Source organism: Streptomyces sp. CB01635 (assembly GCF_002803065.1).
In the GTDB taxonomy this organism is placed as follows: domain Bacteria; phylum Actinomycetota; class Actinomycetes; order Streptomycetales; family Streptomycetaceae; genus Streptomyces.
Genome location: NZ_NNBL01000045.1, coordinates 1 through 45,981, shown reverse-complemented (window position 1 = coordinate 45,981; position 45,981 = coordinate 1). Strand labels below are relative to the sequence as shown.

The 45,981-nt window shown below is 67.7% G+C and carries 40 protein-coding genes and 11 pseudogenes; 21 read left to right on the top strand and 30 right to left on the bottom strand.

Annotated elements, in window-relative coordinates; translation table 11 throughout:
- Nucleotides 1-151: 151 nt before the first annotated feature.
- The 4 genes and pseudogenes from CG723_RS44305 to CG723_RS44285 all read right to left on the bottom strand — a co-directional run bounded on the left by CG723_RS44305 (nt 152) and on the right by CG723_RS44285 (nt 5,967).
- A pseudogene (locus CG723_RS44305) lies at nt 152-1,432 on the bottom strand (IS701 family transposase).
- A gap of 213 nt (nt 1,433-1,645) precedes the next feature.
- Nucleotides 1,646-4,021 (bottom strand): tetratricopeptide repeat protein, encoded by a 2,376-nt coding sequence (locus tag CG723_RS44300; RefSeq protein ID WP_159032704.1) that lies wholly within the window; start codon nt 4,019-4,021, stop codon nt 1,646-1,648.
- 597 nt (nt 4,022-4,618) lie between these two features.
- Nucleotides 4,619-5,083, bottom strand: a complete 465-nt coding sequence (locus tag CG723_RS44290; protein WP_100599228.1) for a hypothetical protein — start codon at nt 5,081-5,083, stop codon at nt 4,619-4,621.
- A gap of 66 nt (nt 5,084-5,149) precedes the next feature.
- A protein-coding gene (locus tag CG723_RS44285; protein WP_234374858.1) for an IS5 family transposase occupies nt 5,150-5,967 on the bottom strand; the annotation gives its coding sequence in 2 pieces (ribosomal slippage) (nt 5,150-5,616 and nt 5,616-5,967; 819 coding nt in all).
- A gap of 101 nt (nt 5,968-6,068) precedes the next feature.
- Here CG723_RS44285 and CG723_RS44280 point away from each other — a divergent pair.
- Nucleotides 6,069-7,361 (top strand): IS256 family transposase, encoded by a 1,293-nt coding sequence (locus CG723_RS44280; RefSeq protein ID WP_100599227.1) that lies wholly within the window; start codon nt 6,069-6,071, stop codon nt 7,359-7,361.
- Nucleotides 7,362-7,822: 461 nt separating this feature from the next.
- Here CG723_RS44280 and CG723_RS46700 read toward each other — a convergent pair whose 3' ends face one another.
- The 10 genes from CG723_RS46700 to CG723_RS44230 form a co-directional block, all read right to left on the bottom strand.
- Nucleotides 7,823-8,122: a hypothetical protein gene (locus CG723_RS46700; protein ID WP_159032703.1), complete on the bottom strand. Its 300-nt coding sequence runs from the start codon at nt 8,120-8,122 to the stop codon at nt 7,823-7,825.
- A gap of 127 nt (nt 8,123-8,249) precedes the next feature.
- Entirely contained in the window at nt 8,250-8,576 is a 327-nt protein-coding gene (locus CG723_RS49100) for a zinc ribbon domain-containing protein (protein ID WP_324907722.1), read from the bottom strand.
- A gap of 161 nt (nt 8,577-8,737) precedes the next feature.
- Entirely contained in the window at nt 8,738-9,550 is an 813-nt protein-coding gene (locus CG723_RS44265; RefSeq protein WP_100599225.1) for a polysaccharide lyase family 7 protein, read from the bottom strand.
- Nucleotides 9,551-9,622: 72 nt separating this feature from the next.
- On the bottom strand, nt 9,623-10,798 hold the full coding sequence (locus CG723_RS44260) for a mandelate racemase/muconate lactonizing enzyme family protein (RefSeq protein ID WP_100599224.1): 1,176 nt from the start codon (nt 10,796-10,798) through the stop codon (nt 9,623-9,625).
- A complete protein-coding gene (locus tag CG723_RS44255) occupies nt 10,789-11,772 on the bottom strand; it encodes a D-2-hydroxyacid dehydrogenase (protein ID WP_100599223.1) in 984 nt (327 codons plus the stop codon). The genes CG723_RS44260 and CG723_RS44255 overlap by 10 nt, the downstream gene beginning before the upstream one ends.
- A complete protein-coding gene (locus CG723_RS44250; protein WP_100599222.1) occupies nt 11,769-12,767 on the bottom strand; it encodes a hydroxyacid dehydrogenase in 999 nt (332 codons plus the stop codon). The genes CG723_RS44255 and CG723_RS44250 overlap by 4 nt, the downstream gene beginning before the upstream one ends.
- Nucleotides 12,764-13,987, bottom strand: coding sequence for a hypothetical protein (locus CG723_RS44245; RefSeq protein ID WP_100599221.1), 1,224 nt, complete (start codon nt 13,985-13,987; stop codon nt 12,764-12,766). Before CG723_RS44245 ends, CG723_RS44250 begins: the two co-directional genes overlap by 4 nt.
- A 5-nt stretch (nt 13,988-13,992) precedes the next feature.
- A complete protein-coding gene (locus tag CG723_RS44240) occupies nt 13,993-14,835 on the bottom strand; it encodes a carbohydrate ABC transporter permease (protein WP_100599220.1) in 843 nt (280 codons plus the stop codon).
- Nucleotides 14,835-15,845: a carbohydrate ABC transporter permease gene (locus CG723_RS44235; RefSeq protein WP_159032702.1), complete on the bottom strand. Its 1,011-nt coding sequence runs from the start codon at nt 15,843-15,845 to the stop codon at nt 14,835-14,837. The genes CG723_RS44240 and CG723_RS44235 overlap by 1 nt, the downstream gene beginning before the upstream one ends.
- Nucleotides 15,842-17,191: an ABC transporter substrate-binding protein gene (locus CG723_RS44230; RefSeq protein ID WP_159032701.1), complete on the bottom strand. Its 1,350-nt coding sequence runs from the start codon at nt 17,189-17,191 to the stop codon at nt 15,842-15,844. The genes CG723_RS44235 and CG723_RS44230 overlap by 4 nt, the downstream gene beginning before the upstream one ends.
- A 383-nt stretch (nt 17,192-17,574) precedes the next feature.
- Here CG723_RS44230 and CG723_RS44225 point away from each other — a divergent pair, with 383 nt between their 5' ends.
- The 3 genes from CG723_RS44225 to CG723_RS44215 all read left to right on the top strand — a co-directional run bounded on the left by CG723_RS44225 (nt 17,575) and on the right by CG723_RS44215 (nt 20,148).
- Nucleotides 17,575-18,390 (top strand): sugar phosphate isomerase/epimerase family protein, encoded by an 816-nt coding sequence (locus CG723_RS44225; protein WP_100599217.1) that lies wholly within the window; start codon nt 17,575-17,577, stop codon nt 18,388-18,390.
- Between the two features lie 46 nt (nt 18,391-18,436).
- Nucleotides 18,437-19,501: a LacI family DNA-binding transcriptional regulator gene (locus CG723_RS44220; RefSeq protein ID WP_234374857.1), complete on the top strand. Its 1,065-nt coding sequence runs from the start codon at nt 18,437-18,439 to the stop codon at nt 19,499-19,501.
- 227 nt (nt 19,502-19,728) lie between these two features.
- Complete coding sequence (locus CG723_RS44215) at nt 19,729-20,148, top strand: hypothetical protein (protein ID WP_100599216.1); 420 nt, start codon at nt 19,729-19,731, stop codon at nt 20,146-20,148.
- A gap of 174 nt (nt 20,149-20,322) precedes the next feature.
- Here CG723_RS44215 and CG723_RS44210 read toward each other — a convergent pair whose 3' ends face one another.
- Entirely contained in the window at nt 20,323-20,676 is a 354-nt protein-coding gene (locus tag CG723_RS44210) for an ArsR/SmtB family transcription factor (protein WP_234374856.1), read from the bottom strand.
- 86 nt (nt 20,677-20,762) lie between these two features.
- On the opposite strand from CG723_RS44210, the gene CG723_RS44205 reads away from it, so the two are divergent.
- Nucleotides 20,763-21,623 carry an SDR family NAD(P)-dependent oxidoreductase gene (locus CG723_RS44205; RefSeq protein ID WP_100599214.1) on the top strand — a complete coding sequence of 287 codons (861 nt, stop codon included), beginning with the start codon at nt 20,763-20,765 and terminating at the stop codon, nt 21,621-21,623.
- Nucleotides 21,624-21,666: 43 nt separating this feature from the next.
- A pseudogene (locus tag CG723_RS44200) lies at nt 21,667-21,978 on the top strand (ATP-binding protein); the annotation flags it as partial.
- Nucleotides 21,979-22,172: 194 nt separating this feature from the next.
- Here CG723_RS44200 and CG723_RS48485 read toward each other — a convergent pair.
- On the bottom strand, nt 22,173-22,304 hold the full coding sequence (locus CG723_RS48485; protein WP_234374855.1) for a DUF6300 family protein: 132 nt from the start codon (nt 22,302-22,304) through the stop codon (nt 22,173-22,175).
- 142 nt (nt 22,305-22,446) lie between these two features.
- Between CG723_RS48485 and CG723_RS44195 the strand changes: the two genes are divergently transcribed.
- Complete coding sequence (locus CG723_RS44195; RefSeq protein WP_100599213.1) at nt 22,447-22,677, top strand: bacteriocin immunity protein; 231 nt, start codon at nt 22,447-22,449, stop codon at nt 22,675-22,677.
- Nucleotides 22,678-22,686: 9 nt separating this feature from the next.
- On the opposite strand, the gene CG723_RS44190 is transcribed toward CG723_RS44195, so the two are convergent.
- Complete coding sequence (locus CG723_RS44190; RefSeq protein WP_442802646.1) at nt 22,687-22,833, bottom strand: hypothetical protein; 147 nt, start codon at nt 22,831-22,833, stop codon at nt 22,687-22,689.
- Between CG723_RS44190 and CG723_RS44185 the strand changes: the two genes are divergently transcribed.
- Nucleotides 22,823-23,272 carry a NucA/NucB deoxyribonuclease domain-containing protein gene (locus tag CG723_RS44185; protein WP_159032700.1) on the top strand — a complete coding sequence of 150 codons (450 nt, stop codon included), beginning with the start codon at nt 22,823-22,825 and terminating at the stop codon, nt 23,270-23,272. The genes CG723_RS44190 and CG723_RS44185 overlap by 11 nt on opposite strands.
- Nucleotides 23,273-23,317: 45 nt before the next feature.
- Here the strand turns inward: CG723_RS44185 and CG723_RS44180 are convergent, their stop codons facing one another.
- Entirely contained in the window at nt 23,318-23,758 is a 441-nt protein-coding gene (locus tag CG723_RS44180) for a hypothetical protein (protein WP_100599211.1), read from the bottom strand.
- A 201-nt stretch (nt 23,759-23,959) separates the two neighbouring features.
- Between CG723_RS44180 and CG723_RS44175 the strand changes: the two genes are divergently transcribed.
- Nucleotides 23,960-26,260 (top strand): CHAT domain-containing protein, encoded by a 2,301-nt coding sequence (locus CG723_RS44175; protein ID WP_100599210.1) that lies wholly within the window; start codon nt 23,960-23,962, stop codon nt 26,258-26,260.
- A gap of 108 nt (nt 26,261-26,368) precedes the next feature.
- Nucleotides 26,369-26,842 (top strand): annotated as a pseudogene (locus CG723_RS48835) (arsenate reductase/protein-tyrosine-phosphatase family protein); the annotation flags it as partial.
- Between the two features lie 11 nt (nt 26,843-26,853).
- On the opposite strand, the pseudogene CG723_RS48830 reads toward CG723_RS48835, so the two are convergent.
- From CG723_RS48830 to CG723_RS44160, 3 genes and pseudogenes are all read right to left on the bottom strand, one after another.
- A pseudogene (locus CG723_RS48830) lies at nt 26,854-28,001 on the bottom strand (UDP-N-acetylglucosamine--N-acetylmuramyl-(pentapeptide) pyrophosphoryl-undecaprenol N-acetylglucosamine transferase).
- 145 nt (nt 28,002-28,146) lie between these two features.
- Nucleotides 28,147-28,287 carry a hypothetical protein gene (locus CG723_RS46690; RefSeq protein WP_159032699.1) on the bottom strand — a complete coding sequence of 47 codons (141 nt, stop codon included), beginning with the start codon at nt 28,285-28,287 and terminating at the stop codon, nt 28,147-28,149.
- A gap of 71 nt (nt 28,288-28,358) precedes the next feature.
- Entirely contained in the window at nt 28,359-28,991 is a 633-nt protein-coding gene (locus CG723_RS44160) for a TetR/AcrR family transcriptional regulator (protein ID WP_100599208.1), read from the bottom strand.
- Nucleotides 28,992-29,093: 102 nt separating this feature from the next.
- Between CG723_RS44160 and CG723_RS44155 the strand changes: the two genes are divergently transcribed.
- Complete coding sequence (locus CG723_RS44155) at nt 29,094-30,008, top strand: NmrA family NAD(P)-binding protein (RefSeq protein WP_100599207.1); 915 nt, start codon at nt 29,094-29,096, stop codon at nt 30,006-30,008.
- 83 nt (nt 30,009-30,091) lie between these two features.
- Here the strand turns inward: CG723_RS44155 and CG723_RS48465 are convergent.
- Nucleotides 30,092-30,227 (bottom strand): annotated as a pseudogene (locus tag CG723_RS48465) (IS5 family transposase); the annotation flags it as partial.
- 172 nt (nt 30,228-30,399) lie between these two features.
- On the opposite strand from CG723_RS48465, the gene CG723_RS48460 reads away from it, so the two are divergent.
- From CG723_RS48460 to CG723_RS44130, 4 genes are all read left to right on the top strand, one after another.
- Complete coding sequence (locus CG723_RS48460; RefSeq protein WP_234374854.1) at nt 30,400-30,774, top strand: transposase; 375 nt, start codon at nt 30,400-30,402, stop codon at nt 30,772-30,774.
- 236 nt (nt 30,775-31,010) lie between these two features.
- Nucleotides 31,011-31,499, top strand: a complete 489-nt coding sequence (locus CG723_RS44140; RefSeq protein ID WP_100599205.1) for a (2Fe-2S)-binding protein — start codon at nt 31,011-31,013, stop codon at nt 31,497-31,499.
- A gap of 1 nt (nt 31,500) precedes the next feature.
- On the top strand, nt 31,501-32,478 hold the full coding sequence (locus CG723_RS44135) for an FAD binding domain-containing protein (RefSeq protein ID WP_100599204.1): 978 nt from the start codon (nt 31,501-31,503) through the stop codon (nt 32,476-32,478).
- Entirely contained in the window at nt 32,478-34,676 is a 2,199-nt protein-coding gene (locus tag CG723_RS44130; protein ID WP_100599203.1) for a xanthine dehydrogenase family protein molybdopterin-binding subunit, read from the top strand. Before CG723_RS44135 ends, CG723_RS44130 begins: the two co-directional genes overlap by 1 nt.
- A gap of 192 nt (nt 34,677-34,868) precedes the next feature.
- On the opposite strand, the gene CG723_RS46685 is transcribed toward CG723_RS44130, so the two are convergent.
- Nucleotides 34,869-35,036: a hypothetical protein gene (locus CG723_RS46685; RefSeq protein WP_159032698.1), complete on the bottom strand. Its 168-nt coding sequence runs from the start codon at nt 35,034-35,036 to the stop codon at nt 34,869-34,871.
- 207 nt (nt 35,037-35,243) lie between these two features.
- Here CG723_RS46685 and CG723_RS44125 point away from each other — a divergent pair.
- A pseudogene (locus CG723_RS44125) lies at nt 35,244-35,793 on the top strand (NUDIX domain-containing protein); the annotation flags it as partial.
- Here CG723_RS44125 and CG723_RS44120 read toward each other — a convergent pair.
- A pseudogene (locus tag CG723_RS44120) lies at nt 35,747-36,142 on the bottom strand (GNAT family N-acetyltransferase); the annotation flags it as partial. The pseudogenes CG723_RS44125 and CG723_RS44120 sit on opposite strands and share 47 nt — an antisense overlap.
- 103 nt (nt 36,143-36,245) lie before the next feature.
- On the opposite strand from CG723_RS44120, the pseudogene CG723_RS44115 reads away from it, so the two are divergent.
- Nucleotides 36,246-37,039 (top strand): annotated as a pseudogene (locus tag CG723_RS44115) (IS630 family transposase); the annotation flags it as partial.
- A gap of 218 nt (nt 37,040-37,257) precedes the next feature.
- Nucleotides 37,258-37,590: pseudogene (locus tag CG723_RS44105) on the top strand (IS110 family transposase); the annotation flags it as partial.
- A 53-nt stretch (nt 37,591-37,643) separates the two neighbouring features.
- Here CG723_RS44105 and CG723_RS44100 read toward each other — a convergent pair.
- Together CG723_RS44100 and CG723_RS44095 are read right to left on the bottom strand one after the other, a co-directional pair.
- The gene (locus CG723_RS44100) at nt 37,644-38,477 is read right to left on the bottom strand and encodes an aldo/keto reductase (RefSeq protein ID WP_100599200.1); all 834 of its coding nucleotides are present in this window, start codon (nt 38,475-38,477) and stop codon (nt 37,644-37,646) included.
- A 401-nt stretch (nt 38,478-38,878) separates the two neighbouring features.
- A complete protein-coding gene (locus CG723_RS44095; RefSeq protein WP_100599199.1) occupies nt 38,879-39,979 on the bottom strand; it encodes an NAD(P)/FAD-dependent oxidoreductase in 1,101 nt (366 codons plus the stop codon).
- A gap of 832 nt (nt 39,980-40,811) precedes the next feature.
- On the opposite strand from CG723_RS44095, the gene CG723_RS44090 reads away from it, so the two are divergent.
- The gene (locus tag CG723_RS44090) at nt 40,812-40,994 is read left to right on the top strand and encodes a hypothetical protein (RefSeq protein WP_100599198.1); all 183 of its coding nucleotides are present in this window, start codon (nt 40,812-40,814) and stop codon (nt 40,992-40,994) included.
- A 135-nt stretch (nt 40,995-41,129) separates the two neighbouring features.
- Nucleotides 41,130-41,426, top strand: coding sequence for a GNAT family N-acetyltransferase (locus CG723_RS44085; RefSeq protein WP_100599197.1), 297 nt, complete (start codon nt 41,130-41,132; stop codon nt 41,424-41,426).
- Nucleotides 41,427-41,543: 117 nt separating this feature from the next.
- Here the strand turns inward: CG723_RS44085 and CG723_RS44080 are convergent, their stop codons facing one another.
- The 4 genes and pseudogenes from CG723_RS44080 to CG723_RS44065 all read right to left on the bottom strand — a co-directional run bounded on the left by CG723_RS44080 (nt 41,544) and on the right by CG723_RS44065 (nt 45,319).
- Entirely contained in the window at nt 41,544-42,698 is a 1,155-nt protein-coding gene (locus CG723_RS44080) for a glutathione-independent formaldehyde dehydrogenase (RefSeq protein ID WP_100599196.1), read from the bottom strand.
- Nucleotides 42,699-43,319: 621 nt separating this feature from the next.
- Nucleotides 43,320-43,962: pseudogene (locus CG723_RS49465) on the bottom strand (transposase family protein).
- Between the two features lie 381 nt (nt 43,963-44,343).
- A pseudogene (locus tag CG723_RS44070) lies at nt 44,344-44,745 on the bottom strand (type 1 glutamine amidotransferase domain-containing protein); the annotation flags it as partial.
- 208 nt (nt 44,746-44,953) lie between these two features.
- Nucleotides 44,954-45,319, bottom strand: coding sequence for a MerR family transcriptional regulator (locus tag CG723_RS44065; protein WP_100596854.1), 366 nt, complete (start codon nt 45,317-45,319; stop codon nt 44,954-44,956).
- Nucleotides 45,320-45,419: 100 nt separating this feature from the next.
- Here CG723_RS44065 and CG723_RS44060 point away from each other — a divergent pair, with 100 nt between their 5' ends.
- Nucleotides 45,420-45,890 (top strand): hypothetical protein, encoded by a 471-nt coding sequence (locus CG723_RS44060; RefSeq protein WP_100596855.1) that lies wholly within the window; start codon nt 45,420-45,422, stop codon nt 45,888-45,890.
- The last annotated feature ends 91 nt before the right edge of the window (nt 45,891-45,981 follow it).

Sequence of the window (45,981 nt, the reverse complement as noted above, 5' to 3'; positions counted from 1 at the left end):
CTGCCTCACCACCACCGGCCTGACCATCGCTCCACCGACCTCACCCTGAAAACCTCAGTAATAGGACTCCGTTAGGTCTGTCTTGATCTAGGTGTTGGGGTCCTGGTGGGGAGGGGCTGGTGGCAGGTCGTGCAGGTACCGGTCCAACACCTCAGGATGTCTTGGAGGGCGTCGAGGGTCTGGTAGAGGGTGAGTGCGGTCCAGGTGCTTTTGGGGCCAGACGCTGTTCGGTAAGAAACGCGTGGGCCGCGGTCACGAGGGTGACGTGGTGGTGCCAGCCGGGCCAGGACCGGCCTTCGAAGTGGTCCAGGCCCAGTCCGTGCTTGAGTTCGCGGTAGTCGTGCTCGATGCGCCAGCGAACCTTGGCCAGACAGACCAGGCCGGCGATCGGAGTGTCGGCCGGCAGGCTGGACAACCAGTAGTCGGTGGGAGCCTCGGCATGTTCGGGCCATTCGACCAGCAGCTAGCAGTCGGGCAGGATGCCGTCCCACCAGCCCTGTTCGGCCGAGGCGGCGACCCGAATGGGACGTTCGACGGCGTTGCCGGCAGGGCGGACGCGCACGGCGGCGAAGCGGGAACGTAGCTCGCCGCGCGAGCCCTGACGCCAGGTGAGGGAGGTGAACGCCTCTGGCCCGAGACCGGTGGCAAGGGCTACCACTGAGGGTGCGGGGTGGCGGTAGCGGGGCTGAGGCCAGCAGCCGACAGGGCCCTTGCGGTCCGGAGCTGTCGGTTTGGCGTCGAATGGGTGGGCGGTCACATCCGCGCGGACGGCCAGCATGTAGTCGATTCCCCGCTCTGCCAGGCCGGCCCGAAAGCGGGCGTTTGTGCCGTAGGCGGCGTCGGCCACCACGACCGGCGGCCTCATGCCCCAGCCGGCCAGCGTGTCGAGCATGTCCAGAGCCAACCGCCACTTTTCGCGGTGCCCGGCCTCGGGCGGGATGCGGGTAACGGTCCTGCGGTCCGTGTCCGCCGCCCACTCCTTGGGCAGGAACAGTCGCCACTGCAGTGGGCAGGAGGCCGTGTCACTGGCGCAGTGGACGCTGACCGCGACCTGGCAGTTGGCGCGTTTACCCAGGGCTCCGCAGTACTGCGGAGCCACGGCGACCGACATTCTTCCGTCCTTGGGCAACGACACATCGTCGATCACCCAGGCCGTCGGGTTGACCAGCGGCAGCATGCGTTCGCAGATCCGGCGCTGCACCGGCACCGGGTCCCAGCTGGACTGGTTCACGAACTGCTGCAGGTTCTGTTCGTTGCCGTCCGGCAGCCGCGAGGCCATGGCCTGGATCGACTTGCGGCGGCCGTCCAGCATCAGTCCCCGCAGGTAGCAGTCGCCTTTGGCTCGTTGATCCTTGCGCGGTACCGACGCGAACACGTCAGCCACGTATAACGCCAACTTCGCCCGGACACGGTTCACTTCATGTGCGTCCATCCATCCAACATGCCCAGAAAGAGGCCGAGCCGAAAGACCTAACGGAGTCCTACTAAGGATTGGAATCCATTGGATCGCAACCCTGGATTGCACCCCTTTTCACCCATGTGGGCGATTCGGTCCATTGGATCGGCACAGGGCGGGACAATCGACCGATTCCGCCCCCTCGGTTAAACGGATTACCGATCTCGCCCCGAACGCGCGGCGCGGTTCCTACTCGCCCCCAGCGCTGGAGCGAGTTCGGCGAGTCAGCTTTCGCCATGGCCGCAACACACGAAAGCGTCGCGCCCTGAGCAGGTCGAGGGCGAGGTCCTCCAGTGCCGTGACCTCGCGGTGGTGGTCGTCCAGCTCACCGAAGATGCTGGCGGCGCGAGTGTGGGCGTCGATGGCCTCCTCGAACCGCCGCGACTCACGCAAGGCGGTGCCCAGGTTGCTGAGCGCTGTGCCTTCGTCGTGGCGGTCGCCGAGTTCCCGGCAGATCGCCAGGTCCTGGGTGAAGGCGTCGATGGCCTCCTCGAACCGCCGCACCTCACCCAAGGTGGCGCCCAGGTTGCTCAGCGCACCGCCCTCGCGGTAGCGGTCGCCCAGCTCACGGAAGATATCAACGGCGCGGGTGAAGGCGTCGATGGCCTCCTCGAACCGCCGCACCTCTAGCAGGTCGAGGCCGAGGTTGCCCAGTGCCTGACTCTCGCGGTGGCGGTCGCCCAGCTCACGGAAGATATCAAGGGCGCGGGTGTGGAGGTCGATAGCGTCCTCGAACTGCCGCATCATGCGTAGGAGTAGGCCGAGGTTGTTCAGCGCCTTGCCTTCGCCGTCGCGGTCGCTGAGCTCCCGGCAGATCGCCAGGTCCTGGGTGAAGGCGTCGATGGCCTCCTCGAACCGCCGCACCTTGCGCAGGGTGAGGCCGAGGTTTCCCAGTGCCGTGCCTTCTCCAAGGCGGTCGCCCAGCTCACGGGAGATATCAATGGCGCGGGTGAAGGTGCCGATAGCGTCCTCGAACCGCCGTACCTCGCGCAGGGTGAGACCGAGGTTGTTCAGCACACCGCCCTCGCGGTGGCGGTCGCCCAGCTCACGGAAGATATCAACGGCGCGGGTGAAGGCGTCGATAGCGTCGTCGAACCGCCGCACCCGGTACAGGGCGCCGCCGAGGTTCCCCAGTGCCGTGCCTTCGTTATGGCGGGCGCCGACTTGGCGGGCCATGGTGACGGCGTGGTGTCCGGTGGCGATGGCGTCTTGGAAGTAACGGCGCCGATCCAGGTAGACAGCCAGGCCTGCGGCCAGGGAGCCGGTGGTGCGGGAGTGGCCCATGCCGGCCGCTGCGGTGAGGTTGGGGCGCTCGGCATCCAGCCAGGTCAGAGCTGCGGTGCGGTCGGAGAAGCGCTCGGGTACAGGCTGACCAGGCAGGGCGCGCAGGTGAGCGTCGGCCGCCTCGGTGACGGTGCAGTAGTGCTCCAGGAGGCGTTGGAGGGCCCGGTCGTTGTCGTGGTGATGGTTAAGGTCGGCGGCGTAGAGGTTGATCAGGTCGTGCATACGCCAGCGGCCGGAACCGATGGGGGCTTCACTGATCAGGCTGGTGCGGGCAAGAGCGGCCAGGCTTTCCCGGGTCTGCCGGGCAGCCTGGCCGCTGAGGGCGGCGGCGGCCTCGGTGGCCAGGTCGGGGCCAGGATTGAGGGCCAGCAGTCTAAACAGCAGCGCGTGCCGGTCCTCCAGGCGCCGGTAGGACAGGTCGAAAGCGGCCCGGACCGCCGGTGAGCGCCCGTCGCCGTCTTGGTAATGGAGGGCCTCCAGCCGGTTGCGGGTATTGGCGAGGTCGTCGGCCAGGGTGGCAATGGGCAGTCCGGGATCGTCGGCGAGCTGAGCGGCGGCGATCGTCAGCGCTAGTGGCAGGTGGCCACAGTGCTCGGCCACCTGCTCCAGCGCCCGCGGCTCCTTTCCTGGGCGCGGGTCGCTGGGACGGGTGCGGGTGAGGGTGTTGGTGATGAGGGAGGCTGCCTGCCGAGGGGCGAGCTGGTCCAGGGGGATCAGGCGGGTCGGAAGGTTGGGGCCGGTCAGAGCATCGCGGGAGGTGGCCAGCAGCCGGTGTCCCGGGTGCGAGGGGACCAGCGGCAGCAGTTGGCCGGTGGTGGAGGCGTCGTCGGCAAAGACCAGGACCGGACCGTGCTCCTCGGCGCGCCTGGCTAGCTCCGACTGGTACAGGCTGGCCTGTTCTTCGACCGTAGGTGGCAGATCGTGGTCCCGGATACCCAGGGCACGCAGCAGTGCCTCCAGGGCCTGCCCGGCGCTGACCGCCCCGGCGGGGGCGTAGCCGCGCAAGCCCAAGAACAGCGTCCCGCCGGCGAAGAGGCCGTTGGTGATGGCCTGGTGTGCGGTGTGCAGGGCAAGGGCGGTCTTGCCGATACCCGCCAGCCCGGTCACCACCACCGTCCCCGGCCCCTGCCCGCCCGGGGCCATGGCGGCTAGGAGCTCATCGGCGTGCGTCGTGCGGCCGATCAGGTGAGGGACGGGCGGCAGGGCAGCCAGAGCTTGCGGCGCGGGCCCGCTGCCGGGCCCCCAGACTGCAATGTGCTGGTCCCCGGCAACCTGCGTCACTTGCCCGTGCTCGGATGCGGTCGCCTGCTGCGTTACGCGGTCAGGGACACGGTCGCTACTCACGTCTCCCGGCCTGCGGCTGGTGCCGCCGGTCACGGGGCGCCCGGCCCACTGGTGTAGTCGTCGCCGCCAGTCTGCCGAATCTGGCCGTGACCCGACGCCTCCGCATCCAACCGCACGCTGCCCGGAACCGCCCGGCTCGGCCCGCTAGGCCGCCCACGATGGCCACCCACCTGGTCGACCCGACCCTGATCAGCCACCCGCCCCCTCACACTGCGCCCACTCGGCGGCTGCCCGGGGGACACTTCGCGACCCGCCCACCAGCCCGTCGCCATCACAACCGCACTGGCCACAACGGCAGCGAACCCGGCCGCTACCCCCCACCGCTCCGCCTCCCCCTCAGGCAACCAGCCCCACGACACAGATTGCGCCACCCACAGAAACACCCAGAACGTGGCCCCCGCTGTTACCGCTACCACCAACCACCGCAACCACCGCATCAACCCGGCTCCCCTCCCCTGTAACCCGCGACGACCAGATCGCCACCAGACTGCCATTCAAGAGCAGCAGAGTGGACCGTTTTCGCCCCCTGGACTCCTATGGAATGAGGTCGGCTCGCATTGCAGAGCGCAGTTCCTTGACAGCCCTCTTGTAGGCATCCATGCCGGCTACCTCGTCGGGCGAACCCTCGCGATGACCTGCCGCCAGACAGTCTCGGTACTCCCGGACGCGGTCCACAGCTTGGTCGGCCTTCGCAAGGACGTCATCGGTGGCGATGATCATGACCTGCTCTCGAAATGAGTAGAGGCCCGTCCCGTGCACCGCGGCCCTTAGCGCCTCAGGGAGGTCGATCGAGGAGTCATGGCGATCACCGAGTCCCAGCACCCACAGAGACTCGGCCGCTTCGTTCAGCGCAGTCAGAAATTGTCCGTACAACTCCTGTCTGCTGCTCGTAGCCCGCTGACGCAGTTCGCGAGCCCATCGCAGCCTGTCGGCTCCGAGAGTGGATCCCACGCCGATCACCGCACCCACCAAGGTGGGTAGCAAAGTCCCCCAGTCCATGGGGGCACCGTAGATCCAACCGCTCACTACGGGAATGGGGGACTGTTTTAGGGACTGTAAGAGGTCCTAACAAAGGCGTTGGACGTGGCGGTGGGTGATGAGGCAGGTGGCGATGCCGAGGAAGGCCTCGTGGATGTCGTCGCGTCTTTCCCAACGAATGCGCAGGCGGCGGAAGCCGTGCAGCCAGGAGATCGTCCGCTCGACGACCCAACGAAAGACGCCCAGACCGGTGCCGTGCGGCTGACCGCGTTCGGCGATCACGGGGCGGATGCCACGTGCCCGCACCAGGCGCCGGTATTTGTCGTGGTCGTAGCCGCGGTCAGCGAAGAGCAGATCGGGCCGACGCCGTGGCCGGCCGACGACACCGCCGATGGCAGGAATCTTGTCGAGCAGGGGCAGCAACTGCGTGACGTCATTGCGGTTTCCACCGGTCAGTGACACCGCGAGCGGTATGCCCTGCCCGTCGGTGATGACGTGGTGCTTGCTGCCCGGACGTGCGCGGTCGACCGGACTGGGCCCGCTTTTGGGCCCCGCCGGGCCGCCCGGACGTGGGAAGAGTCGATCACCGCCCGAGACCAGTCCAGCTGGTTCTTCGACCGCAGTTCCTTCAGCAGCACCACATGGAGCTGGTCCCACACGCCGGCCTCGTTCCAGGCGGCCAGGCGCCGCCAGCAGGTCATGCCTGATCCGAAGCCCAACTCCTGGGGCAGGTATTCCCATTGGATGCCGGTGTGCAGGACGAACAGGATCCCGCAGAACGCCTGCCGGTCCGGCACCCGCGGTCGGCCCTCGACCAGCTTCGGGCTCGGCTTGGGCAGTAACGGCTCGATGAGCGACCACAGTTCGTCCGACACGATCCATGGCCGCGACTGACGTTTCCCCATGAACGGACCCACGACCCGATAAGCCAACAGTCACATGATCAACGGCTTTGTTAGAGCCTGTAAGAAGAACGGTGTAACTCCTGATCATGGAGGATGCACTGATGACCAGTAACAACACGTCTGAGGACGCGAGTTCAGAGGTGGTTGTCCCGCAGCCAGCGAGGGCGGTGGATGACCAGCTGATCGAGGAGTTGGTAGGTCGCGCCCAGGCCGAGGGGCTGCAGCTGACCGGCGAGGGAGGTCTGCTGCAGCAGCTCACGAAACGGCTTCTGGAGTCGGCTCTGGAGGGCGAGGTCACCGATCACCTTGGCTATGACCGGCATGATCCGGCGGGCAAGAACGGCGGCAACTCCCGCAACGGAACCCGCTCCAAGACCGTGCTGACCGAGGTCGGCCCGGTGGAGATTGCCGTGCCTCGTGACCGGGACGGATCGTTCGAGCCGAAGATCGTGAAGAAGAGGCAACGGCGTCTGACCGGCGTCGACGAGATGGTCATCTCACTCGCCGCGAAGGGCCTCACGACAGGAGAAGTCCAGGCCCACCTGGCGGAGGTCTATGGCACAGACGTCTCCCGCCAGACGATCTCGACCATCACCGACAAGGTCCTCGAGGGCATGGCCGAATGGCAGAACCGGCCCCTCGACCCGGTCTATCCCGTCATCTTCATCGATGCCATCCACGTGAAAATCCGCGACGGCGCGGTCGCCAACCGTCCGATCTATGTGGCCCTGGCCGTCACCACGGAAGGCCGCCGGGAAATCCTCGGCCTGTGGGCCGGTGACGGCGGCGAGGGCGCCAAGCACTGGCTGAATATCCTGACCGAGATCAAGAACCGCGGCGTGGGCGACGTCCTCATGCTCGTCTGCGACGGCCTCAGGGGCCTGCCCGACGCGGTCGAGACGGTCTGGCCGGCCACGATCGTCCAGACCTGCGTCGTGCACCTCCTGAGGAACTCGTTCCGCTATGCCGCCCGCCAGGACTGGGACAAGATCGCCAAGGCCCTCAAGCCCGTCTACACGGCCGCGACCGAAGACGCCGCCCTGGAGCGGTTCGCCGACTTCGCCGACACCTGGGGCAAAAAGTATCCGGCGATCGTGAGGCTCTGGGAGAACGCCTGGGAGGAGTTCACTCCGTTCCTTCGGTTCGACACCGAGATCCGCAGGATCGTCTGCACGACCAACGCCATCGAGTCCGTCAACGCGCGGATTCGCCGGGCGGTCAAGGCCCGCGGCCACTTCCCCAACGAGCAGGCCGCACTGAAATGCGTCTACATGGCGATCATGTCCCTCGACCCCACCGGCAAGGGACAAGCCCGCTGGACCAGCCGCTGGAAGACCGCTCTCAACGCCTTCGACATCACCTTCGACGGCCGCCTCAGCGCAGCACGCCACTAACCTCAACAGCCCCAATTACACCGTTGATTGGACAGTCCCACTAAGGCGGATCAGGAGACTCGCCGAGCTGAGGTGGATCTCTGGGTGCCGGCCAGGGGAGAGCCAGGGGCTGATGGTGGAGCGTCCAACGTTGGAGTAGGGGCGCCGGGAGTCTGCGAGTTGTTCCATGAGGTCACCGAGGGCTGCTGGAAGATGGAGGGGCTCGCGGCCGAGTTCGAGGTGAATTCCTGCTGCGGTGCGGAGGACCTGGTCGACTTGGAGCTTCACGATCGTGGCGGTGGATTGAGCAAAGATCGCCATCAGGAGACCAGCGACTCGGACTTCCAGGGCGACGGTGGTGTCGGTCAGGAGTCGCTGGGCGATCTCAATGCGCTTCTGGTCGTCCAGTGGCGGTGTGGGGTGGCTCCGCACTGGTGCGGGGACCTCAAGTCCGTGAGCGTGATGGTGAGTCACTGCCCATTTCACGAAAGGGCGGGCGTGCTGACGGACGCTGGTGCCTCGAAGAGCCATTCATCGATGTGCCCTTGATCGCATCGGCTCAGCTCGGTTCCGTGGTCGCGGAGCCATTGGAGGAGACGGGCGGCTTCTCGGATCTGTTGCCGGATGCCATTGACCTGGTTGCCGGTGGTGAGTCGCCCACCCAGTCGTTGCCGCAGACGGGGCAGTTCGTGCCATTGAGCGAACGCCGCAAGCATCCTGCGATCGTCCGCCGCGGTGAGGCTTTGGAGCGTTTTGTCGATCCATCGGCTGATGGTCAGCATGCGTTCGCCTCGTCGAGGCAGAGCACCGGCTGTGACCAGGACACCGCGCAAATAGTCTACTCCCGGCTCGGCGGGAACTGGTCCAGGGTGTCGTGCTCGACTGGAAATCCAGGTCGTCCAAGCTGCTTCAGGATCTCGGTGGCTCGGGCTCGAGGGCTGAGCCACTTGAGAGTGGATCCGGGGTCACCCCCGTCGGCGAGGGCCTCGGCGACGGGTTCAAGCCGCACTCGCAGCACTGCTGCGAGGTGTAGGCAGGATCGACGTACACCACGGGAACGTCTGCTCGGTGCGTCTTGTAGACGATGAAGTCTCCGAACTGGGCGAATGCGCAGGAGTGGAGTGTGACCCGTTGGTGCTTGCGGAGCCGTACCCTCTGCCGGATGCCCTGGAGTTCTTCGGCGCCCCCGCACGAGGCGGCGAAGTAGGACGGCGACCAGCAGTGCTCACCCCACACTTCTTGCCGGAGGCCCGGGTGATGGGCGAGGCTCCGGCGTATGCCTTCAGGCCGCGGTTGTGGAGCCGTGACAGACGTGTCTTCGTAGTCTGCGGGCGCCGAATGCCCCGCTCGAAGCCGGGCGGTGCGCCCCCGGGGCGGGGCCCGGGGGCGCCGCCGTCTCAGGAGTGCGTCACGGTGACTTTGTACAGGGAGACTTCACCGTAGTTCGAGGTGTCGCACGGCGAGGAGTTGTTGCAGTTCGCCTGCGTGTAGGCGCCCGCCTTGAAGTAGCCGCTGCCGAAGTCGGCGGCGATGGTCGCCTGGAGTGTGCCCTTGTAGTAGACGTCGACCTTCCCGTCGTGGACGACGAACTTCCCCTGGAAGCGGTCCCCCAACTGATAGTCGGACGTCACCAGCTTGTAGTGCGTGGTGTTGTACGACGTCACGTACAAGCTGCTGCCTTCGAGGCGGAACGACGTGACGTCGCTCGTCTCGTCGTGTATCTGGCCCGCCATGATGTGCGGCTTGTCCGCGGGCAGATGTGTGACGGCCTCGTCGACCACCATGGTGTGGGTGCCATCGGTGGACGACCAGCTGGCGTTCCCCGACCCGTCCGAGGTCATCTCGCGCAGTTCGGACCGCGGGTACCCGGTGTTGCTGGTGGTGGCGCCGTTGACGGCGGCCCGGAACCTGATCGCGTCGCAGCCCGACGTGGTCGTGAACCAGGGCGTGTTGTCGTACGTCGCCAGGGCGGGCTGCTTGACCTCCAGCGGTGATCCGGAGCTGTTCGGCAGGGGCAGCTGGAGCTTCCAGGCCTTGCTCAGCCCGATGGCGGAGGCCGGGGCAGGGCAGGCGGCGGCATCCGCCGGAGCGGCCGACGCGTGTTGCGCCGTGACGAGGAGGCCCACGGCGAGTGCTGATGCTGCGAGCCAGGAGAGAGCGCGGCGCTGTGAACCGCGGCGTGAACTGTGCGTAAGTGCCTGACTGTTCATGTGCGACTCCCTACGTCAGGGCCATGACAGGCCCTCGGGGGTGGGTGGCCGTACCCGTCCGCCGGGCACGGCTCAACAAGCGAGTTCTCGTACAATCCCTTCGTCGACGCCGATACCGAGGCCGGGCCCTGTCGGGACCTCGGCCACTCCCTGACGCACCCGGATCCCGGGCCCGGTCGCGTAGGGACTGCTGAGGAACTGCCGGCCGTTGAGGTCGGCAGGTGCGATGAGGTCGTGGGCCGCGAACAGGTGCAGGGACGCGGCGAGGCCGATGTCGGACTCAGTGAGTCCCGACCCCATGAGCCCGATCCCGCAGTCCTCGGCCAGTTGGCACTGGCGCAGCGCCAGGGTGAGGCCCGCGCAGCGCTGCACCTTCGCCACGGCGATGCCGATGGCGCCCAGGCGCACGAACGACGCCAGGTCGGTGGGGTGCCGCAGGCTCTCGTCCACGGCGATCGCCACCGGGCTGAGGTCCCGCAGTCGGCGCAGCCCGTCGATGTCGTTGGCGGGCAGCGGCTGTTCGAGCGCCACGACGTCGAGCGGGGCGAGCCGCTGGGCGAGGCACAGCGCGGATTCCTGGGTGCCGGCCTGGTTGGCGTCGACGATCAGCGTCGCGTCGGGTGCGGCTGCGCGGACAGCGGCCACGCGGGCGACGTCCGCTCCGACGCCTCGCCCGGGTTCGAGCCCCGCCTTCACCTTGAAGTGGCGGTATCCGGCCGCTCGGCCCTCGGCCAGGGAATCGGCGACGGCATCCGCGTCGACTCCCGTGACGATCCAGCAGAGTTCGACGCTTTCGTGGCGCCGTCTGCCCCACAGCTCGCCCAGGCTCACGCCGCGCGAGCGCGCCAGGGCGTCGTGCCACGCGACGTCCAGGGCGGCGCGGGCCAGCGGCATACCTGTCGACCAGCCGCGCCGGATGGCACGGTCACAGGCCCGGACGAGCCCGTCGAGATCCCACAGCGGCAGTCCAGTGGCGGCAGGCGCCAGGTAGTGGGTCAGGGTCGAGACGATGGACTCGGTGGTCTCATACGTCCAGGAGGGGATCGGCGTCGCCTCGCCCCATCCCGTGCTTCCGTCCGACGCGGAGACCTTGACGAGTACGCGGATCGCGGGCCGTCCCCGGGTGGTGACGCCACCGCCCGCGACGGTGAACTCCCGCAGCGTCGGCAGCGCGACGGTGAAGACCTCGATGCGTTCGACGGTGGTTGCGGTGGCGGGCCGGGTGTCGGCCTCGGGGTTCAGAACCATTGCGTCTTGTCCACTACGTTGATCAACGGCCGCCCGTCGGCGAACCGTTGGGCGTTCTCCGCGAGCACCTCGAACCTGCGCTGCGCTGCGTGCGGCCCGGCTCCCGCGACATGCGGGGTGATCACCGCCGCAGGGTGGCGCCACAGCGGATGGTCCTCCGGGAGCGGTTCCCGCTCGAAGACGTCGAGGGCGGCGCCTCGCAGGTGCCCCGAGTCCAGTGCCGCGACGAGGTCGTCGAGGCGGACAGTGGGGCCGCGGCCGACGTTGACCAGACAGGACCCCGGCTTCATGGCGGCCAGTCGGTCGGCGTCCATCAGGCCCTCCGTGCTCGGGGTGTGCGGCACCGTCAGAATCACTAGGTCCGCCCGGCCGAGCGCCCGGTCGAGGTGGTCGGGCGTCAGCACCCTGCTGAAGCCGGGCGGCGCCTCGGTGACGCGGGGGTCGACTCCCTCCACGTGCGTGCCGAACGCGGCGAGGAGCCGTCCCGCCTCGGCGCCGACCGCGCCCGTACCGACGACGAGCGCATGCGCCTCGGCCAGCGGCACGACAGCGCCGTCCGACCAGTCCGGTGCCCAGTGTCCGGCGGCCTGCTCCCGTACGTAGCGGGGCAGTTGCCGGGCGAGGGCCAGGACCAGTGCCACGGTGTGATGGGCGACGTGGTCGGTGTAGGTGTCCCGCATGTTCGTGACCTGGGCCGGGTGCCGCACGAGATCCGTGTGGTAGAAGCCGGGCGGGGGTCCCGCCTGTGGGGCCTGCAGCCAGCGCAACTGCTGTGTGATACCGAGGAGTTCGGGGGTGAGCGTCCCGTACGCGGCGTCGGCGCGGGCCAGCGCGGCACGCACCGCGTCGGGGTCCTCGGGGCTCAGCACCGTGATCCCCGGAACGGTCTTACGGAGCCGGTCGGGCCAGGCGCGGGTCTCCGCGGACAGCGGCGGCACCATGACGAGGGTGAATGCGGATATGGATGTGGTCATGCTGCGTGCTCCATCGCGGTGGCGACCACCTCGTGGCGCAGCGGGCGCCCGGCGACGTACCGGTCGAGGTCGTCGGCCATGGCCCGGCCGAGCAGCCGCCGCTCCGGGCCGAGGCTGCCGGCCAGGTGTGGGGTGACCACGACGTTTTCCAGCCCGAATAGCGGCGAGCCGGGGTCGGCGGGCTCGGGGTCGGTGACGTCGAGCACGGCGAACAGGTCGAGGCGCTCCTTGAGTACGGTCACGAGCGCGGGTTCGTCGATGAGGCCGCCGCGCGCGGTGTTGACGAGGGTGGCGTCGGGGCGCATCAAGCGCAGAAGCCGCTTGCCGACCATGCGGCGGGTCTCCGCCAGCAGCGGCGCGTGCAGACTCACCACGTCGCTCTCGGCGAACAGCCGCTCCAGCGAGGCCGGTTCGGCACCCAGGGACCGGATGTCGGCGTCGGACACGTACGGGTCGTGGGCCAGGAGTCGTACGCCGTGCCGGGTCAGGAGCCGGGCCGTGGCACGTCCGGTGGCGCCCAGGGAGACGAGTCCGACGGTGGCCCCCGCGGTGCCGAGCTCGCCGCGGCGCTCGGCCGCCGCCCGGGTGCGGCGCGCCGTGAGGACGTAGCGCCAGCCGTGCTTGAGCGCGTACAGGATCTGCGCGAGCGCGAAGTCCGCGACCCGGTCGGCGATCACGGCACCGGCGGCGGTGACCCGCACCCCGCGGGCCCAGGACTCCGCAGTCACCAGGGGGCGTACCGATCCGGCGGCGTAGAGCACGAGATCGAGCCGCGGCGCCTGGTCGAGGAGTGCAGTGTCGAGCCGAGGCGCGCCCCATCCGGTGACCAGTACGTCGATGTCGGCCAGCAGATCAGCGGTCAGCTCGGGGGCGGCGCAGGGAGGCCGCTCGATGGTCAAGTGTCGCTCGATCAGAGCGCGTTCGGCCGGTCCATAGACGTCATCGAAGCGTGCCGGGTCCATAACATACAGTCCGGTGCGTCGCTTGCTCGTCATGCTGCTCCCTTTGTTGTCCGTGCCGCTCGTGCTGCTTCCCGCGCGTACGCGTCGGCCCTGCGCAGCGCCTGGAGCCGAGCGGGTGACGCCAGGCCTGCGTGGTAATAGCGGATCTGGTGGGCGCCAGCGTCCAGGAGCCGCGCCACCCGTCCGGCGACGCGGGCGGGGTGCTCCTCCAGTACGGATACGTTCGCGATGACGGGCCGGTCGGTGGCCCGTACCGCAGCCTGGATGCGGGCCACCGACCGATGTTCGTCGTCCCAGCACTTGAGGACGAGGGCGTCGGCGCGGCCCTGGAACCGGCCGAGGTCGAGCCCGACGTCCGGGCCTGTGGCCCCCGGGTCGCCGTCCGCCATCAGCAGCAGCTCCCGGCCTGGCGCCACGGCTGCCACGTTCCGCGTCAACTGCTCGATCACGGACTGTCGGTGGCGCAGGAGCGCGCCGGCCGTCTGGTCGCCGAGGGCCTCGTGCAGGGTGCCCGGCACGCGTGCGCCGCCGCGCAGCTCCGTGTCGACGGTGCGGCGCACGGCTTGCGCGAGGCCCTCGGGGTCCGCTCCGGCGGCCGCGATGCCAGCGCGGCAGGCGGGGCACAGGCACACCGACAGCAGATCGCGGGCCGCCCGGGTCAGATCGGCGCCCGCCGTCTTCTCGTGGTGGCTGCCGTGCTCGAAGCCGAGCCAGCCGCAGGCCTCCAGCATCAGCGTGGGGACCTCGGCGGTGTCGTAGCGTGCGCAGAAGGAGCCGACCAACTGTGTCGCGTACTCCGCCACTTCGGGCTGTGCTGGGCACAGCGCGTACCCGTACTGCTCGTCGAATGCGTTGCGCACCGTCAGGTCGGGCGCCTGCTCGCCCAGCGCGGTGCCGTGTGTGAGCACCAGCCAGGCCTCGACCCGCAGCCCTTGGCCGCGCAGGGCCGTGGCCGCGGTGCCGAACCGGTCAGGGACATCGACGGCCCAGCCCGGTGCGGGCGGCCGCAGCCGCGTGCCGTGCCAGGGGTCCGGGTCGAACGGGAAGTAGGCCGCGGAGTGCGTGGCGTGCACGGTGCGGTGGACGGGGTGGTAGGGGGTCATGGCGCGCGCCGAGTGGTACGCGGCCTGCAGGACGACGGAGCCCACGCCGAGTGCGGCGATGCGTTCGGCCGCGCCGGGATCGCCCACGAGGTCCCAGGTGTAGACGAAGGCGCCGCTGAGGTCGGTGGCGCCCGGCCGCGTGGCTGTCACAGGGTTCACTCCTTGGTCGCGCCGGCGAGGCCGCGCACGAAGTAGCTCTGGAAGAAGACGAAGACCAGCAGCATCGGGATGACGGACAAGGTCATTCCGGCGGCGAAGCCCGTCCAGTCCACGGAGTGTTCGCCCTTGAAGGACAGCATTCCGACGGCCAGGTTCTGCAGGTCGGGCTGGCCGAGGGTGAAGACCAGTGGGATGTTGAATTCGTTCCAGTTGCTGATGAACTGGAAGATGACGACCACCGCGATGACGGGCTTCGCCAGCGGCAGGACCAGCCGGAATGTGCGCAGGAATCCGGCGCCGTCGAGCTTCGCCGCGTCGAACAGGTCCTTCGGCACGCCCGAGAAGAAGCCGATGAAGAGCAGGACGTAGAGGGCGCCCGCCGCGCCTGACATGGCGAGGATGACGCCGGCCCGGGTGTTCAGCAGCCCGAGGTTGTCCACCAGCACGAACTGGGGGATCACGATGGAGGCCACCGGGACGAACAGCGTGGCCACGATCATCCGGTGCAGCAGCTTGCGGCCCGGGAAGTCGTAGCGGGCCAGGACGTATCCGCACAGCGCCGACTTGAAGAGCTCGATGAGGGTGGACACGACTGCGTACACGACCGTGTTGAAGAAGTACTTCGAGAACCCGGCATCCACCCAGGCGCGTTGGAAGTTGTCGAAGTTCCACTGGTCGGGGATAAGGCTCGCGCCGCCGGTGAACAGGCCCGACTGGGTCTTGAACGCCCCGGTGACGATCCAGAGGAAGGGATAGATCCAGACCAGGCCCACCACGATCAGCAGGGGCAGCGCGATGAGGTTGGCGCGCGTGGGCCGGGAAAGTGCGCTGCGGGGCATCAGACTCCATATTCCTTCCGCGTCTTCTGCGCTCGGCGCACGAAGTAGCCCTGGCTCATCACGAGGAGGAACGCCATCACGGAGAACAACAGGGCGGCCGCCGACGCGTAGCCGTAGGCGAAGGGCATCGATCCGAAGGCCTGCTTGTAGATGAAGTACGAGACGACGTAGGTGTTGGTGCCCGGGCCGCCGCCGGTGAGCGTGACGACGAGGCCGAACACGTGCATCGCGTTGACCAGGGCCAGCATCACGATGACCACGGCGACCGGGCGGATCATCGGGAGCGTGATCCGGGTGAGCTTCTGCCACTCACTGGCGCCGTCGAGGGCGGCAGCTTCGTACAGCTCCTCGGGCACGTTCTGCAGTGCCGCCATCCAATAGATCATGTACTGGCCGAAGACCTGCCAGACGGAGATGAGGACGAGGGCCGCCATGGCCGTCCAGCGGTTGGCGAAGACGTCGGTCGTGCCGTCGGTCAGGCCGAGCTTGTGCAGGGCGGAGTTGAGAGCGCCGTTCGACGGGTTGAGCAGGTAGGTGAAGACCAGGCCGGCCATCGCCACGGGGATGATCAGCGGCGCGAAGAAGACGGTCCGCAGAGCCTTCTTCGCCCGTAGCCACTTCCTCGTCATCACGAGCGCGGCGAGGAGGGACAGCGGCAGCTTGACCACGGTCGTGCCGATGGCGAACAGCAACGTGTTGACGACGGCCTGCCAGAAGAGCGGATCGCTCAGGATGCGCTGGTAGTTGCCGCCGCCGACGTAGGTGTCGAGAGGGCCGGTGCCCGACCAGTCGAAGAACGAGTAGCAGACCGTTGCGGCCAGCGGCCAGAGGGTGAACCCCAGGTACAGGACGAGGAAGGGCACGAGGAAGGAGGCCACCCACAGACGCTCGCGCCCCTTGGCGCGTTCACGGTTGTCGTCCGGCGGTGCCGGAGGCCGGAGGCGGCGCGCTGTCCTGTCGGGGCGGCATGCGGTGGTGTCGCGCGGCAACCGCGTTTGTACGGCGCTCACTTGGCTGCCTTGTAGTCGGCCGTGTAGGACCAGTTCGGGAACGTGAAGCAGTCGAGGGAGACCTTCAGTCCTTGCTCTGCTTCCTTCTTGAGCTGGGCCGTCAGGGTCTTCTGGCGTTGCTCGACGAGCCGCTCGGCCTCCGGCTTCAGCGACTTGTTGCTGCTGAGCGCGCCGGCCATGGCCTCGTACTCCCACGTGGGCCGCTCGCCGATGGCTTTGACGTACGCGGTGGACTTCACGAGGTCGGGGCACTTGGTGACGGGCAGCGGCAGCTTGACGCGGTAGCCGGGCTTGTCGGCGATCCGCATGATCTGGCGCATTGCCGGGTCCTTGATGTACTTGGCGTTGTCCGCGAAGGCCAGCGTCCCGAAGCCTTCCTTCAGGTACTCCTTGGCGAAGTAGCCGTCGGGCTGGGTCATCCAGTCGAGGAAGGTCCAGGCGGCCTTCGACTGCTTGGACTGGGAGCTCACCCAGTACTTGTTGCCGTCGGGCTGACTCCACAGCCCGCCCTTGGACCCGGAGTCGGGCACGGGGTGGGCGGCGACCGCGTAGCCCGAGGAGTCGAGGCCGAGGGTCTTGAGCACCGAGGGGAGCCACGTGCCGTCCATCGTGATCCCGGCCTGGCCGGTGGCGAACTGCTGTCGGGTGAAGTTCTTGTCGTTGTTGCCGGGCGCCAGGTAGCCGTCCTTCTTGAGCTCCTGGATGAACGCGAACACCTTCTGCGCCTGCGGTTCGGCCAGCGAGAACGTGCCCTTCTTGTAGTCGAAGAACCAGTCGTTGACGGTGTATTCGCCGGCGGCGAGGGCGTAGAAGGTGCGCTGGAGGTCGACGTCCTTGGTCGGCGCGGCGATGCAGTACGCCTTCGTCTTTGCCTTGATCGTCGCGCAGGCGCTCTTCAGCTCGGACCAGGTCGTGGGCTGCTTCGCGGTGTCGAGCCCGGCCTGTTCGAAGACCTTCTTGTTGAGGAACATGTAGCCGGGGCCCCAGTACGTGCTCTCGGACAGCGGGAACCCATAGGTCTTTCCGTCGAGTTGGTTGACGCCGTCGACGAACGAACCCGCGGGCCACCGCTTGGTGAAGTTCGCGGGCAGCGCGGCTCCCCCGTTGAGCGGCTGTATCCACTTCTGTTCGAGTAGCTGCGACATCGCAAGCGGTCCGTTGTCGCTCCAGTAGAAGACATCCGGACCCTGCTTGCTCTGGAAGGCCAGCGGGAGGGTGCGCTTGTACTCGTCCTGGGCGATCGACTGCCACTGCACGGTGATGTCGGGGTGCTGCCGGTGGAACTCCGTGGCGGCCTTCTTGTGGAAGTCCGTCTGCTCGGCCGAGTAGTCCCAGACCTTGAGCACGGTGCCGGAGGATCCACCGGATCCCCCGCCGCACGCCGCCAGCAGCGGCACCACCAACAAGGCAGCCGTCGCCAGCCTTCCGATCCCGCATCCTCCACGCCTGTGTGCTGTCCCCATCGTCGGTTCCTGCTCTCGTTGAGATCTCGTTGAGACGGCGGCCCGAGCGGCTTGCGGCTCCTCGGGGCTGAAGCGCGGATGACGTTAGGGCGCGGGAAGAGACTGAGCAAGCGTTTTCACAGGGAGTATTCGTGAGCGATCCGGCCCAATGCCTCAGTTACTGCCTATGACCTGCGAGTTAGTGAGATCGATCCGTCCTGGAAGAATCCATGGGCTAGGTTGAGGGAACGCTTTCACAACTTGTCGCTGCCGGAAGGGAGTACGCCGTGCGCGTCCTCGTCCTCACCAAGCCCTTCGGTGCCCTGCCGCCCGAGGAACTCGCCGCACAGCTGGCGGAGGCCGGCGCCGACGGCACGGACCTGCTCGTCAGAGAGGGGCAGACCGTCACCCCGCAGACGTCGTCGCGTATCGGCGACGCCGCTCGCGCGCTGCGCCGCGCCGGGCTCGAACTCGGCCTCGTCAGCACCGACCTGGCCACCGCGGACCGTACGGCGGATCACGTCCTCGGACACTGCGCCGAGGCGGGCGTACCCCTGGTGCGCGTGGGTTTCTATCGCTACGACGCCGAGATCGGCTACGCCGTCGGCCTGGACCGGGCCCGGCGTGACCTCGCGGAACTCGCCGCGCTCGCCGGCCGCCACGGAGTCCGGCTCGTGCTAGCGCTGCACCACGGCACCCTGCACCCCTCGGCCGCGCACGCGCTGCGCCTCCTGGCCGACACCGAGGATCTCCTCGTCCACCCCGACCCGGGGAACCAGGCCAAGGAGGGCAGTGAGGACTGGCGCCTCACCGTCGACGCTCTCGGCGGCACGGACCGGATCGGCTGCGTGGGCGTGAAGAACGCCGTGTGGGAGCCGGGTGAGGCACCCGGCTCCTGGCACTGCGCCTGGCAGCCGCTCGCCGACGGCGGCGTCGTGCCGTGGCCCACTGTGCTGCCCGGCCTCACCGGACTCGGCTATGAGGGACCGCTTTCTCTGCATGTCCACTACTGGACCGACGACCCGTTCGCGTCGGTGCGCCGGGACCTCGCGTACCTGCGCGGACTGCTGCTTGAACCGGGGACCGGACAGCGGGGACGCTGAGCGAGGAGTTACGTTGGCCGACATGCACAGGGATCGGGGAGCAGGGTTGACGACTTCGAGAGCATCGGACGCGACGGGCAGGAAGTCGGACACCACCGGCAAGAAGGGCGCCTCGGGCCGGCGCCGGGTGACCATCACCGATGTTGGCACGGCAGCGGGGGTCTCCACCTCCACCGTCTCCCGCGTCCTCAACGGCACGGCCCGAGTCGACCCCGACCTGGCGGCCCGCGTCCAGGGCGCGGTCGCCGAACTCGGCTACCGGCCCAACGCCGCCGCGCGGGGCCTGGCCCGTGGTGAGACCGACGCCGTCGGTGTGCTCGTGCCCGACCTCTCCAACCCCTACTTCCCCGATCTGCTCAAGGCCGTCTCCGCCGTGGCCCGTTCGCACGGACGGCGGGTCATGGTGATGGAGTCGGACGAAGACCCGGCGAGCGAGCACGAGCTGGCCGAGGACCTGATGCGCTGCTGCGACGGAGTGCTGCTGTGCTCGCCGCGCATGGAACGAGCCGCGCTCGTCGATCTGCCGCTGCGCGACCACCCGGTGGTACTGGTCAACCGGATCGTGCCCGGCCTGAGCGTCCCCTCCGTCTCCGTCGACTTCTACGGCGGGATGACCCTGGCCTGCGGGCACCTCACCCAGCTCGGCCACCGCCGGGTGGCCTACCTGAGCGGGCCCGAGGCGTCCTGGGCCAATGCCGAACGCATCCGGGCCTTCGACGCCGCGGCCGCTTTCGGCCTCGACGTCACCGTCATCCCCTGCGGCCACACGGCGAAGCACGGATATGCGGCCGCCGATGGCGTGCAGGCCGCCGGAGTCACCGCGGTCGTCGCATACAACGATCTCGTGGCGCTCGGCGCGCTCACCGCCCTGGAGGAGTCGGGCCTGCGCGTCCCCGAGGACATGTCGGTGATCGGCTGCGACGACATCTCCCTGGACGACCTGCCCAGTTCGCGCCGGCTCACCACTGCCTCGCTGGCCCGCCACGAACTGGGCCGGCAGGCCACCGAGATGCTGGAGGCGTTGATGGCCGACGGCGGCGACAGCGAGCCCCGGTACATCCCGATGGAACTCCTCGTCCGCGGGACCAGCGCGCCGCCCGCGCGCGGATAGGGATGCCGGCTGCCGCCTTTCCGGGCCGGACTTCGGCCCCGGTGTTGTCTCGTTCGCTGACCGGGCCCATCTCGTCGGCCAATTCGATGTGTTGATGCTTGGCCTGCTGGCAGATCTGCTCGATAGGCGCCGATTGCCCATCTTCGAACCTGAAAGAGCATGTTCTCGCATCCGTTGATCCAGCCCCTGCGAGCAGAGGCCACCAACCGCAGCGCTAGCGTTGCTGCGTGGGCGACTTCTACGAACTCCAGCTGGCCCTGGATCTCCCGGATTCCGCAGAGTGCGGTCTGCTCCGGTGGCACCTGGGCGAGACGCCAGAAGACAAGGAGCCGGACGGCGATGAGGAATATCCACTACTGACCGGCACAGGCCCCGCGCAGCGCATCGGTGGGGCGCTGGTCGGCATGCTCCAGCGCGGACCTCAAGGCTGTTCCTTGCTGGCACGTCAGGAGGTGCACCCCGACGACTTCGCACGCCTACGGCATCTCCTCAAGTGGATCGCTGCACGGACAACAACCGTGGGCACCATCGGTTACGTGCGCTTCTTCGAAGACCACATCCCGGACGTACTCGTCGTCGAATCCGGAACCGTTCGTCAGGTCCCCCTCGAACTGGCCCCGGGAGCCGAGGAACTCCTCCCGGACTGAGGTTCAAGCGGGGCTCTGAATGGCTGGGTGGAGGAGCTGAGATCCCCTGGACGGTTGTTCGCCGCGAAGGGAGAAGCAATAACTCAGGGCCACCAGAGCGAGTTCGGTGCCCTGGGAGTGCTGCCCTTCTGTCCCGGACGCTGTGGTCCGTCCGTGCCTGCTGTCGGTGACGTTTCAGGCTTGAGGTGGGTGGGGCGGCGCGCTTTCTGCGAGAACGAGTGCCAGCAAGCCAGGAAACCGTGCGTCGAACTCGGGCCGGCGAAGCCGGTTGAGCCTGCGTGTTCCCTTGTCCACCTGTTCCAGAAGCCCGGCGGCGCGTAGTACCGCGAAGTGGTGGCTTGCGGTCGCTTTCGAGACCGGTAGGTCGAATGTTCCGCAGGCCCGGCTGAAGTCTGGTTCGCCGGCGCATTCGCGCAGGATAGAGCGTCGTACCGGGTCGGCGAGGGCATCGAGTGCGTCCTGCAGGCTCACCTCTGCCGGCTCGGCATGAACCAGGCTTCTGGTGCGACGCGCGACCGTCTCGGTCACGGCGGCCCCTTCCTCGACTTGACATGTTCGATGGCCATCATACAGTGGCAAGTGTTCGATCCACATCTAACTTAGTGAGGCCAGCCATGTCAGCGACGATCGTCGAGCCGCAAGTGGCGGTGGTCACCGGCGCCAGCCGAGGAGCCGGCAAGGGCATCGCCCTCGCACTCGGACAGTCGGGCGCGACGGTCTACGTGACGGGACGCAGCCGGCAGTCGTCCGACTCGCCCTACGGCGGCACGATCGCAGAGACTGCTGCGCTCGTCGACGAAGCCGGCGGCAAAGGCGTCGCGGTGGCCGTCGACCACTCCGACGACGAAGCCGTGGCGGAACTGTTCGCCCGGATAGGACGCGATCACGGCCGCCTCGACATCCTGGTCAACAACGCGGCCCAGGTCGCCAACGCCGCCCCTCCCGGGAGGTTCTGGGAACAGCCGCTGAACGCGGCCAATCTCATAACGGTCGGCCTGAGATCGCACTACGTCGCAAGCTTCCACGCCGCACCCCTGCTGATCGCCAATGGCCGAGGACTGATCGTCAATACAGGTCATTACGGCGCTGTGGCCTACCACCTGGGACCCGCCTACGGCGCCCAGAAGGCCGGCGCCGACAAGATGGCAGCCGACATGGCCAAGGACCTGCGCCCCCACAACGTCGCAGCCGTCTCGATCTGGATGGGTGGACTGGACACCGAGCGCGCACGAGCGCACTTCGCAGCGCTGCCCGCCGAGGCCAGACCAACCAACAGGCGCGAATCCCCGCAGTTCACCGGTCGGGTGATAGCAGCCCTCTACGCAGCCGACGACCTCATGCAGCTCTCCGGCAGGGCACTGATCGGCGCTGAACTGGGCGCGCACCTCGGCATCACCGACATCGACGGCAGCGCCCCGCTCTCTCTGCGGTACACCCTGGGCGGACCACCCGAACTCCACCGCAGCCTGTACTGACATCTCGACGGTCTCCAGCCAGCGGTGTCCACGAGGGCTGCCGTTCGTAGCGGAACTCGTCCTCAGTGAACTGGTCACCAATGCCATCCGCTACACCACGGGTCCGATCAGTCTCCGGTTGCTGCTCGACCGCCAACTGATCTGTGAGGTCTTTGACACCAGCAGCACTGCGTCGCATCTGCGGTATGCCGAGACCACTGACGAAGGCGGCCGCGGCCTCTTCCTCGTGGCCCAGCTCGCGGATCGTTGGGGCGTCCGGTACACCCCTGCTGGCAAGATCATCTGGACCGAACAGTCGCTCCCGGACGACTCTGGCGAAGGGACCGCGACGAGTCGGCTCCTGGGATCGACCTGATGAGGTTGGTCCCCCCTCAATACGCGGTTCCGCGTGTTGTCTCACATATCCTCCTCAACCCAAGACGGCGCCCGGCGGGCGCCGGAACACGCGTCACGCCGCGGCAGTAGCAACTGTCCTGTGATGCAAATCCGATGGAGTCAGCAGCCATACTCGTACTGAGGTTGATGGGATCTCGTTGGTGGGGGAACGGATCACAACTCACCGCTCCACTGCTCGTGTTCCTCGGCAAGTAGCGTCTCGTCGGCCTTCTGGTGTCGTACGGACTCGACCCAGGCCGCGACGAGTGCGCCGAACGTCTCGATGAGGCGTGGCTCTGCACCCACCAATCATCCTGACGGCACATCAAAGAGCTTGCGCACGCCGCGTTATCGCCCCCAGGATCTCAAACACTCACAGAGCAGTGCAGCTAGGACTTGTCCGAGCGATCAAGCCGCTCGCTAAGGTGACGCCGGTGGGAGGAGCCTGATGGGTGCGGTGGAGTTGAGTCGGGCGGAAGCGGTCGCGCTCGTGCAGCGGATCATGGAGGCGGACTATGCCTCCGAAGGAGAGGTGAATGACTGGCTGGACAGGCTCGACAGAGCTCTGGCCTGCCCATCCGGCCACGTCAGCGGCCTGGTCTTCTGGCCACCGCAACGGGAGCTGTCTGCCGAGGAAGTGGTCGACCATGCCTTGGCCTACCGGCCGATTGCATTGTGACGCCTGTACTCAGCTACGAAGCCAGATCACGAGGGCTGCCGCGGTGGCGGTGCCGAGGAAGACATAGCCGCGCTTGTCGTAGCGAGTGGCGACTGCCCGGTGCTGTTTCAAGCGGTTGATCGCCCGTTCGATGGTGTTGCGTTGCTTGTTCAGCACTAAGACCGGCTCCCCCGAGCGGCTCGCGGCCCAGCACATCAAGGACGCATACAACACCCCGTCCACCACCAAACCGGCGAACACCAGCAAGAACATCCCCGGGCGCACCGCCGACCGGCCACTGACCCGCCTCTACGCGAAGCCCCGACGGGACGCCAACCGCAACGAGGCGATCAAGGTCTGCAAGAAGAACTGGGGCGTCAACTACGCGCAGGGCGGCAAGCAGTGCGACGAGTTCCCCTTCTCCGCCACGTATGAGGGCGTGGCCCAGGCGCTGACGAAGTACGACCCGCAGCACAAGGCCCCGAAGAACAACTTCTCCGCACGGCCGATCCCGAAGGAGGACAACGGCGCCGGCGGGCGCAGCATCGCGGACTTCTACCGCCTCAACCGCATCATCGACGGCCCCAACGACGGCTACATCATCAAGGTTTCCTGACGCCACCACGCCCCCGGTCCCCGCCCGAGCGGGGACCGGAAGGGGTCACACGGGCCAGAACTGCAGCAGGTAGCGCTCGGCGTGGACCGGGACTTCCTGCTCGGCCAGTTCACGGACCTGCTCGCGACCACTCACGTACACCCGTACATGCCAGCGCCGACCCGCCTCACCGAGCTCAATCGCGTCCTCGCAGGGCCCACCGTAGGTCCACACCCCGACCTGGCCGGACGGGACATCCATGCCCGCCTCGCCCTGGGCCTCCCACACCCCGCCGTCCGCAGGCGGCTGGTCTTCCCACACCTCCACCGACAAGGCCGGGGTGTGGGTGTGGCCGCCGCTTTGCAGATAGACCCGCTGGCCGCATGCGGCAACGAACGGGGCGCCATCCTCCGGCTCGTCCCGTTCACTCGTGTCGTCCGCATCCTCCAGCCACAACGCGTAGAAGTCGACGTCCGCATCCATCTGCTGCCTGCTGACCAGACCCATCGGGCACACCCCCTTCTTCGCTGCCTGCGACCCTACCGATCAGCCCTGCCCCGGCAGACACCTGGATGCCAAGCCGCTCCCTGTGGCGCACAGTCAGGACCCGCTCGGGGGCCGCAGCATGTGACCAGTCGAATTGGACAGGCTTACCCCCTCGAGCGCCTCACAGAGCTCTGCCCACCTCCCACCCCCCACCAGCAGCCGGTGCTGACGGGCCTGTCCAAGGTGCTGCTGACCCGCTACGCCCGCACGGGAGACCGCCTCGACTTGGGCGCGGCACTGCAGACCGCCGGTGAGGCCATCGCGCAGGCGCCCGAGCGGCATCCCGACCACACCATGCTCCTGACCAACCACGCCAACGCGCTCCTCGCGCGGTACGCGACCTACCTAGAAGCCGACGACATCGTGGAGGCGGCACGGACCAACCGCTTCGTCGTCCGGATCGCGCCGCGCACCCATTTCGCGTACGCCCGGTACCTCTGCAACGCCTGCGAGGTCCTGCGGCTGCTCTTCGCGCACACCAAGAACCCCGAGGACGTGAACGAAGCGATCGAGTACGGCTACCAGGCGGTGCGGGCCACGCCCGCCGGTGATCCCGAGCGGACCATTTACCAGATCGGGCTCGTCCAGGCGCTGCGGGACCGCTTCGACGGTCTGGGTGACTTCGGCGACCTCGATGAAGCGGTGGCGGTCTGCCGTGCGGCGGCCCGGGGCGCGGCCCAACTCGACCACCCGGACCAGGCGACGGTCATGAGTGTGCTGGGGAGCGTGCTGCAACAGCGGTTCGAGCGCGACGGCACGACCGAGGACCGTGACGAGGCGTTGGGGGTGTGGGAACGCACCGTCGCGATGAGGACGGCCCTGCCGCTGTTGCGGGTCGGCACCGCCCGGCTGGCCGCCGAGCTGGCCGCGCCGTCCGACCCCGGGCGCGCGGCCCGGTTCCTCGAGCAGGCCATCCTCCTGCTGCCCGAGGTGGCCCCGCGCCGGTTGCGCCGAGGCGACCAGCAGCGCGCACTCGGCGCCCACGGCGACCGGCTCACCGCGGACGCGATCGCGCTTGCCCTGTCCGGCACCGGGGTGTCCGCACCGGAGCGGGCCTCGAGAGCGCTGCGCCTCGCGGAGGCCGGACGCGCGATCCTGCTCGCCCAGTCCCTCGACGTCCGGGGCGACGTGACCGAGCTGCGGGAACAACACCCGGACCTGGCACGGGAGTTCGTTGCGCTGCGCAACCGGCTCGACCAGGACACCGACACGGTCGGAGCGTCGGCCGCCGTGCCGGGGGCGCCCTCGCACTCCGCACGCCTGAGGCTGGCCAAAGAGATGGAGGTGCTCCTGGGTCGCATCCGCGCCCACGACGGCTTCGCCCGCTTCGGGCTGCCTCCTACTTTCGACGAACTGGCCGCGCAGGCCGACCGCGGCCCCGTCGTCACGCTCAACGTGAGCCGCCACCGCAGCGACGCCCTGATCCTCACCCCGGACGGCGTCACCGCCTGCCCCCTGCCGGGCCTGGCGTTCGAGGAAGTCGTCCGCCGGATCGGCCAGTTCCACCTCGCGCTGGTCGCGGCGACCGCCCCCGACGCCGACCGGATCGCCGCCCAGGGCATGCTGCACGAGGTACTGGAATGGCTATGGGAGGCGGCCGCCGAACCGGTCCTGACCGCACTCGATGCCCTGAGTCAACTCCCCGACAGGCAAAACGCGTTGCCCCACGTGTGGTGGGCGCCGGGCGGGATGCTCGGCCTGCTGCCCCTGCACGCGGCCGGGTTCCACCGGGACCCCGGCCGGGGTCAGGGCCGGCGCACCGTGCTCGACCGCGTCGTCTCCTCCTACACCCCGACCGTCCGCGCCCTGCGCCACGCCCGAGCCCGCCGCCCCGCCGCCACCGACCGGCCGCGGTCCCTGATCGTCTCCATGCCGACCACACCCGGCCACGCACCCCTGCCGCACGCGGCCGAGGAGACCGACCGGCTCCGGGCCGTACTCAAGGACCCGGTCGTCCTCGGCGCGTCAGAGGAACGGCCCGCGACGACGGCCGCCGTCCTCGCCCAACTCGAGCACTGCGCCTTCGCCCACTTCGCCTGCCACGGCATCAGCGAGTTGACCGACCCCTCGCAGAGCAAGCTGCTCCTCCAGGACCACGCCGAGACGCCGCTGACGGTCTCCGCGCTGTCCCGGGCCGACCTCGCCCACGCCCAGCTGGCCTATCTCTCCGCCTGCCGCACCGCGCACCCCGGCAACCCCCGGCTGCTCGGTGAGGCCATCCACCTCACCAGCGCCTTCCAACTCGCCGGCTTCTCCCACGTCATCGGCACGATGTGGACCATCGACGACCGCCTGGCCGCCGACGTCGCCGAGTCCTTCTACACCCACCTGGCCGACGGCCCGACCGGCACACCCGATCCCGCACGGGCCGCGACGGCCCTGCACCGAACCGTCAAAGACACGCGCGACCGCTTCCCGGCCGCACCGTCCCTCTGGGCGGGCTATCTCCACTCCGGCGCCTAACTGGCTGTTCTCTATCCGCCAACGTGCTCGGCTCGCTTGGGTGTGTCTATATCGGCCCTGTCTCACATTCGGTGGTGACGGAGTGTCGTGAGGGTCGTTGACACTCACGTGAAGGACGTCAGCGACCTTGTACAGACGGTGTTTTCGGGTCTTTCCCCGCTGGTCATAGAGGATGTGGCCGACGAGGGTGAGCGGATCGTGGTACGGGCACGGACTCCGCAGGGCACCGCGGTCTGTCCGGTGGGCGGGGCGTCATCGGGGCGGGTGCACGGATCTCACCTGCGGACGGCGGCCGTCGACAAGTGGGTGGGCAGCACTGCCCACCCCGACATGATCAAGGCCGCCGCGGCTCGCGGCGGATACGACCTGAACGACCACCGGCCGATGCAGGTGGACAAGGCCGCACTCGCCTGGCCCGACGTCATCCTGGCCATGGACCAGTCCGTGTTGGACAAGCTGATGCTCCTCGGCGGCGACGAGAACGCGCACAAGATGCAGCGTTACCTCGATGGCCAGGACGTACCCGACCCCATGGGTAAGGCGATGGACGCCTTCACCGCCTGCGCCCAGATCATCGAGGAGGGGGCCGCACGCTACCTGCCCTGCCCCCCGGCGACGGACAGCACCAGGTCCGTCAGCTGTTCAGCGGCATCGGGACGGCCGTGCGCACGAGCGCGCACGGCCATTTCGGTACGCTTGGCCTCTTGCGCGAGCAGCGGAGCCACGGCTTCGCGCAACCGCTCAGGTGTCACTTCACCGATCAGGGCGACCGCGGCTCCCGCCTGCTCCAGATGGGCTGCGTTGTGCGCCTGCTCATTGCCGGCCGAGGAGGCGAGCGGGACCAGCACAGATGCCTTGCCCAGCGCGGTCAGCTCGGCGATGGTGCCGGCGCCGCTGCGTGAGATGACGACGTCGGCCAGTGCGAGCAGATCGGGCAGCTCCGGGCCCACGTAGGCGGTGAGATGGTGACGTCCCGCCAGCTGCGGCGGGAGGCCGTCCGCATCCCGGCTCAGCCCTTCGACATGGTCGGGGCCGCACTGGTGGATGACATTTGCGTGACTGAGGAGCCACGGCAGTAGTTCCTTGACGAGGGTGTTGATCTGCAAAGAACCCTGAGCCCCGCCGGTGACGTAGACCGTGGGCAGGCGACGGTCGAACCCGCTCAGCCCCAGGGTCTCGATGACCTTGTCCGCCTGCCCGGTAAGGACTTCCGGGCGCACCGGGTTGCCGGTGACTACGGCCCTCGCGCGTACGGCCTCGGGCAGCAGCTCCAGCGTGGACGCCGAGGACACAGCCACCGCCGTCGCGGCACCGGCGAGCGTCTTGTTCGCCAGCCCCAGGCGCACGGTCTGCTCGTGCACCACCAAGGGGCGGTGGCACAGCCGGGTCGCGGCGACACCCACCGGCACGGCGACGTATCCGCCCGTGGCCAGGACTACGTCCGGCTCGAACCGTGAAATGACCTTGCGGGCCTGGGCACGCCGAGCGGGACTCGCCCCATATCTTTCACGTTTGCGGGAGAGGCAAGCTTCAGGGGATTGCTGGAGCGCCTGATCTTGCCGACGGCGACCGAGGCGAAAGCGATCCCCTCTTGTGCGGCGACGCGTGATTCCAGGCTGTCTGCCGCACCTACCCACAGGACTTCGAGGGTCCGGCCAAGTTCGGCAAGCCGACCGCGCAGGGTGCGTACCGCAGTGAGTGCCGGATAGGTGTGCCCGCCCGTGCCTCCGCCCGTGACGATCAGCCGTAGAGCCCGTGGTGCTGCGCCAGGGGTATGCGGAGAACGGTTGCCGTCGTGGTCCACGCGGAAGCTCACAATCTTGCTGTGCGGGCCTCAACCCGCCAAGACGAGGAATAGCGCGGAGGCTAGCAGCTCGTATCCGGCCTCATGCGGTGTCTACGCGCTCGCGCACGGCCTGAAGCGTGGCCAGCGCCATGTCCCACTCTCCGAGGTCGTCGTCGCGGCCCGCGAGTATGCCGTATGCCCACACGCTGACGGCATACTCGCGGGCCGCGTCGGGAGTCATCCGGGAGATGATCAACTGCCCTCTCCACGCATCAGCGCGTCACTCGCCGGAGGGATAGAGCTGCGCCGCCCCTACAACCGTCCGGCCTCGGCGAGGGCCAGCAGGTCGTTCGCTGCCTCCTGGGAACGGATTCGGATGGCGGCCGAGTCGGGGACCGGTCCGCCGAGCAGGGCGGTGTCCATGATCTCTGCCTGGAGGAGGGCGGAGAAGACGTGCGCGGCCCGTGTGGGGTCGCTGACCTTGGAGCGCAGTTCCGCCGACCAGTGGGACAGGTGGCGCGTGAACAGGGCTATGCGGTCTCCGAGGATCTCCTGTTGGTAGCGCCGGCCGAGCTCGGGGAAGCGCTGCGCGTCGCGGGCCACCACCCTGAACAGCGCCAACTGCTGCTCGGACAGGATGTGCTGGAGAAGATCGCAGCCTGCTTCCGTCAGGCCTTCCAGGGGCGGCAGGTTCACCCACTCCGGGTCCGCGGTCTGCGCGGAGGTGTCGCAGGCCTCCTGGATGACGGCGACGAAGAGATCGTCCTTGCTGTCGAAGTGCCGGTACAGGGTGGTGATGGATACGCCTGCGCTCGCGGCGATGCGGTTGACCGAGCTTCCGCCGTACCCCTCTTCGAGGAAGGCCGCGAGGGCGGCGTTGATGATCGCCTCGCGCTTGCGCGCCATCAGGCGTGCTTTGGGGTCGTTCTCGGCCCAGGTACGCACGATCTTCCTCCGGTCTCGCGGTGACTTGACAGAGCATACGACAGCGATCACTATCGTGTCATACGAAAGTGGTCGCTTTCGTATGAGGCAAGGGAGAGACTGATGCGGAACACAGACACCCCGCGTGTGCTGGTCCTGGGCGCCACCGGCCGCACCGGAGCGGCGGTCGTGAAGGCGCTGGAGATGACACCCGGCCAAGCGGTCCCGGTGCGCGCTTCGCGCAGCGAGACGACCGTTGAGCAGTGGATCAAGGAGGGGAAGGAAGCGGTCCGTATCGATCTCGATGACCCCGACACCTTCACCAGCGCACTGGAGGGCATCGACCGGGTATTCCTGATGACCGGCTACACCTCAGCGATGAACCACCAGACCAAGACTCTGGTGGACGCCGCCGAGGACGCCGGCGTCACCTTCCTGGTGCACCTGGGCGTGTTCAGTGACAAACGTTCCACAGACCCGCACTTCGCGTGGCACGAACTGGTGGAACGCTACATCGCAGGCTCCAAGCTGACCTGGGCGAATGTGCATCCGCACGTGTTCATGGAGAACCTGCTGGGCATCAACCGGCTGCGCGACGGCCAGATGGTGTGGCCGATGGGCGACAAGCAGGTCGGGTGGATCGCCAACGACGACATCGCAGCAGTCGTGGCCAAGGTCCTGGCCGAAGGCCCCGAGACGCACGCGGGCAAGGATTACTACCTGTCCGCCGATCTCCTCAACGGCAGCGAGGTGGCCGAGGCCCTCTCCGCCGCCCTCGGACGGGACATCCCCGCACTGGTCCTGACCCCGGACGATCTGCAGCGCATGATCGATGCAGGGCTGAACACCGCGCCCGCCAACATGGACGCCGCATACGCGGCCAGCACGCTGATCTGGGCGCGACAGACCTACGAGGGCCGCTTCGACTACTCCGCGGTCACCACCAGCACGGTCCAGGACCTGCTCGGCCGAGAGCCCATCCATCTAGAGGCTTGGGCCACCGCACATCGTCAGGAACTGCTCGACCAGATCTCCTGAAGATCTCTACTGACGGCTTCGGAAACCACTCAGAGGGTGCCTTCTCCCGTTATTTAGTCCCGTCTTGCCCGTTTAGGGATTGTTTAAGCGCCTCGCCACGTGGGGGGTGAATTCTGCGGTGAGTCTGCGGGTCATGAGGTTGATCATCGTGAGGTGGATCATGGCTTCGGAGCGGTGGGGATGGGCTTCGTAGTCACGGGCCAGGCGACGGCGGTTCCACCATCGACCCGTTCGCCGCGCTGAAGACCGCAACCGGAAAGGTGATCAGCCGCCTGTCCGCGCAGCATCGGGCCGTGGACTCCAGGGACTTCCTGGCCGAGATCGACCGCCAGACCGAGCCCGGCATGGCGGTCCATGTCATCTGCGACAACTCTCCGCCCACAAGGCACCGGTGGTGCACAAGTGGCTGCTCGCACACCCCGGGTTCACCCCACACTTCACCCCGACCTACTCGTCGTGGATCAACCAGATCGAGCGATGGGTCACCGAACTGCAACGACGCTGTCCGAAACGTGACGTCCTCTGCTCGCTCGACGATCTCAAGACCGCACTCGGCGAATGGATCAAGATCTGGAACGCGGCCGCCAGGCCTTTCAAGTGGACCAAGACCGCCGACCAGATCTGCCACTACTGCGACAGAATCTCCGGACCGACTCACCAGGCGCTGTGCCGCGACTTCCGTGCCGCCGTGCCGGGGGCCACTCTCGTTGATGATGCTGCCGCTCCCCTGTCCCCGCAGAGTGCGCCTCCCGGGCTGAGGGCGTAAGTCGGCTCTTCCTGTCGCATGACCGATGACCGGTGAGGGCCGTCTGCCCAGACAAGAACCACGACGGGCCGCCGACTGTGACCCGCATGCCCCAGGTATCCCAGGTTTCCCAGCTTCCGACACGCCCCACGCCGCGCAATCGGAGGCTATTTGCCTGTATATAACCGGAGAATGCAGCAAAATGCCGATTCAGACACTTTCATGAGCATTTGGAACGCCTCTCAAGGAGCGATGTGATGCCTCAAAACAATCCGAGCCCTGAGACGGCCGTGATGCTGCGGGTCAACGGCAAGAAGATCGAGGTGACGTGTGATGTGCGCGCGACACTCCTCGATCTGCTGCGCGAGCGGCTCCGTCTGACCGGCACGAAGAAGGGATGCAACCGAGGCGAGTGTGGCGCCTGCACGGTGCACCTCGACGGCCGCAGAGTTAACGCCTGCCTGGTCCTGGCAGCCAGCGCGGACGGAGCCGAGGTGACCACGGTGGAAGGACTGGCCCGCGGTGAACAACTCCATCCGGTGCAGGAGGCGTTCATCGAGTCGGACGCGTTCCAGTGCGGGTTCTGCACTCCCGGACAGATCATGTCGGCCGTCGCCTGCATCCAGGAAGGGCACACCGGATCGAACGAAGAGATCCGCGAGTGGATGAGCGGGAACATCTGCCGCTGCTCGGCCTACCCGCAGATCGCTGCGGCGGTTGCCTCGGCGGCCCGAGACGAGGTGTGACATGCGGCCGTTCACCTACGTCAGGGCAGAGACGATCGCAAGGGCGCTGGAGAAGGCGCAGACACGGGGCACCATGTTCCTCGCCGGCGGCACAGAATTGCTCAACTGGGCCAGGATCGGCATCGAGAATCCGGCGCATGTAGTCGACATCTGCCACCTGGCGAGCCTGGACGGCATCGAGGCCAGCGGCAATGGCGTGCGCATCGGTGCACTGGGCCGTTTGAACGACGTGGCGCAGGACCCTCGTGTCGTTTCCTCTTATCCAGTCCTCTCCCAGGCCATCCTCAAGGCTGCTTCGGCACAGATCCGAAACGTGGCGACGATCGGGGGGAACCCCGTGCAGCGCACCCGTTGCCCTTACTTCCGGTCCGCGGAGCCCGTGCCGTGTAACAAGCGTGTTCCCGGGTCGGGGTGCGCCGCTCTGCAGGGTGCTAACGAACGACTGGCGATCTTCGGATGGACCGAGGAGTGCGTGGCGACGCAGCCCTCCGATCCCGCCGTCGCTCTGGCGTGCCTGGATGCCCAGATCGTCACCGAGCACCCCGACGGGGGACGAACGATTCCCGCCACGCAGTTCCACATGTTGCCCGCCGAGGACTCCTCCGCACATAACGTACTGCGTACCGGCGAGTTGATCACCGCGGTCGACCTCGGAGCGCCTGCCCCCAAGTCCGCTTACGTCAAGGTCCGTGAACGCCAGAGCTACGAGTTCGCTCTCGTCTCGGCCGCCGCAGCGGTCGAGGTCGAAGAAGGTGTGTTCTCCCGGGTGCGTCTGGCCCTGGGATCGGTGGCAATGCGCCCGTGGCGTCTATACGAGAGCGAACGTGCCCTGGTCGGCCTACGCCCCGGAAGCCCGGAAGTGCTGGACGCCGTCACTGCGGGGTTTCGCGACAGCCGCCCACTCTCGTCGAACGCGTACAAGATCCCGCTCGCGCGCAACACGGCCATGCGCGCCCTCGAATTGGCCCTGGAGGCGTGATGACCACCACCCGAGCTATCACCCGGCAGGACGGCCCCAAGAAGGTGACCGGAGCTGCCTCCTATGCGGCCGACTACAACGCGCCCCGGCAGCTTTACGCCGTCCTGGTGGGGGCAGCTGTCCCCACCGGTCGTGTCACTGGATTCGACCTCGTTGACGCCCTGGCAGCACCCGGCGTGGTCTGTGTCTTGACGGCCAGTGACATGCCTACGGTGCATGACGACTTCGCGGCCCTGCCCAGTCCGCCTCTGGCGACGCGTTTCCTGCCCATGCAGTCGGACATCGTCCACTACGCCGGACAGCCTGTGGCCATGGTCCTGGGCGAGACGATCGAAGCGGCAGAGGGGGCCGCCGTCAACGTCGGTGTTTCCTATGAGCGAGAGCCGTTCGTGAACCCGGACACCGCGGTATCGGTTCCTCCGTCGCCGGACAGCGGCTACGGCACACTCGCCGAACTGGAGTTCCGCAAGGGAAACGCACCCGAGGCCCTGTCCGGAGCCCCTGTGCGGGTCGACAGCACCTACACCCAGCCGTCGCGGCACGGCAATCCCATGGAGCCCAGCGCCATCGTCGCCGAGTGGGACGATGGAGTGCTGACCGTCCACGACTCGGTCCAGCATGTGTACGCCGTACAAGACACGCTGGCTGGCGTGTTCGGGCTGCCCTCGGACAAGGTGCGGGTCATCGCTCCCCACACGGGCGGCGGATTCGGCACCAAGGCATTCGTCTGGCCACACGAGATCCTCGGCCCCATGGCGGCGAAGACCGTCGGGCGACCGGTGAAGCTGGTCCTCAGCCGGGCCGATATGTACAGCATCGTCGGCTACCAGCCGCTGATGGAGCACCGTCTGTCTCTGGGGGCTGACAAGAACGGACAGCTCCAAGCCATCGCCCACGAGGTCGACAACGTCACCTCCGTCACCGACGACTATGTGGAGTTCGGCAGCGCTCCCTCCAAGTCCCTCTACTCGGCAGCGAACATTTCTACGAGCCAGCGGGTGCGCCGTGGAAACCTCAACCTTCCTTCGTTCATGCGCTCGCCCATCGACGGCCCTGGCACCTGGGCCCTGGGGTCAGCCATCGACGAGCTGGCGCACGCGCTGCGCATGGATCCGCTAACGCTGCGGACTGTCAACTACGCGGACCATGACCCCGCGGACGGATCGCCTTGGTCCTCCAAAAAGCTGAAAGAGGCATACGACGAGGGAGCGCGGCGATTCGGCTGGTGGGACAGGCCCAAGGGCGGTACCCGTGATGGGCATTGGCTGATCGGCTGCGGCATGGCGGACTGCACCCAGGGCCAGTTCCGGTTCTCCTCGCAGGCCAAGGTCAGGCTGCAAGCAGACGCCACGGCGCGTATCGAAGCTGGCTACACCGACATCGGAGCCGGCTCGACCACCATCTTTCCGCAGATCACAGCGGAGACGCTCGGCCTCGACATCAGCGCCGTCACCGGAGTCTCGGGCGACACCAAGCTTCCCTACGCCGGCCCCACCTACGGATCGGGCACGACGCTGTCGATGGGAACAGCTGTGCACAATGCTTCCCGGGACGTGCTGCGGCAGCTCGCCGAAGCGCTGTCCTGGCCGGTGGACGAGGTCCAGGCCGAGGCCGGGCAGCTCAAGTGGCTGGATGAGAGCGTGCCTTTCCACGACATCATGCGGTCCGCCGACCTGGAAGAGATCGTCGGGACGGGAGCACTCGAGCTGCCAGGCGGCGCATTCGCCGACGCGGGAGCACCGGGATTCTCCTCACGTACCTTCGGCGCCATGTTCGTCGAAGTGGGTGTGGACCCGGAACTGGGGCTACTGCGGATGCGCCGCGCGACGGGCGTCTACAGCGTCGGCGCCGTCGTCAACGAGCAGACGGCCCGATCCCAGATGATCGGCGGAGTCGTGTGGGGATGGGGCATGGCCGCCATGGAGGCAAGCCACTTCGAACCCCGGCTGGGCCGATGGCTCTCCCAGGACCTGGCCGGGGTCTCGCTGCCAGTCAACGCCGACATCCCCCCGCACATCGATATCTCCTTCGTCGACGAGTTCGACCCACACGCCGGCCCACTCGGCGCAAAGGGCGTCGGCGAGCTCTCCGCCACCGGAGTCGCGGCCGCGGTCGCCAACGCAGTCTTCGACGCCACCGGGCGGCGGGTCCGTGACCTGCCGATCACCCCCGACAAGCTTCTGGACGCCCTGCTGTGAACAGCACAGTCACCAACAAGACGGGGAGGAACAGATCACGTCCGGGGCTCTCGCAAGACTCTCGCACATGACCGTTTACACGAGGCCCCGACATTCACCGACGCCACCCAACGCGACCTAGGATCCCGCGCCGACACCGCACACCCCTGGCTCAGCCCGTTCGACGCCGCCGCCCTGGCCAGCGAGTCGGCACTAGTCCTGCGCGACCTCAACCAGCTGGATGCGGCCCTGGCACAGGCACAAGAGGCAGTCGCACTCCGAGAGGTCGGCCGCGCACGGTCCCTGGCCCTGAGCCGGATCACCCTCGTCGACATCCACGTACTCCGGGGTGATCTCGATGCAGCCGTACAGACCGGGCACGACTTACTCAGCACAAGCCCCACCCTCGGATCGGTCCGCGTCGTACAGCAACTCGACGCGCTGCGACAGCTCCTGGAACCGCACCGCGCCTACGAGCCGATGCGGCAGTACCTGACACGGTTCGACGACGCACGCAGAGCGAGAATGCTCCTCTTGGCCGACATCATCGCGTCGTCACCCGGAGGCACCCCCGCATGAGGCCCGCACACCACCCCCACCCCCGCCGACCCGGAAGCGTGGAACGCCTACCTCGCCGAGGGAAACGCCAAGCAGGCCCACAAACGCGTCGCCGCCGACGTCCTGCTACGCGACGCCGACGGCCAAGTCCTCCTGGTCAACCCCACCTACAAGCCCGGATGGGACCCTTCCCGGAGGCATGGTCGAAGCGAACGAACCCCCGCCGGACGCAGCGCGCCGCGAGCTGGCCGAGGAACTCGGGCTGACATTGACCAGCCTCCGCCTCCTCGTGGTCGACTGGGTTGCCCCTCACGGCCCCTGGGACGACCAGATCGCCTTCATCTTCGACGGCGGCATCCTCACCACCGACAACGACCAGCTCAGCCCCCGTGACGGCGAGCTGGCCACAGCAGAATTCGTCGCGCCGAACATCGCCCGCGCCCGGCTCGGCGACCACATCCGGCCCCGCTTCACAGCCGCCCTCGAAGCCGCCGCCGACGGACGTCCCCGCTACCTCCACAACGGCACCCGTGGAAACCGCAGCGTGAGTAGTAGGGGGCGTTCCACGGGACCTGGGTGAATGTGGCGAGGGTCAGAGCAGGAGCACCCTCGCTCCTGGCGTGGGAGGCCAGATGTTCAAGCAGCAACCGGCCGACACCGCGACGCGCGCTGTCCGGGTGGACCGAGACCTGCTCGACATGGAGGTTGCCGTCGAAGCGGTCGGCGATCATGTAGGCGAACGGGGCGTCGGAGTCGATGGCCACAACCCAGGCCATCCCGGCGTGGTGATAGCGAGCGAGCTCACCGAGCGGGAGTGGCTCATCCTCGGCGATCTCCGGCATGCCGATGTCCCGGAAGCACTGCCCAGCGGCCCTCTCGATGTCCTGGAGGACGGGCAGTTCGTCCAGGCGCACGGCTCGGATAGGCATAGACGCATTCTCCGCAGCACGCCGGATGCCGCCACCGACTACTGAGGTTTGCGGGTTGTCGTCGGGTAGTGACGGTTGATGATCCCTGCGTTATGTCGGTTCTATGCGTTATCCGGAGGGTGGGGGCCTGACCCCTGAGCGTCGGGCGTTTCGGGAGAAGATCCGGCTTCAGGCCGGCGAGCGGTTCGCGGCGGGTGAGAAGACCGCGGTGATCGCGAAGGATCTGCGGGTGAGTGTGCGGTCGGTGGAACGCTGGCGCCGCGCCTGGCGCGAGGGCGGGACGGAGGCTTTGCGCTCGGCAGGACCGGCGAACGTGCCGACCGTCACCGACGACCAGTTCGCCGTGCTCGAGGAGGAGTTGGGGAAAGGTCCGACCGCGCACGGATTCGAGGATGAGCGGTGGACTCTGGCCCGGGTCCAGACGGTGATCCGTCGTCGTCTGCGTGTGAGTCTCTCGGTGGCGACGGTGTGGCGGATGCTGAAGCGGCACGGCTGGTCATGGCAGGCACCTGCCCGAAGAGCCCTCGAGCGTGACGAGCACGCCGTCGAGCTGTGGAAGAAGGAGGTGTGGCCGCGGGTAAAAGCCTCGCGGCGGCCCATGGCGCCTGGATCGTCTTCGAGGACGAAGCCGGGTTCTCCATGACGCCGCCCCGCGCCCGCACCTGGGGCCGACGCGGACACACCCCCGTCATCCGCGTCCGCGGCAGATCCCGCCGACGGACGTCGGTCGCCGCCCTGTGCTGCTACAAACCCGGGCACCACAGCTGCCTGATCCACCGGCCCCGCAACCACCTGTTACTGAAGGGCGCCCGGAAGAGCTTCTCCTGGAAGGACTACCGGGACCTACTCGTTCGGGCCCACATCCAGCTCGGCGGGCCGATCGTGGTGGTCTGGGACTGTGAGAATGGGGGCACCTCGTTCGGGACCGTGGTCTGACCCGGTCTGGGACTGACCATCGTGTCCGGAGTATTGATCTGTCGGCCGCGGTCCCGGGCGGGAGTCCGCCGACGCCGGGTCGACGGGTGTGTCCCGATAGGGGCTTTGCGGCCAGCACCGTCACAGTCTTGACCACCCGTTCGGCCCGGTGTCATTTCCTCGGTCCGCTCGGGAGAGACATGACAGCTACGAGCACCTTGCCGACACGAAGCACCCAAGAGACCCCCACGGAGCGCTATGAGATCGTCCTGGGCGTCGACACCCACAAGGACGTGCACGTTGCCGCGGTCGTGACCAAGTTGGGCGCCCGGTTGGGGGCATGCCCGTTCCAGGCCACCGCAGCAGGCTACCGGGAGATGCTGGAGTGGGCCCGCTCCTTCGGCGATCTACGTCACGCGGGCGTGGAAGGCACGGGCTCCTACGGTGCGGCCCTGTGTCGGTACCTGCTCGCCCAGGACGTTCAAGTGATCGAGGTGAACCGGCCGGACCGTGCCGCCCGCCGCCGGTCGGGCAAGAGCGACGAGGTGCTCCGCAGGTGCGCGGTCGGGCGCGCGCCGCAGCGGTGTCACAGCATTTCCAGCGGCCGTTTGCTGCCAGGCGGCGGGAACGACCGGTCCAGGGTCGCGAGGACCTCGGCGGTCAGGTCCACCTCCAGAGCCGCACTGTTCTCCTCGACGTGCCCGCGGGAGGACGCCTTCGGGATCGCGATGACGTCCTCGTGCCGCAGGACCCACGCCAGGGCGATCTGCGCGGGCGTCGCACCGTGGGCGGCGGCCACCTCCCGCAGCGCCGTGTGGCCGAGCAGACGGCCCTGTTCGACCGGCGAGTACGCCATGAGGGGGATCGACAGTTCACGGCACCTGGGCAGCAGACTGTACTCGGGCCCCCTACGGCTGAGGTTGTACAGCACCTGGTCGGTCTGCGGCTCGGCTCCGGGCGGCAGGTCCGCGAGATCATCCACGTCCAGGTTGCTCACCCCCCAGGAGAGGATGGCACCCTCCCGCACCAGGGACTCGAACGCCTCGACCGTCTCCTCCAGCGGCACGGCTCCGCGCCAGTGCAGCAGGTACAGGTCGATCCGGTCCGTGTGCAGACGGCGCAGGCTCCCCCGGCACGCCTCGGCCACTCCGCGGGCGTCCGCGTGGGAGGGGAGCACCTTGCTGACCAGGAAGACCTCGTCCCGCCGTCCGGACACCGCCTCGGCCACCACTTCCTCCGCTGCGCCGTCCCCGTACATCTCCGCTGTGTCGATGAGGGTCATTCCCAGGTCCAGGCCGGCGCGCAGGGCCGACACCTCGGCCGCGCGGCGCCCGGCGTCCTCCCCCATCCCCCAGGTGCCTTGACCTAGCGCCGGGACCGCAACCCCGCAGGGAAGGACCACTGTCCGTGGTTCCGCCATGGCTTCCTCCTGGCTGAGACGGTGGCCAAGACTGCCCGACCACCCGCTGCACCACGACATACATTGCAGATCAGATGGAATCTTCTCAGGCCGGAATGGAATTCTCCGTAACTCCCCTACCAGAGCTGAACGGCGCTGTGCCTGTACGCCGAACGGCTCTGAGCCGGTGCTGGAACGGATGGCCCCGGGCACAGTGGATCTGTCAGAACCAGCAATTTGCCCGGTCTCGAACGGTCAAAACTTCGGGTGATCGTGAATACGTGCAACCAACCGAGCGCGGAAGAGTTCTCTGAACCGAGCTGACACGAAACGGCGTCCTGCGGGAAGGCCGGGGCGTGCCGACTTCGTCGCCCGTCGTCGCCGCCGGTCGTCGGAGCGGGCTGCGCCAACTGTTGGGGCCTTCAGCGAGGCTGGCCGAGTGCGGCCGCCGGACGCAGGTTCTCCTCGAGTTCCTCGGCCATGGCCGCGCCGGCCAATGCCCGTCCCAGTCGAGGTGCCTGTTTGAACAGGTTGTGCCCGGCGGCGAAAAAGATTCTGTCGGCTTCCCAGACCGCCATGCCGTCTTCGCTCCACGGCAGGCTTGTCACCCAGCAGCGCAGGTGCTCGACGGGCTCCGGGTCGAGGCCCGGCAGTGCGCGGGACACGTACGCGCGGGCGCGGTCACCGAGTGCCGCCAGTGCTTCGGGGTCCACGAAGCTGCCGTCCTCCCGCACCTCAACCGTTTGGCTGAGACCCACCGCATATCGGCTGTTGCCAGGATAGGGAGCTGCGTAGACACCAACCTCCCCGAAGTCGCCGCTGCTGTCCTGCAGGCAGGCGACCCGTTCCGGGGGCGCTCCCCTGACCTGGAAGGTGAGGCGGACGTGGGCTGCCGGCCGTATCGGTAGAGAAAGCCCCACGTTGCGCGCCAGCCGCGCGGTGCCCAGGCCCGCGCACACCACGGCCGTTGCGTACTCTTCGCGGCCGACGGCGCTGAGCACCTCCACCGTGCCGCGGCCCGTCGGATGCAGCGAGATGACCTCGTCGGTGACCACAGAATCACCCAGCGCGTCCACCAGGCTCTCGACCGCGACACGGGTGCGGATGGCACCGCCGTCCTCATCTAGCATCGCGGGACCGCGGTAGTCGGCGAGCAGCGGCATGCGGGCGTGAAGTTCGGCGCTGTCCAGGGCCCGGGCCCGTATGCCGCCGGCCTCCTGCAGAATGCGCAGTCTCTCAGGAACGGAATCTCCCAGGGCGACCACTCCGTCCTGGGAGATCAGTTCGGCGCCCAACCGGTCGGCCCACTCGTCCCATACGGCGCGGCCCTGCCGGGCGAATTCGACCAGCCGGGCGTCGTCGTGCGCGTGGCGGAATATGCGGGACTGGCCATTGGACTGCCCGTGGCCTGGAACGCCGCTTTCGTAGACCCTCGCCGTCGTTCCGCGTTCGGCCAGTGCATAGGCGGTGCAGAGTCCGACGATGCCGGCTCCTACCACGGCCACCTCGGGAACCCGGTCCATTCGATCGCCTCACTTCGCGTCCCAGAGCTATCCCTACGGAGCAGGGGTTAGGTTCATCTGTCGCCGCCCGAACTGGTGGGTTACTAGGCCGCATAGGCGGCACTGCCAGGCTCTACGCGAGCGGCAGAACCGCGTCTTCTTCAGCCTTACACCGGTCCGAAATATGTCAACCGGCCACCTCACATGGCGGCCGTGACGGACCGGCGGAGAGTCGCGGGGTCGGAGGTCCTCGTCGAGGCCTGATATCCGAGCAGGACATCGGCCGGGCCGGTGACTCCGTGGCTGCCGTGAGCTCCCCCCGCTGTGCGACAGTCGCTGATCAGCAGGTCAGGGAGGCTGACGGGGTTTCAAGTTCGTTCGTTCAGCGGATACCTGGTCGGCGTAGTACTTCTCCTCGAACTCGATCGGGCTTAGGTAGCCGAGCCGCTTTTGGATGCGGCGGGGGCTATCGAAGCCGTCGACGTTCATTTCGTCATGGCGACGGGAAGGCGAAACCGCTTCCGTGGTCGAACGTCACCAGCCGGTGAGGGCCGCCCAGCGCGCCGCCGAGGCCATCCCCGACCGCGGCAAGCACGCCACTGCGCCCAGCGCCCCAACCTCGCCACGACTCCTGCAACCAGCCCACCTGTACACGGTGGCGCGCGTATGAGGCAGGCGGACCCGGCAGCGCGATCACCGGCACCGGCCTGGCTTGGAAGTGCGACGCGACCGGCCCAGGAGGGGCCGTGAGCTGCCATTAACGCCGCCCGACTGTCATCCTGGACGGCCGTACTCCATCCCTCCAGCCCGCCGGACGGAGTACGGCCCAAGGACACGGCGAGCGGAGGCCATCATGCTGATCAGCCACAGCGTCGACGGCGGCGCCCTGCACGTGCCCCTGCACCACAGCGTCGACGTCAACACCCGGGCCGCGGCCGCCGTAGAGATCGACATGTGCAAGAACCTCGACATCCCCCTCAACCTGTCCGGAGCCACCACGGCGGCACAACGGCTCTTCACCGCGAACACCGCCTAGACACCTCCCCCGGCCGGAAAGTCCGATGCGCGGATCCAGGCCGGTCTCGCGTTGGCAACCCGGACAATCCACATGACGTTGAATCCGCGTCACCGCAACGACAGTTGGAACTGGTGCAGGGCGTAACGGCAACGCGTGCCCGAGCTCGTCGCCGGGTCGCCTAACCCGCACATCATCTCCGGTCTCGTCGCTAGCCTGCACTCCCTTGCGGAGGTCGACGAGTGGCGTGGGAAGGGCATCGCGCGCGCCCTGGTCGCCGAAGCGGAGAAGGTAACGGGCTCGGATCCCGCGGGGAAGCTGGGCGCGGCCGTCATGTGCTTCACGCCCGAACCGGACCTGACGGACTTCTACGCCGGGCTCGGCTTCACGTTCTCCCCCACGGCATCGGTACATCTGCCACGGCCCGATCAAGGACTTCCTCTTTCTCGCTGAAGCCGTGGCGCCGGCGTCAAGAGGTAGCCCATGCCCACCCCCTACGGCCAAACCAAAGCGCGAAAGCCAGGTTCCCGGTGTCTGCGGGCGGACCTTGGCCCGGGATGGCCCGGTCGGTCAGCTCGAGCCGTTGGGGTGGAGGACGACCTTGGTCCAGCCGTCGTCACGGGCGTCGAAGTGCTGGTAGCCGTTGGGGGCCTGGTCCAGCGGCAGCTCGTGGGAGACGATCCATGAGGGCTTGGCCTTGCCCTGCTCTATCAGGGCGCACAGCTGTCGGTTGTATGCCTTGACGTTGGCCTGGCCAGTCCCCATCGACTGGCCCTTGAACCAGTGCAGGCCGTAGTCAAAGGCGACCTCGCCCTCCGCCTTATACAGCTTGTCCGGGCTCCCCGGGTCGTGCGGCACGAAGACACCCACGACCCCAATCGTCCCGGTGAACTTCACCGAGTGCACCAGGTTGTTGAGCGTCAGGTTCGGGTGCTCGACACCCTGAGGGTCGTGCGCCTGGTAGCCCACGCACTCACACCCACGGTCCGCCCCCAGACCGTTGGTGAGTTCGTTGATCTGGTCGATCGGCGAGACCTTGGAGTCATCGATGGGAATCGCACCAATCTGCTCTGCGAGCGCGAGCCGGTCCGGGTGACGGTCGACGACCATCACCTGCGCGGCGCTCTTGAGATTTGCCGACAGCGCCGCCATCAGACCGACCGGGCCCGCGCCATAGATGACAACGGTCTCGCCCGGCTGCACGCCGGCCAGCTCCGTGCAGTGCCAGCCGGTCGGGAAGATGTCGGACAGCATCACGTAGTCGGTCTGCTTCTCTCGCGCCTCCTCCGGCAGCACCAGGCAGTTGGAGTCTCCGTACGGAACCCGCAGGAACTCTGCCTGACCGCCGCTGTAGGGGCCCATTCCCGCGAAGCCGTACGCGGCACCGGCCATCGTCGGATCCACCGGCGTGGTCAGGCAGAAGGCCGTCAGCCCGTTGTCACAGTTGCGGCAGAACCCGCAACTGATGTTGAACGGCAAACAGACCAGGTCCCCCACCCGCACACGGTCCACGCCATCGCCGACCTCGATGACCTCCCCCATGTTCTCGTGGCCCAGGACACGCCCCGTCTCCATGTCCGTGCGCCCCTCATACATATGCAGGTCCGACCCGCAAATGTTGGTGGAAGTGATCTTCACCAGCACATCCGTCGGCCGCTCGATCCTCGCGTCCGGCACATCCTGCACGTTCACCGAACGTGGCCCGTCATACACCAGAGCCTTCATGGGATTCTCTCCTCCTGTCCGATACTTCGAATATCGATGGAAGGAACAAAATTCACGAATGAATCAACATGCGCCGCGCGAAACGCGCACGCAGGACGCACGTGGCTGCTAGCCCCAGTACGACACTGGCAGGTTTCGCAAAATACTCACTCGGAATTGACGCGAGCAAAGGAACTCATCGGGGAGCCGCACAGCCTCAATGGCCGGGCCACTGCTTGGCGTTGCCTTTTCAGCCGCAGCATTATGCGCAACAGGTGCGCCCCGCGCCATTCACTTCAAGCCTCCCACCGGGACACTGCATGTCAACTGGAGACTGAGGTTTTCTCAGCGGTGATCACTTCCAGATTCCGTTGAGGACGAAATGAGTTCTCGCCCGGTCTCGCGGCTCGATATGGCCGTGGTCGTCGGCCTGGTCCTGGTCGTCATCGCAGCCATGTCCGCCCTCTTCTACGGCAGCGCCGAGGCGCCCGGGCCGGCAGCCGACCCAACCCCCAGCCCACACGCACCCCGGACGGCGCACTCATGCTGCCCGGGGTGCGATGTTTTGTCAGTGGCCCACTGCGAGGGCATGACCGTGGTCCCCGCGTTCGACGCCGAACTGCACGACCGGGTACTGCGCGATCAGAGCGCAGCCGGGCGCTCGGACGTTCTCCGGCGACGCCTGGCTCGGATGGGCGACATTCTCCGGCGAGGCCTAGTTTTGCCAGGGAGTCCCGGCCTGTCCGGCACACAGTGAGCTCTTTCAGCGTTGCCGCTCCAGGGTGAGGACGGCCGCGGCGCCCGCGCCCCCGAGAGAGCGCGGTCGACCGTTCGCTGGGTTGGCGTGAGGTCGCGGCCCGGCGGGCGTCTGAGCGGTGTCATCACCCACGGGCCAGCTCCCATGTAGGCGCGGCCGGCGAGGACGGGGACACCCTGGCGTTCGCAGATCCGGATGTCCGGTGGGTGCGGGCCGCGGTCAGGTCGTGGGCACGGCCGGGCAGTGCAGGCGAGATCCACAGCAGCCGCCCGGCTGGATCGCTCACTACCTGCACGTTCTCCCCGCGCCGATGATGCTTGTGGGAGTAGTCGGCCCGTCCGTCGCCGGCCCGGTCGCAATCCGCCAGGGTGCCGTCATCGGCGCGCCTGCGGAGGTACACGAGGCTGACCAGGGCACGCTGGTGCGACGGAAGCTTGCAGCAGCGGCCACCCTCACGGGTGACGATGAGCAGGTGCCCCACTCGACCAGGGCATGAAGGAGGTCGAGTGGGTCAGGATAGGGAACCAACGAGGCTCCTTGAGCTGGTGAGTTGAGACTTCGAACACCTCCCTCAACGGCACGGGGGCCTCGCGCGTTGCGAACACCGACCCCCTCACCCCGGTCAGCGGCCACGCTGAAAGAGCTCAGTGGTAGCGCCGTCCAACTCGGCGTATCAGCTCGACAGACCGCTGGTTGTAGTCGCGGACGGTCAGCATTGCCAGCTTGCCACCGACCGCGACCCCGTCCGGTTCACGGACGAGGTCTGGCGTAGCTGGTCACTTCGCCAGTGGACGGCGTGATCTGGATCAAGCATGTGCCGCCCTGCGCCCCCGGAGCACCAGACCAGCCAGCGGCGGTGCAGCCCCCGGACGGGACGCCGGGCAACCAGCCCGCCAGGCCCGGCAAGCACTAGCGTGACGCCCCGGTCCTGGCGAACTGGTCGACGATGGCCCGACAGAAGGCCGGCAGGTCCGCCGGCGAGCGGCTGGAGATGAATTGTCCGTCGATGACGACTTCCTCGTCGACGACCTCGGCGCCGGCGTTGCGCAGGTCAGTGCGCACACTGGGCCAGGAGGTGAGGCGGCGTCCGCGCACGACGTCGGCTTCCGCGAGTGTCCACGGGCCGTGGCAGATGACGCCGATCGGTTTCCCGCTTTCGGCGAAGGACTTCACGAAGCCGACGGCGTCCTTGTCCATGCGGAGTTGGTCGGGGTTCATGGTGCCTCCCGGCAGGAGCAGCGCGTCGTAGTCGTCAACGGAGGCATCAGCCACAAGCCGGTCGACGGGAAACGTTCCCGCGGGATTCAGGTCGAACACCAGCGCGGTGCGTGCCCGTCCATCCCGTGCCCGCACCCGCTGTACCGGCCAGCAGCCTCGACCGCCTGCCCGGCCACCGAGGCTGCTGGACCGGCGCTTCAGTTGGCCGGCCTGAGCACGATGTCAGCCTCGGGTCGGTGGGCGACTGCCTCGTCGACTGCCTTGGTCAGCGGTCGGGCCCGTTACGCTCCCGACTCCGTCCTCATCCGGGTCGGCCAGCTGCCCGCAACGGGCATCCGGTGCCGACGCGCTCGGTAAGTTCGGCGCGCAGGGTGGCGAGTTCGGCCATGCGTGCGTCGACGAGCTGGATCTTTTCCTCGAACAGCGCGGACAGCGCTTCCGCGACGTCCGGCGCCCCATGCAGTTCCTCGCCGGTCCGCGCGATCTCCGCCAGCGAGAATCCGAGTGTCTGTGCCGTGCGGACATAGTGCAGCCAGGCCACTGCCTCGGGTGGGAAGTCGCGATAGCCGTTGGTCAGGCGCCGACCTGCGATGAGGCCGATCTTCTCGTAGAACCGAATCGTGTCCCTGGTCATCCCCGTCTGCGCGGCCAGCTCTCCGATGCGCATACCCCAGCGCCACCCCCTTCGGATGATGAACTTGACCTTGGACCGTACTCCACTGTTTAGCGTGAGGCGTCACTGACACCAAACCAGCCGGAGCCTCATCATGATCCGTCTCTCCGCCCCCGCACGTCCCGCCTATCTTCATCTCGTACGCGCGAGCGCCTGGTACGACCTCGCGGTCACCGCGGGGTTCGTGACACCGTGGACGTACGCGCTGGTGCACAACGTGCTGTCCTCATTGGGCGACGCACTCGGGTGGGGCGTCCTGCCCGAACTCGATCCGTGGCAGACCCTGTACGCGAATCTGATGGGTTCGGTCGTGGTCGTCTGGGCCACCCTGCGCATCGTCCGGCCGCTGCCGGTGCATGGACTGTTCGACGGCATCGCGCGCATCCTGTTCTCAGCGTGGATGGCGTACGCACTGGCCCAGGGTGCCTCGCGGATACTGTGGCTGTTCTTCACCGTCGAGGTCGCGTGGGGCATTGTCCAGCTTGTGCCATGGCGGCGGAATCGACACAGCAACGCCAGCTTTGAGCACCAGGCCGGCCAACTGGAACGCTCAGCGGCCAACTGAAGCGCTCAGCCACACAAGTAGACGGGCAGGGTGTCCCTCCCCTCGTAGCGTGAAGACCGTGGCTGCAGGGGAAGTTGGGAGTCATGACGGA

What these genes read in the sequence shown, in the direction of transcription:
- CG723_RS44290 (WP_100599228.1), bottom strand. Translation starts at nt 5,083, where the DNA reads ATGGACTGGGGGACTTTGCTACCCACCTTGGTGGGTGCGGTGATCGGC.
- CG723_RS44280 (WP_100599227.1), top strand. Translation starts at nt 6,069, where the DNA reads ATGACCAGTAACAACACGTCTGAGGACGCGAGTTCAGAGGTGGTTGTC.
- CG723_RS46700 (WP_159032703.1), bottom strand. Translation starts at nt 8,122, where the DNA reads ATGCTGACCATCAGCCGATGGATCGACAAAACGCTCCAAAGCCTCACC.
- CG723_RS44265 (WP_100599225.1), bottom strand. Translation starts at nt 9,550, where the DNA reads ATGAACAGTCAGGCACTTACGCACAGTTCACGCCGCGGTTCACAGCGC.
- CG723_RS44260 (WP_100599224.1), bottom strand. Translation starts at nt 10,798, where the DNA reads ATGGTTCTGAACCCCGAGGCCGACACCCGGCCCGCCACCGCAACCACC.
- CG723_RS44255 (WP_100599223.1), bottom strand. Translation starts at nt 11,772, where the DNA reads ATGACCACATCCATATCCGCATTCACCCTCGTCATGGTGCCGCCGCTG.
- CG723_RS44250 (WP_100599222.1), bottom strand. Translation starts at nt 12,767, where the DNA reads ATGACGAGCAAGCGACGCACCGGACTGTATGTTATGGACCCGGCACGC.
- CG723_RS44240 (WP_100599220.1), bottom strand. Translation starts at nt 14,835, where the DNA reads ATGCCCCGCAGCGCACTTTCCCGGCCCACGCGCGCCAACCTCATCGCG.
- CG723_RS44205 (WP_100599214.1), top strand. Translation starts at nt 20,763, where the DNA reads ATGTCAGCGACGATCGTCGAGCCGCAAGTGGCGGTGGTCACCGGCGCC.
- CG723_RS44195 (WP_100599213.1), top strand. Translation starts at nt 22,447, where the DNA reads ATGGGTGCGGTGGAGTTGAGTCGGGCGGAAGCGGTCGCGCTCGTGCAG.
- CG723_RS44180 (WP_100599211.1), bottom strand. Translation starts at nt 23,758, where the DNA reads ATGGGTCTGGTCAGCAGGCAGCAGATGGATGCGGACGTCGACTTCTAC.
- CG723_RS46690 (WP_159032699.1), bottom strand. Translation starts at nt 28,287, where the DNA reads ATGACTCCCGACGCGGCCCGCGAGTATGCCGTCAGCGTGTGGGCATAC.
- CG723_RS44155 (WP_100599207.1), top strand. Translation starts at nt 29,094, where the DNA reads ATGCGGAACACAGACACCCCGCGTGTGCTGGTCCTGGGCGCCACCGGC.
- CG723_RS44140 (WP_100599205.1), top strand. Translation starts at nt 31,011, where the DNA reads ATGCCTCAAAACAATCCGAGCCCTGAGACGGCCGTGATGCTGCGGGTC.
- CG723_RS44135 (WP_100599204.1), top strand. Translation starts at nt 31,501, where the DNA reads ATGCGGCCGTTCACCTACGTCAGGGCAGAGACGATCGCAAGGGCGCTG.
- CG723_RS44130 (WP_100599203.1), top strand. Translation starts at nt 32,478, where the DNA reads ATGACCACCACCCGAGCTATCACCCGGCAGGACGGCCCCAAGAAGGTG.
- CG723_RS44100 (WP_100599200.1), bottom strand. Translation starts at nt 38,477, where the DNA reads ATGGCGGAACCACGGACAGTGGTCCTTCCCTGCGGGGTTGCGGTCCCG.
- CG723_RS44095 (WP_100599199.1), bottom strand. Translation starts at nt 39,979, where the DNA reads ATGGACCGGGTTCCCGAGGTGGCCGTGGTAGGAGCCGGCATCGTCGGA.
- CG723_RS44090 (WP_100599198.1), top strand. Translation starts at nt 40,812, where the DNA reads ATGCTGATCAGCCACAGCGTCGACGGCGGCGCCCTGCACGTGCCCCTG.
- CG723_RS44080 (WP_100599196.1), bottom strand. Translation starts at nt 42,698, where the DNA reads ATGAAGGCTCTGGTGTATGACGGGCCACGTTCGGTGAACGTGCAGGAT.
- CG723_RS44065 (WP_100596854.1), bottom strand. Translation starts at nt 45,319, where the DNA reads ATGCGCATCGGAGAGCTGGCCGCGCAGACGGGGATGACCAGGGACACG.
- CG723_RS44060 (WP_100596855.1), top strand. Translation starts at nt 45,420, where the DNA reads ATGATCCGTCTCTCCGCCCCCGCACGTCCCGCCTATCTTCATCTCGTA.